58 protein-coding genes, 2 tRNA genes and 3 pseudogenes (2 of these 63 cut by a window edge) are annotated in these 55,411 nt (G+C 61.6%); 34 read left to right on the plus strand and 29 right to left on the minus strand.

Annotation, left to right across the window (positions count from 1 at the left end):
- The 5 genes from DVR09_RS13025 to DVR09_RS13045 form a co-directional block, all read left to right on the plus strand.
- On the plus strand, positions 1–1,237 hold the 3' portion of the coding sequence (locus DVR09_RS13025; RefSeq protein ID WP_115417323.1) for an acetyl-CoA C-acetyltransferase. It extends 32 nt beyond the left edge of the window; the window shows 1,237 of its 1,269 coding nt (coding positions 33–1,269); its start codon lies off the left edge, out of view; the stop codon is at positions 1,235–1,237.
- A gap of 58 nt (positions 1,238–1,295) precedes the next feature.
- Complete coding sequence (gene obgE, locus DVR09_RS13030; protein ID WP_115417324.1) at positions 1,296–2,351, plus strand: GTPase ObgE; 1,056 nt, start codon at positions 1,296–1,298, stop codon at positions 2,349–2,351.
- A 124-nt stretch (positions 2,352–2,475) separates the two neighbouring features.
- Entirely contained in the window at positions 2,476–3,603 is a 1,128-nt protein-coding gene (gene proB, locus DVR09_RS13035) for a glutamate 5-kinase (RefSeq protein WP_115417326.1), read from the plus strand.
- Positions 3,600–4,511 (plus strand): NAD-dependent epimerase/dehydratase family protein, encoded by a 912-nt coding sequence (locus tag DVR09_RS13040; RefSeq protein ID WP_115417328.1) that lies wholly within the window; start codon positions 3,600–3,602, stop codon positions 4,509–4,511. Before proB ends, DVR09_RS13040 begins: the two co-directional genes overlap by 4 nt.
- A gap of 48 nt (positions 4,512–4,559) precedes the next feature.
- A tRNA-Thr gene (locus DVR09_RS13045) sits at positions 4,560–4,635 on the plus strand.
- An 18-nt stretch (positions 4,636–4,653) separates the two neighbouring features.
- Here DVR09_RS13045 and DVR09_RS13050 read toward each other — a convergent pair.
- The 9 genes from DVR09_RS13050 to DVR09_RS13090 all read right to left on the minus strand — a co-directional run bounded on the left by DVR09_RS13050 (position 4,654) and on the right by DVR09_RS13090 (position 12,874).
- On the minus strand, positions 4,654–5,409 hold the full coding sequence (locus DVR09_RS13050; protein WP_115417330.1) for a phosphoadenylyl-sulfate reductase: 756 nt from the start codon (positions 5,407–5,409) through the stop codon (positions 4,654–4,656).
- Complete coding sequence (locus DVR09_RS13055; protein WP_115417332.1) at positions 5,406–5,831, minus strand: DUF934 domain-containing protein; 426 nt, start codon at positions 5,829–5,831, stop codon at positions 5,406–5,408. The genes DVR09_RS13050 and DVR09_RS13055 overlap by 4 nt, the downstream gene beginning before the upstream one ends.
- Positions 5,824–7,458 carry a nitrite/sulfite reductase gene (locus tag DVR09_RS13060; RefSeq protein WP_115417333.1) on the minus strand — a complete coding sequence of 545 codons (1,635 nt, stop codon included), beginning with the start codon at positions 7,456–7,458 and terminating at the stop codon, positions 5,824–5,826. The genes DVR09_RS13055 and DVR09_RS13060 overlap by 8 nt, the downstream gene beginning before the upstream one ends.
- Positions 7,458–7,754, minus strand: a complete 297-nt coding sequence (locus tag DVR09_RS13065; RefSeq protein WP_115417334.1) for a DUF2849 domain-containing protein — start codon at positions 7,752–7,754, stop codon at positions 7,458–7,460. The genes DVR09_RS13060 and DVR09_RS13065 overlap by 1 nt, the downstream gene beginning before the upstream one ends.
- Complete coding sequence (gene cobA / locus DVR09_RS13070; protein ID WP_115417967.1) at positions 7,751–8,509, minus strand: uroporphyrinogen-III C-methyltransferase; 759 nt, start codon at positions 8,507–8,509, stop codon at positions 7,751–7,753. Before cobA ends, DVR09_RS13065 begins: the two co-directional genes overlap by 4 nt.
- A gap of 97 nt (positions 8,510–8,606) precedes the next feature.
- Positions 8,607–9,674 carry a mechanosensitive ion channel family protein gene (locus DVR09_RS13075; protein ID WP_115417336.1) on the minus strand — a complete coding sequence of 356 codons (1,068 nt, stop codon included), beginning with the start codon at positions 9,672–9,674 and terminating at the stop codon, positions 8,607–8,609.
- A 2-nt stretch (positions 9,675–9,676) separates the two neighbouring features.
- Positions 9,677–10,888, minus strand: coding sequence for a cystathionine beta-lyase (gene metC, locus DVR09_RS13080; RefSeq protein WP_115417338.1), 1,212 nt, complete (start codon positions 10,886–10,888; stop codon positions 9,677–9,679).
- Positions 10,889–10,890: 2 nt separating this feature from the next.
- Entirely contained in the window at positions 10,891–11,724 is an 834-nt protein-coding gene (locus DVR09_RS13085; RefSeq protein WP_115417968.1) for a sulfurtransferase, read from the minus strand.
- Positions 11,725–11,761: 37 nt separating this feature from the next.
- Positions 11,762–12,874: a hypothetical protein gene (locus DVR09_RS13090; protein ID WP_115417340.1), complete on the minus strand. Its 1,113-nt coding sequence runs from the start codon at positions 12,872–12,874 to the stop codon at positions 11,762–11,764.
- 119 nt (positions 12,875–12,993) lie between these two features.
- Between DVR09_RS13090 and queF the strand changes: the two genes are divergently transcribed.
- Complete coding sequence (queF, locus tag DVR09_RS13095) at positions 12,994–13,452, plus strand: preQ(1) synthase (RefSeq protein ID WP_115417342.1); 459 nt, start codon at positions 12,994–12,996, stop codon at positions 13,450–13,452.
- Positions 13,453–14,069: 617 nt separating this feature from the next.
- Here the strand turns inward: queF and DVR09_RS17235 are convergent.
- Complete coding sequence (locus DVR09_RS17235) at positions 14,070–16,691, minus strand: hypothetical protein (protein ID WP_234041452.1); 2,622 nt, start codon at positions 16,689–16,691, stop codon at positions 14,070–14,072.
- A gap of 11 nt (positions 16,692–16,702) precedes the next feature.
- Entirely contained in the window at positions 16,703–17,986 is a 1,284-nt protein-coding gene (locus DVR09_RS13115; RefSeq protein WP_234041453.1) for a tetratricopeptide repeat protein, read from the minus strand.
- A 239-nt stretch (positions 17,987–18,225) separates the two neighbouring features.
- Between DVR09_RS13115 and DVR09_RS13120 the strand changes: the two genes are divergently transcribed.
- The 8 genes and pseudogenes from DVR09_RS13120 to DVR09_RS17665 all read left to right on the plus strand — a co-directional run.
- Complete coding sequence (locus DVR09_RS13120; protein ID WP_162814969.1) at positions 18,226–20,037, plus strand: alpha/beta hydrolase; 1,812 nt, start codon at positions 18,226–18,228, stop codon at positions 20,035–20,037.
- A gap of 739 nt (positions 20,038–20,776) precedes the next feature.
- Positions 20,777–20,935, plus strand: a complete 159-nt coding sequence (locus DVR09_RS17940) for a hypothetical protein (protein WP_435867817.1) — start codon at positions 20,777–20,779, stop codon at positions 20,933–20,935.
- Positions 20,936–21,175: 240 nt separating this feature from the next.
- Positions 21,176–24,589 (plus strand): CHASE domain-containing protein, encoded by a 3,414-nt coding sequence (locus tag DVR09_RS13130; protein ID WP_162814970.1) that lies wholly within the window; start codon positions 21,176–21,178, stop codon positions 24,587–24,589.
- Positions 24,590–24,695: 106 nt separating this feature from the next.
- Entirely contained in the window at positions 24,696–25,064 is a 369-nt protein-coding gene (locus tag DVR09_RS13135) for a response regulator transcription factor (RefSeq protein ID WP_115417354.1), read from the plus strand.
- Entirely contained in the window at positions 25,064–26,197 is a 1,134-nt protein-coding gene (locus DVR09_RS13140; protein WP_115417356.1) for a tetratricopeptide repeat protein, read from the plus strand. Before DVR09_RS13135 ends, DVR09_RS13140 begins: the two co-directional genes overlap by 1 nt.
- On the plus strand, positions 26,194–27,171 hold the full coding sequence (locus DVR09_RS13145; RefSeq protein WP_115417358.1) for a HEAT repeat domain-containing protein: 978 nt from the start codon (positions 26,194–26,196) through the stop codon (positions 27,169–27,171). Before DVR09_RS13140 ends, DVR09_RS13145 begins: the two co-directional genes overlap by 4 nt.
- Entirely contained in the window at positions 27,168–28,595 is a 1,428-nt protein-coding gene (locus DVR09_RS13150; RefSeq protein WP_115417360.1) for a glycosyltransferase family 2 protein, read from the plus strand. The genes DVR09_RS13145 and DVR09_RS13150 overlap by 4 nt, the downstream gene beginning before the upstream one ends.
- A gap of 135 nt (positions 28,596–28,730) precedes the next feature.
- Positions 28,731–28,925, plus strand: a pseudogene (locus DVR09_RS17665) (transposase); the annotation flags it as partial.
- Positions 28,926–29,078: 153 nt separating this feature from the next.
- On the opposite strand, the gene DVR09_RS13160 reads toward DVR09_RS17665, so the two are convergent.
- Positions 29,079–29,168, minus strand: a tRNA-Ser gene (locus tag DVR09_RS13160).
- Positions 29,169–29,329: 161 nt separating this feature from the next.
- Between DVR09_RS13160 and hspQ the strand changes: the two genes are divergently transcribed.
- The gene (gene hspQ, locus DVR09_RS13165; RefSeq protein WP_115417364.1) at positions 29,330–29,710 is read left to right on the plus strand and encodes a heat shock protein HspQ; all 381 of its coding nucleotides are present in this window, start codon (positions 29,330–29,332) and stop codon (positions 29,708–29,710) included.
- Positions 29,711–29,726: 16 nt separating this feature from the next.
- Here the strand turns inward: hspQ and DVR09_RS13170 are convergent, their stop codons facing one another.
- The gene (locus DVR09_RS13170; protein ID WP_115417366.1) at positions 29,727–30,626 is read right to left on the minus strand and encodes an ABC transporter permease; all 900 of its coding nucleotides are present in this window, start codon (positions 30,624–30,626) and stop codon (positions 29,727–29,729) included.
- A 72-nt stretch (positions 30,627–30,698) separates the two neighbouring features.
- On the opposite strand from DVR09_RS13170, the gene DVR09_RS13175 reads away from it, so the two are divergent.
- Together DVR09_RS13175 and DVR09_RS13180 are read left to right on the plus strand one after the other, a co-directional pair.
- A complete protein-coding gene (locus DVR09_RS13175; protein WP_162814971.1) occupies positions 30,699–31,376 on the plus strand; it encodes a GcrA family cell cycle regulator in 678 nt (225 codons plus the stop codon).
- A gap of 69 nt (positions 31,377–31,445) precedes the next feature.
- A complete protein-coding gene (locus DVR09_RS13180) occupies positions 31,446–31,967 on the plus strand; it encodes a DUF1993 domain-containing protein (RefSeq protein ID WP_115417369.1) in 522 nt (173 codons plus the stop codon).
- Between the two features lie 10 nt (positions 31,968–31,977).
- On the opposite strand, the gene DVR09_RS13185 is transcribed toward DVR09_RS13180, so the two are convergent.
- From DVR09_RS13185 to DVR09_RS13210, 6 genes and pseudogenes are all read right to left on the minus strand, one after another.
- The gene (locus tag DVR09_RS13185; RefSeq protein WP_115417370.1) at positions 31,978–32,658 is read right to left on the minus strand and encodes a spermidine synthase family protein; all 681 of its coding nucleotides are present in this window, start codon (positions 32,656–32,658) and stop codon (positions 31,978–31,980) included.
- 68 nt (positions 32,659–32,726) lie between these two features.
- Entirely contained in the window at positions 32,727–34,991 is a 2,265-nt protein-coding gene (gene pnp, locus DVR09_RS13190) for a polyribonucleotide nucleotidyltransferase (protein WP_115417372.1), read from the minus strand.
- Between the two features lie 172 nt (positions 34,992–35,163).
- Positions 35,164–35,433, minus strand: coding sequence for a 30S ribosomal protein S15 (gene rpsO, locus DVR09_RS13195; protein ID WP_067468099.1), 270 nt, complete (start codon positions 35,431–35,433; stop codon positions 35,164–35,166).
- Between the two features lie 5 nt (positions 35,434–35,438).
- The gene (gene truB / locus DVR09_RS13200) at positions 35,439–36,437 is read right to left on the minus strand and encodes a tRNA pseudouridine(55) synthase TruB (RefSeq protein WP_115417374.1); all 999 of its coding nucleotides are present in this window, start codon (positions 36,435–36,437) and stop codon (positions 35,439–35,441) included.
- Positions 36,434–37,125 (minus strand): annotated as a pseudogene (locus tag DVR09_RS18040) (site-2 protease family protein). The gene truB and the pseudogene DVR09_RS18040 overlap by 4 nt, the downstream one beginning before the upstream one ends.
- 25 nt (positions 37,126–37,150) lie before the next feature.
- Positions 37,151–37,729: a thymidine kinase gene (locus tag DVR09_RS13210; RefSeq protein WP_115417375.1), complete on the minus strand. Its 579-nt coding sequence runs from the start codon at positions 37,727–37,729 to the stop codon at positions 37,151–37,153.
- 138 nt (positions 37,730–37,867) lie between these two features.
- On the opposite strand from DVR09_RS13210, the gene DVR09_RS13215 reads away from it, so the two are divergent.
- Positions 37,868–39,490, plus strand: coding sequence for an AbgT family transporter (locus DVR09_RS13215; RefSeq protein ID WP_234041455.1), 1,623 nt, complete (start codon positions 37,868–37,870; stop codon positions 39,488–39,490).
- Here DVR09_RS13215 and rbfA read toward each other — a convergent pair whose 3' ends face one another.
- From rbfA to pspF, 7 genes and pseudogenes are all read right to left on the minus strand, one after another.
- The gene (gene rbfA / locus DVR09_RS13220; protein ID WP_115417377.1) at positions 39,491–39,892 is read right to left on the minus strand and encodes a 30S ribosome-binding factor RbfA; all 402 of its coding nucleotides are present in this window, start codon (positions 39,890–39,892) and stop codon (positions 39,491–39,493) included.
- Positions 39,892–40,299, minus strand: coding sequence for a PaaI family thioesterase (locus tag DVR09_RS13225; RefSeq protein WP_368735717.1), 408 nt, complete (start codon positions 40,297–40,299; stop codon positions 39,892–39,894). The genes rbfA and DVR09_RS13225 overlap by 1 nt, the downstream gene beginning before the upstream one ends.
- An 8-nt stretch (positions 40,300–40,307) precedes the next feature.
- Positions 40,308–42,847, minus strand: a pseudogene (gene infB / locus DVR09_RS13230) (translation initiation factor IF-2).
- Between the two features lie 21 nt (positions 42,848–42,868).
- Positions 42,869–43,594 (minus strand): DUF448 domain-containing protein, encoded by a 726-nt coding sequence (locus tag DVR09_RS13235; RefSeq protein ID WP_115417378.1) that lies wholly within the window; start codon positions 43,592–43,594, stop codon positions 42,869–42,871.
- On the minus strand, positions 43,575–45,239 hold the full coding sequence (gene nusA, locus DVR09_RS13240; RefSeq protein WP_115417380.1) for a transcription termination factor NusA: 1,665 nt from the start codon (positions 45,237–45,239) through the stop codon (positions 43,575–43,577). The genes DVR09_RS13235 and nusA overlap by 20 nt, the downstream gene beginning before the upstream one ends.
- Positions 45,239–45,817, minus strand: a complete 579-nt coding sequence (gene rimP, locus DVR09_RS13245; RefSeq protein ID WP_115417382.1) for a ribosome maturation protein RimP — start codon at positions 45,815–45,817, stop codon at positions 45,239–45,241. The genes nusA and rimP overlap by 1 nt, the downstream gene beginning before the upstream one ends.
- 136 nt (positions 45,818–45,953) lie before the next feature.
- Positions 45,954–46,982 (minus strand): phage shock protein operon transcriptional activator, encoded by a 1,029-nt coding sequence (pspF, locus tag DVR09_RS13250; RefSeq protein ID WP_115417384.1) that lies wholly within the window; start codon positions 46,980–46,982, stop codon positions 45,954–45,956.
- A gap of 167 nt (positions 46,983–47,149) precedes the next feature.
- Here pspF and DVR09_RS17390 point away from each other — a divergent pair, with 167 nt between their 5' ends.
- The 13 genes from DVR09_RS17390 (at position 47,150) to DVR09_RS13305 (ending at position 51,570) form a co-directional block, all read left to right on the plus strand.
- A complete protein-coding gene (locus tag DVR09_RS17390; protein ID WP_174223752.1) occupies positions 47,150–47,302 on the plus strand; it encodes a hypothetical protein in 153 nt (50 codons plus the stop codon).
- Between the two features lie 2 nt (positions 47,303–47,304).
- A complete protein-coding gene (pspA, locus tag DVR09_RS13255) occupies positions 47,305–48,195 on the plus strand; it encodes a phage shock protein PspA (protein ID WP_370459236.1) in 891 nt (296 codons plus the stop codon).
- A gap of 4 nt (positions 48,196–48,199) precedes the next feature.
- A complete protein-coding gene (gene pspB, locus DVR09_RS13260) occupies positions 48,200–48,496 on the plus strand; it encodes an envelope stress response membrane protein PspB (RefSeq protein WP_115417385.1) in 297 nt (98 codons plus the stop codon).
- Entirely contained in the window at positions 48,493–48,870 is a 378-nt protein-coding gene (gene pspC / locus DVR09_RS13265) for an envelope stress response membrane protein PspC (RefSeq protein WP_115417387.1), read from the plus strand. Before pspB ends, pspC begins: the two co-directional genes overlap by 4 nt.
- Before the next feature lie 24 nt (positions 48,871–48,894).
- Positions 48,895–49,203 carry a hypothetical protein gene (locus DVR09_RS13270; RefSeq protein WP_115417388.1) on the plus strand — a complete coding sequence of 103 codons (309 nt, stop codon included), beginning with the start codon at positions 48,895–48,897 and terminating at the stop codon, positions 49,201–49,203.
- A complete protein-coding gene (locus DVR09_RS13275; RefSeq protein WP_115417390.1) occupies positions 49,203–49,511 on the plus strand; it encodes a hypothetical protein in 309 nt (102 codons plus the stop codon). The genes DVR09_RS13270 and DVR09_RS13275 overlap by 1 nt, the downstream gene beginning before the upstream one ends.
- Positions 49,511–49,825, plus strand: coding sequence for a hypothetical protein (locus tag DVR09_RS13280; RefSeq protein WP_115417392.1), 315 nt, complete (start codon positions 49,511–49,513; stop codon positions 49,823–49,825). The genes DVR09_RS13275 and DVR09_RS13280 overlap by 1 nt, the downstream gene beginning before the upstream one ends.
- Positions 49,822–50,094 carry a hypothetical protein gene (locus tag DVR09_RS13285; protein ID WP_115417394.1) on the plus strand — a complete coding sequence of 91 codons (273 nt, stop codon included), beginning with the start codon at positions 49,822–49,824 and terminating at the stop codon, positions 50,092–50,094. Before DVR09_RS13280 ends, DVR09_RS13285 begins: the two co-directional genes overlap by 4 nt.
- Positions 50,095–50,125: 31 nt before the next feature.
- Positions 50,126–50,365, plus strand: a complete 240-nt coding sequence (locus DVR09_RS13290; protein ID WP_115417395.1) for a hypothetical protein — start codon at positions 50,126–50,128, stop codon at positions 50,363–50,365.
- Positions 50,362–50,538, plus strand: a complete 177-nt coding sequence (locus DVR09_RS17395; RefSeq protein ID WP_174223753.1) for a hypothetical protein — start codon at positions 50,362–50,364, stop codon at positions 50,536–50,538. The genes DVR09_RS13290 and DVR09_RS17395 overlap by 4 nt, the downstream gene beginning before the upstream one ends.
- A 41-nt stretch (positions 50,539–50,579) precedes the next feature.
- Positions 50,580–50,987, plus strand: coding sequence for a SufE family protein (locus DVR09_RS13295; RefSeq protein ID WP_115417397.1), 408 nt, complete (start codon positions 50,580–50,582; stop codon positions 50,985–50,987).
- Position 50,988: 1 nt separating this feature from the next.
- A complete protein-coding gene (locus tag DVR09_RS13300) occupies positions 50,989–51,339 on the plus strand; it encodes a YbaN family protein (RefSeq protein ID WP_115417398.1) in 351 nt (116 codons plus the stop codon).
- 72 nt (positions 51,340–51,411) lie between these two features.
- Positions 51,412–51,570, plus strand: a complete 159-nt coding sequence (locus tag DVR09_RS13305) for a YqaE/Pmp3 family membrane protein (RefSeq protein WP_115417400.1) — start codon at positions 51,412–51,414, stop codon at positions 51,568–51,570.
- A gap of 27 nt (positions 51,571–51,597) precedes the next feature.
- Here the strand turns inward: DVR09_RS13305 and DVR09_RS13310 are convergent, their stop codons facing one another.
- From DVR09_RS13310 to DVR09_RS13320, 3 genes are all read right to left on the minus strand, one after another.
- Positions 51,598–51,927: a hypothetical protein gene (locus DVR09_RS13310; protein WP_115417402.1), complete on the minus strand. Its 330-nt coding sequence runs from the start codon at positions 51,925–51,927 to the stop codon at positions 51,598–51,600.
- 85 nt (positions 51,928–52,012) lie between these two features.
- Positions 52,013–52,531: a sterol desaturase family protein gene (locus DVR09_RS13315; RefSeq protein ID WP_115417973.1), complete on the minus strand. Its 519-nt coding sequence runs from the start codon at positions 52,529–52,531 to the stop codon at positions 52,013–52,015.
- A 50-nt stretch (positions 52,532–52,581) separates the two neighbouring features.
- Positions 52,582–53,007 carry an acyl-CoA thioesterase gene (locus tag DVR09_RS13320; RefSeq protein ID WP_115417403.1) on the minus strand — a complete coding sequence of 142 codons (426 nt, stop codon included), beginning with the start codon at positions 53,005–53,007 and terminating at the stop codon, positions 52,582–52,584.
- Between the two features lie 91 nt (positions 53,008–53,098).
- On the opposite strand from DVR09_RS13320, the gene leuC reads away from it, so the two are divergent.
- The 3 genes in view from leuC to DVR09_RS13335 are tightly spaced (at most 26 nt apart) and all read left to right on the plus strand, a layout consistent with a single transcriptional unit that may run on beyond the window.
- Positions 53,099–54,550, plus strand: coding sequence for a 3-isopropylmalate dehydratase large subunit (leuC, locus tag DVR09_RS13325; RefSeq protein WP_115417404.1), 1,452 nt, complete (start codon positions 53,099–53,101; stop codon positions 54,548–54,550).
- Between the two features lie 13 nt (positions 54,551–54,563).
- A complete protein-coding gene (locus DVR09_RS13330) occupies positions 54,564–54,722 on the plus strand; it encodes an isopropylmalate isomerase (RefSeq protein WP_115417406.1) in 159 nt (52 codons plus the stop codon).
- 26 nt (positions 54,723–54,748) lie between these two features.
- A protein-coding gene (locus DVR09_RS13335; RefSeq protein WP_115417407.1) for an N-acyl homoserine lactonase family protein crosses the window boundary here: on the plus strand, positions 54,749–55,411 show its 5' portion. 174 nt of this gene lie beyond the right edge of the window; 663 of the gene's 837 nt are visible here — the first part of the coding sequence; its start codon is at positions 54,749–54,751; its stop codon lies off the right edge, out of view.

Consider the following 55,411-nt stretch of genomic DNA (forward strand, 5'->3'; position numbering starts at 1 on the left):
CACCCCGCGCGGGATTGGCAAGCAGGGCAAAGGCGCGCTTGCGCATATGCATCCGCAGCATCTGGCCGCGACCTGCCTTAAGGCGATCAAGGACCGCAACGATCTCGATACGGCGACGGTCGACGACGTGATCTGGTCGGTCAGCACGCAGGACGGCATGCAGGCGGGCGATCTTGGCCGGATGGCCGCGCTCGACGCAGGCTACGACATCACCTCATCGGGCACCACGCTCGATCGTTTCTGCGGCGGCGGCATCACCAGCGTCGCGCTGGCTGCCGCGCAGGTGATGAGCGGGATGGAAGACTGTGTGGTCGCGGGCGGCACCGAGATGATGAGCCTCACCGCGCAGATGTCGAAGGACAAGATGGCCGCTGGGCTCAAGCCGCCAATGATGGGCAGCTATAACCAGCGCCTTATGCGCACTCATCCGCAGAGCCACCAGGGCGTGTGCGGCGACGCCATCGCGACAATCGAGGGCTTTACGCGCGAGGAGCTGGATGAAGTCGGCTTCCGCAGCCAGCAGCGCGCCGCCAAGGCGATCGAGGAAGGCCGCTTCGACAAATCGGTCGTCCCGGTGAAGGACGACGATGGCAATGTCGTGCTCGACAAGGAAGAATATCCGCGTCCCGGCACGACCATGGAAACGCTTGGCCAGCTCGAACCGGCCTTTGCCAAGATTGCCAATGTCCCGCTCGACAAGAACGGCACCACCTTTGCCGGGCTGGTCAACGCCAAATATCCCGACGTCGAGATCCAGCACTTCCACCACGCGGGCAACAGTTCGGGCGTCGTCGATGGCGCGGCTGCGGTGCTGGTCGCCAGCAAGGATTATGCGCAAAAACACGGTCTCAAGCCACGCGCGCGCATCGTGGCCACGGCGAACATGGGCGATGATCCCACGCTGATGCTTAACGCTCCCGTCCCGGCGGCCAAGAAGGTGCTGGAGAAGGCCGGCCTCACCAAGGACGACATTGATCTTTACGAAATCAACGAGGCGTTCGCGGTCGTCGCCGCCAAATTCGTGCGCGATCTCGATCTTGACTGGGACAAGGTCAATGTGAATGGCGGCTCGATCGCATTGGGCCACCCGATCGGTGCCACGGGCTCGATCCTCATCGGCACGATGGTCGACGAGCTGGAACGCCAGGACAAGCGCTATGGCCTCGTAACCATGTGCGCAGCGGGCGGCATGGCCCCCGCGATCATCATCGAGCGCGTGACCGATTTCGTCGACTGACACCGCCTGAGCATGCGCGCCCTCGCCTAGCTGCACGAAAGCGGCTAGAGGGCGCGCCATGCATTTCCTCGATCAAGCAAAAATCTACCTGAAGTCCGGCGCGGGCGGACCCGGTGCCGTCAGTTTCCGGCGCGAAAAATACATCGAATATGGCGGCCCCGATGGCGGCAATGGCGGCAAGGGCGGCGATATCGTGTTCGAGGCCGTGCAGGGACTTAATACACTGATCGACTTCCGTTACGCGCAGCACTTCAAGGCCAAGCGTGGTGGACACGGCCAAGGCAAGGATCGCACAGGCGCAGGCGCATCCGACCTCGTGATCGAAGTGCCCGTGGGCACACAGATCCTGTCCGAGGACAAGGAAGAAGTGCTCGCCGATTTCACCGAAGTCGGTCAGCGCGTGGTCTTCCTCGAAGGCGGCATGGGCGGGCGCGGGAACGCCAGCTACAAGTCTTCCACCAACCGCGCGCCGCGTCAGCACCAGCCGGGCGAACCGGGCGAGGAGATGTGGGTGTGGCTGCGTCTCAAGCTGCTGGCCGACGTCGGCCTGCTGGGCCTACCCAATGCGGGCAAGAGCACCTTCATCAACCAGGTCTCGAACGCCAAGGCCAAGGTGGGGCATTATGCCTTCACCACGCTGGTCCCCAAGCTGGGCGTGGTGACGCACAAGGGGCGCGAATTCGTGCTCGCCGACATTCCCGGCCTGATCCAAGGCGCCGCCGAGGGCGCCGGCATCGGCGACCGTTTCCTCGGTCATATCGAGCGGTGCCGCGTGCTGATCCATCTGATCGACATTTCGGGCGACGATCCGGCGGAAGCCTACAAAACCGTCAATGCCGAGCTCGAGGCTTACGGCGGCGGTCTGGCCGACAAGCCGCAGATCGTCGCGCTCAACAAGCTCGACCTCGCCGACGAGGAACTGGGCAATGCGTTTGCCGAGGAACTGCTGGCAGCAGGCGCGGAAAAGGTCTTTCCCATCTCGGGTGCGACGGGCGCCGGGATTTCCGATCTGTTGGACGGTGTGCTGGCCTATCTGCCCGACCGCACTTCGACCGAAACCCATGCCGAGGAAGTCGAGGATGAGAGCGACTCGCCCGACTGGTCGCCGATCTGACCTTTCAAGGGCTCAACATTTCGTCACCCCCGCAAAGGCGCGGGTCCCGCTAAATCTTCGGTTCTAGGCTTGAAGAAAAGCGGGATTCCCGCTTTCACCTCCGGTCAGCTGCGCTTCTGCGGGAATGACAATGAAAGTTTTGAGCTCCCTCCCCGACCTGCGCCAGACACGCCGCCTCGTAATCAAGGTGGGCTCGGCGCTGCTGGTGGAGGGCAAAGAGGCGCGCACCGATTGGCTGGCGACGCTGGCGACAGAAATTGCAGACCTGAGGCAGAATTCCGAGGTAATCGTCGTCTCCTCCGGGGCAATCGCGCTGGGTGCGGCCAAGCTGGGGCTTGCCAAGGGCGGTCGCGGCAGTCTCGCCGATGCCCAGGCCGCGGCATCGGTCGGTCAGGTCGCACTGGCCCGGCTGTGGTCCGATGCACTTGGAACCCATGGCATTACCGCAGCGCAGATACTGGTGACACTGGGCGATCTGGAAGACCGGCGTCGCTACCTCAATGCCTCTGCCACCCTTGCCCGCCTGCTCGAAGCCGGTGCGGTCCCGGTGGTGAACGAGAACGATAGCGTCGCGACCGAAGAAATTCGCTTTGGCGATAACGACCGGCTTGCTGCGCGTGTGGCTCAGGCTGCGGGCGCCGACGCGGTGATGCTGCTGTCCGATGTCGATGGATTGTACGATCGCGACCCGCGCGAGTCGGGTGCAAAACTCGTCGAGCGCGTAGACGGCGTCACGCCCGAAATCATCGCCATGGCAAGTAGCGCGTCGTCCTCGGGTCTCGGTTCGGGCGGAATGCTCGCAAAACTGCAAGCCGCGCGCATTGCGGAACGGGCGGGCATCACACTCGCCATCGTGAACGGCACCCACCCGTCGCCCATTTCCCGCGCGCTCGACAGCGGCACCGGCACCCTGTTCCCCGCGCAAGCCGATGCCAGCGCACGCAAGGCGTGGCTCGGCGGACGGCTCGCACCCTCCGGCGTGATAACGGTCGACCTGGGGTGTATGGCCGCACTCGAAAACGGCGCGAGCGTGCTTGCCGCGGGCATCACCGGGGTCGAAGGCGCGTTCGCGCGTGGCGATCTCGTCGCAATCCATGGCCCAAATGGCGAGCGGCTCGGCCAGGGGCTGGTCGAATATACCTCGGCCGAATGCAGCGCGATCCTGGGTCTGCGCGAAGAACACCAGTCCGCAAAGCTCGGCTATGCACCGCGCGCCGCCGTGATACACCGCGACCACATGGTGCACGCATGACCATCGCGTTGACCGGTGCCACGGGCTTCGTCGGCAAGGCCGTGCTCGACGAGGCGATCCGGCGCGAGGAACCCCTGCGCGCACTCACCCGCCGCACGCAAGGCCCGCGCACGCATGTCGAGTGGATCGAGGGCGATCTGGCGAATCCCGCCGCGCTCGCAAGCATGTGTCACCAGGCCGACGCCGTCATTCATGTCGCCGGCCTCACCAACACCCCCGACCCGGGCCAATTCGAAGAGGCCAATGTCGGCGGCACCGCACGGCTGATCGCGGCGGCGAAGCAGGCGCAGGCAAAGCGCTTCATTTTCGTTTCCTCGCTCTCTGCACGCGAGCCGGACCTGTCCGCCTATGGCGCATCCAAGGCAAAGGCGGAGAAGCTGGTCGAGGCAAGCGGGCTCGACTGGACCATCGTGCGCCCACCCGGCGTCTATGGCCCGCACGATATCGATTATTTCGAGATGTTCCGCAGCGCGAAATTCGGCTTTGTCCCCTTGCCTCCAGGCGGGGCGAGTTCGATGATCCATGTCGAGGATCTTGCCCGGCTGCTGCTCGATCTCGTCGATGCCTCGCCCGCCCTCGTCCGCCGCCGCATATTCGAGCCCGACGACGGGCGCGAAGGTGGCTGGTCGCACAAGGAAATGGCCAAGGCGATCGGCAATGCGGTAGGGCGACCGATCTTTGCCCCCCACCTCCCCAAATCGGTGTTGGAAGGCGCCGCGAAGCTCGACCGGATGCTGCGCGGCGACAAGGCACGCCTCACAGCCGATCGAGTGGGTTACATGACTCATCCCAACTGGGTTGCGCGGTCTTCCAAGAAAGTGCCCGAAGCGGTCTGGTCGCCCCGGATCGAAGGGGAAGAGGGGCTGCGATCGACGGCCGATTGGTATCGCAAAAAAGGATGGCTTTGAGGGTCTGGACATTCACGCCGGATTGCCCGAAAGGCGCTTTTCCCGGTCGCCGGCTTAGCTCAGTTGGTAGAGCAGTTGATTTGTAATCATCAGGTCAGGGGTTCGACTCCTCTAGCCGGCACCACCTTCACCACATCGCGCCTCAGAGGAACGGTTCCTCGCCGGGCTTGTGGATCCCGCATTCGACCTTGTCCCAGCCGGACCAGCGCCCCGCGCGCGGGTCTTCGCCTGCGGAAACCTGCCGCGTGCAGGGCGAACAGCCGATGCTGGGAAAGCCGCGTTCGACCAGCGGATGGCGCGGCAGATCGTGGCGTTCGAAATAGGCAGCGATATCCTCTGCCGACCAGTCGATCAGCGGATTGATCTTCAGGCGACCCTGCGCATCGGACGAATCGACTTCGAAGCGCGGCAGGCTGGCCCTGGTGGCGGACTGGAACGCCTTGCGCCCCGTAAAGCTCGCATCGAAGCCCGCCAGGGCCGTCGCCAGCGGCTTGACCTTGCGCAATTCGCAGCACCCATCGGGATCGTAGGACCACCTCAGCCCGCTCTCGTCGCGCGCCTCGAGATCCGCGATCTCGGGGTATAGATCGACCCGGTTGAGGCCCAGACGATCGGTCAATTCATCGCGATAGGCGAGTGTTTCGGGGAAATGCTTGCCCGTCTCCAGGAAAAGCACCGGCACCGTCGGATCGACCTGCGCGATCAAATGCAGCAGCACCGCGCTTTCCGCGCCGAAGCTCGATACCACCGCCGTATCGCCGGCCAGACTGCCCTCGATCACGGCGCGCAGCCATTCCTCCGTCTCGGTGCCGCGGAACATGCGATTGAGACGGATGGCGTCCTGCTCGGTGAAGCGGGGGCCGGTATCGATGCGGTCGATGGCGCGCACTGCGTTCATACGTGCCGTTTGGACCAGATCGGCGTGCGATCATCCGCCGCGCGTTGGTAAACTCCGGGCCACCTTTCGAGCGCGGCTGCCACGTCTTCCCTGTCGAATTGCTTGTCCGGTTCGAAGGCGTCGAAACCGCACCGGCGCATATAGGCCAATTGGTCGACCAGAACATCGCCCACGGCGCGAAGCTCGCCCTCATATCCCGCTTCGCGCAGAATGCGGGCCGAGGAATAGCCGCGCCCGTCACCGAAGGCCGGAAAGTTCACTTCGATGAGAGCCAGCCTGTCGAGATGCGGCACCAGAGCGCGCGCATCGTCGCCAGGCTCGATCCGGACGGCGGATGCATTCGATTGGTCCAGAAAGGAATCGACGGTAACCGCCGGGTGATCGACGGGTTCATCGTCGCGATAGCGCAGCGTTTCAGCCATAGAGCGCCTCCTTGAAGGGGTTCATGCCGATGCGGCGGAAAGTATCCACGAAACGTTCGCCTTCCTGGCGCTCGTTTTCGTAGACGGTGGTCACGGTTTCGACTGCATCGACGATGCCATGTTCGTCGAAACCCGGGCCGGTGATCTTGGCTAGGCTGACATCCTCGGCCTCGCTCCCGCCAAGCAGGAGCTGATAATTCTCGACACCTTTCCGGTCGACGCCGAGGATACCGATATGGCCGGCGTGGTGGTGCCCGCAGGCATTGATGCAGCCCGAAATTTTGAGCTTGAGTTCGCCCAGGGTGCCGGTCTTGCCGCTCGCTGCAAAGCGTTCCGCGATTCTCTGCGCGATCGGGATCGAACGGGCATTGGCAAGGCTGCAATAATCGAGCCCCGGGCAGGCGATTATGTCCTCGACCGTGTCGAGGTTGGGGCTGCCCAGCCCGGCTTGATCCAATGCCGTCCACAGCGCGTGCAAATCGGCCTTGCGGACATGCGGCAGGACGATGTTCTGCGTGTGCATAACGCGCAGTTCGTCGAAGCTGTAATCCTTGGCCAGATCGGCCATCAGCCGCATCTGTTCGGCGGTGGCATCGCCGGGAATGCCCCCAACCGGCTTCAGGCTGATCACCGCCGAGACATAGCCAGGTTCCTTATGTGCAACGGTATTGCGATCGACCCAGACGGCAAAATCGGGATCGCTGCGGTCGATCCGGGCGTCGGCGGCAGCATCGAAAGCAGGATCCTCGAAATAGGCCTTGATCCGCTCGAGTTCCACCAGCGGCGGTTCGACACCCTGATCGAGCAGATGCGCGAATTCGGCCTCGACCTGGCGCGTATATTCCTCCGCGCCCAGTTCGTGGACGAGAATCTTGATCCGCGCCTTGTACTTGTTGTCGCGGCGACCGTAGCGGTTGTAGACCCGCAGACACGCCTCGGCATAGGTCACGAGCTGGTCGAGCGGCACGAAGGGATTGATGCAGGGCGCGATCATCGGCGTACGGCCCATGCCGCCGCCGACATAGAATGCCGCACCCAGCTCGCCCGCATCGTTTGTCACGATATTGATGCCGATATCGTGCAACCGCATGGCTGCCCGATCTTTTTCACTGGCGATCACCGCGATCTTGAACTTGCGCGGCAGGTAACTGAATTCCGGGTGGAAGCTCGACCACTGGCGCAGCAGTTCGGCATAAGGTCGCGGATCGACGATCTCGTCGGCCGCAGCGCCGGCGAAATGGTCCGAACTGATATTGCGGATGCAGTTGCCGCTGGTCTGGATGGCATGCATCTCGACCTTGGCCAGATCGGCCAGGATATCCGCCGCATCCTCCAGCTTGATCCAGTTGTACTGAATATTCTGCCGTGTCGTGAAGTGGCCATAACCGCGATCGTATTTATCGGCGATATCGGCCAGGGCATGCATCTGGCGGCTGTCGAGCGTGCCATAGGGGATGGCGACGCGCAGCATATAGGCGTGGAGTTGCAGGTAGAGGCCGTTCATCAGCCGCAATGGCTTGAACTGGTCTTCGGTCAGCTTGCCTTCGAGACGGCGACGCGCCTGATCGCGGAATTCCTCCACGCGGGCGTCGACCATCGCCTGGTCGTATTGGTCGTATGCGTACATCAGATCACCCAATTGCCGATTTCGGGATCGGCGGGCTTGAGGGTCAGGTCGGGGCGGACGGTGGGGCCGAGCGCGCGAACGCGCTCCTTGATGTGCGAAGGCCGGGGGCTGCCCTCATGCAGTTCGGCATCGACCGCATAGGGCACGTTGACCCGCCGCGCGGCCTCCTCGCTCCGGGCGATTTCGTCTTCGCTCCCCGTCACATCGACCGCATCTTCGACATGAATCGACCAGTCGCTGCCGGTCCACCATGTAACGGCGCCAGTCTTGAGATCGTTTCCGGTCAGCAGCCTCATCGCGCGGCCTCCCGAGCGGTCATGGCCAGTGTGGCATCGTCGCGCGCGGTAACTTCGCCGATCACGATCAACGCTGGGCTGACGACCTCTTCGCGCTCGACCAGGTTGGGCAGACCGGCCAGCAGCCCGCGCAGCACCCGCATTTCGGGCCGGGTGCCGTTCTCGATCACCGCCACGGGCATATCCGGGGCCAGGCCGTCTTCCATCAGCTTGTCGGCAATCTGCGGGGCGGTCTTCACGCCCATATAGATCACCAGCGTGCGGCCCTTGCCGGCAAGCCCAGCCCAATCCTGGTCCTTCAAGCCCTTGCACTGGCCGGCCACAAAGCTGACGATACTCGAGGCATCGCGGTGGGTCAGCGCGATCTGCGCCGCCGCCGCCGCCCCATTGGCGGCGCTGATGCCGGGGACGACTTCGACCGCGACGCCAGCGGCACGGGCGACTTCGGCTTCCTCGCCGCCGCGCCCGAAAATGAACGGATCGCCGCCCTTCAAACGGACGACATCCTCGCCCGACTGCGCGATCCGCACAAGCAAATCGCTGATCTCCTCCTGCGGGAGGGTATGGTTAGAACGACGCTTCGCCACCGAAATCAGTTCGGCATCCGCGCGGGCGAGCTTCAGAATCGCGGGATGGACGAGACCGTCATGGACGATTACACGTGCCCGCTCGATCAGCCTTGCGGCACGGATCGTCAGCAGGTCGGGAACGCCCGGCCCCGCTCCAACGAGATAAATGGTTCCGGATTTTGCCATGCCCGCAAGATGCGGCGCATCCCGGCCCGGCGCCAATCAGAATGCGTGTGCCACAAGGAAGGCTAGATTTTGAAACAGACGCTGTGCGCGCAGCAATCTATTCTTTCGTAACTTCGGGAGCCTCGCTGCGCTGCCCCATGATCTCGATCAGGCGGTCGAACTGATCGCTGGACCGGATATGCAGATCGCGCTGCGGGAACGGGATTTCTATGCCGTTCTCCTTGAACAGCCACCATAGCTTCTTCAGGACGGCGCTGCGCACATTGCCCACACCATCTTCGGGATCGGTGATCCAGCAGTGGATCGTAAAATTGACCGAGCTGTCGCCATATTCGGTCATCCACACGGTTGGTGGGGGGGCCTTGAGTATGCGGTCGTAGCTTTTTGCCGCCTCGAGCATCAGCTCTTCGGCCAGCTTCATGTCGGCATCGTAGCTAACGCCGACGGGGACCTGCATGCGCACGTTTTTCGACGAATAGGACCAGTTTTCCACCTGGTTTATCATCAGGTTTTCGTTGGGAATCAGATATTCTCTCTGGTCGCGCGTGGTGACCGATACGGCGCGGATCCCGATCTTGCGAATTTGGCCGAAGCTTTCATTGCCCGCCATGTCGGTAACGGCGATCACGTCACCTGGCTTGATTGATCGATCCATCAGCAAAATGATCCCTGCGATCAGATTGCCGAAGGTCTTCTGCAAGCCGAAACCGATCGCAAGACCGAAGGCACCGGAGAAGACTGCAAGCGCTGTCAGGTCTATCCCGAGCAGGTCGATGCCGAGGAAGAACGCGGCCGCCCAGACGATGATCGTGGCGATTTTTTCGACCAGCAATTGCTGCGTATCGTCCAGCCGGGTCATCCGCCGCACGATCCGGCGCGCCATTTTGCTGACGAACCAGGCAAACACAAGGACACCGGCGATAACGGCGCTTACGATCAGCACGTCGAACAGCGAGATACGGAAGGTACCGAAGGACAGGGCCACCGCATCGAGCGTATCGATGACCGAACCGACCGTTTCGCTTTTGGAACTGAGCGCTTCTTTCGCGCCTTCGGCGGCGGCCACCGCGCTTTCTTCCTGAGCCGGCTCGGCTAGGCTCCACGCCTGTTCGACCGGAACAAATTCCGCCGCGGTGTCCTCGCTCGGTGGTGTTTCGCCCTGCACGTCTATCCTTCGTTCAGTGCCGCAAAGCCGTTGGCCAGATCGGCGATAAGATCATGGGTGTCTTCCAGCCCGATGGATAGACGGATGGCATGACGATCCTCAACCCCCCAGCCCGGCTTCGGCCACGGCATCTTGCTGCGCACCGGTTCGACATCGAACGGCAATGCCAGGCTTTCGAACCCGCCCCAGCTATACCCGATGCCGAACAGCTCCAGCCGATCGACGAGGCGGCAGCGCACCGCATCGTCGCGCCCTTTCAAAACAAAACTGAACAGGCCGCAGCCTCCGGTGAAATCGCGCTGCCACAGGGCATGGCCCGGCGTGCCGGACAACATCGGAGAAAGGACATGAGCGACCTCCTTCCGGCTCGCAAGCCATTCGGCGATGGCAAGCGCGCTGGCACTTTGCCGCTCCAGCCTGACGCCCATCGTGCGCAATCCGCGCAGGACCAAGGCGGCATCGTCGGGCGAGACGACATGGCCGAGCTGCTGCGCACCGAGCCGCAAGCGGCGATACCAGCGCTTACCCGCGCTCGCCGCACCCATCATCACGTCGGAATGCCCACCGACATGCTTGGTCAGCGCGGTAATCGCGATATCGCAACCGTGGCCAAGAGCGGCAAAACCAAGCGCGGTAGCCCAGGTGTTGTCGACCAGGCTCACCGCCCCCTTGGCCCGTGCGATACGGGCCAGCGCGGGAATATCGCAAACCTCCATCGTCAGGCTGCCCGGCACTTCCAGCATCACCGCACGGGTGCGTTCGCAGAACGCCGCTTCATATGCTTCGAGATCGAGCGGGTCGAAGAAGCGGTGCTCGATGCCGAAGGTCTTGAGCAATCCCATCGCGGTACTGCGCGTGGGATCGTAGGCGTTATCGGCCACCAGCAGAACATCGCCACTGCGCAGGACCGCGAGAAGAGACCCCGCGAGGGCAGCCAGACCGCTGGGATAGAGCACCGTTCCCGCAGCTCCGGGCTCCAGCGCCGTCAGCGCGTCGCACAAGGCCCACTGCGTCGGCGCACCGCGGCGGCCATAGAAGAACGAACCATCTTCATTGCTGCTCTTGCGAGCCCTGAGGTCAGCGCAATCGGCGTAAAGATGCGTGCTTGCGCGCCAGATCGGCGGATTGACCACATCCCGGGAAAAGCTGCCCGACCGCCCCCCTGTGACAAGGCGTGTCGCGGGGCGATACCTGCTGTCGTCCTCACCCGCCATTATCAGCGCGCCGCCCCCTTTTCCTTGGGCAGATCTGGGTCGTCGCTCCATTCCAGCCAGCTACCATCATAGATGGAAACGTCGTCCTTGCCTACGAGATGCAGACCGAAAGCAAGGACGCAGGCGGTCATCCCGCTATTGCAGGAGGTGACGACCGGCCTGTCGAGATCGATCCCGGCGGCAGCGAAGATCGATCGGATTTCCTCGGCGGAACGATACGTTCCGTCGGCGGCCAAAAGCGCAGGATAATGCACGTTCGCCGCTCCCGGAATATGACCCTCCGAGCCGCTGCCATCCTCACCCGCGAAACGGGCGGCATCGCGAGCATCCACGACCTGCTCGGCGCGCGAGCGGCAATTGGCGAGCATGTCCGTCTTCGAGCGAACCGCGCGCAGCGCATGGGGGGCCGGATAAGTGCTTTGCGCGGGCGATGCCGCGCCTTGTTCCAGCGGGCGCCCTTCGCTTTTCCATTTTCCGAGTCCACCGTCGAGAATCGCAACCTGGTCGAAGCCGTAAAGCCGGAAGATGAACCATGCTCGCGCGGCGCTCCTGATCTGGCTGTCGTCATACAGGACCACGCGGCTGCTGGGCGCTATTCCCATCTGGCTCAGCCGGTCGGCGAACTGCCGCGCGTCCGGCAGGGCCTTGGGCACTGGAGAGGCCGTAGCGACAAAACTCACCAGATCGAGAAAACGCGCGCCCGGCACATGCCCTTCGACGAATTCGACCGAACTCTTACGTGGACTGTCGGGCAAATGCATCGTTGCATCCACCACGACGAGGTCTTCGGTATCGAGATTGTCTGCGAGCCATTGAGTCGAAACAAGACTGTCCATCTCCATCCGGTTAGCCGCCGGAAGGGACTAAGTCGAGCTAGGCAAGCTCGCGCTGGGAAACTTGCCCGTATGTGCGCGGCCCTTCGTCCAGCCGGATGGGTTGCAGGCGCCCCCCACCGGGCGAGCCGAGCCCGACCACGAAAGTCTTCAACAGCGCGCTCTCGTCCGGCCCGTCCACCCGCACACGCATCAGCGGTACCAGCAGGGGAAGCCGACCCTGCCGAATGACATGCGCCTGAGCGAGCGGGAGCTGTACCTGCCCGTCGAGCGTGACGAACTGTCGGGGCGCGATACGGGCAATCTCGTGCCGCTTCTCGAGCGCAGTGGTCTCGATCGCGACCTGCTCCTCCATCGCGGCGTTGGCGTGTGCCGAAACCAGATCGATCCCGACAACGACATCGGTCAGCGGGGCATCGGTCCGATTGCTCAGCGTCAGGCGATACTTCAGCGTGGCATAGGCAGCGCTGCGAATCAGCTTCTCGCTTTCGACCTGGAGCCGCACCGCATCTGCCAGAGGAACAGCGGCGGGCGGCTTGGCGCGGGCAACGACCGGACGTTCGATATCGTGCACCACTGTTCCGCCGCGGCGCTTGTGGAACAGGAAACCGGCCCCAAGGAGCGCCAGCAACGCCGCCGCCGCTGCAATCAGCCGCCACGGCAATCCGTCTTCGGCATGCGTGTCCGCCGCTTCCGGCAAGGGCTGCGGCGAGGCCGACGGCGTCGCGCTGGGAAGCGCAAGCGGGGTCGCAGCCGCTCCTTCGCGTTCAGCCGGTGCCGCATCCGGGCGGTCCGGAAGAGACGACGCATCGCCGGTTTCCACCGCGCGCGGCGTGATGGTGGGTAGCGGGGTATTGCGGGGCACTGGCAACGCGGTTGAAGCCTCCCGCGCCGCGGCGGCATCGATCGGCGGAGCTTCGGCAGTAATTCCTGGCGTCGGCGTCAGTGTCGGTGTCGGTGTCGGTGTCGGCGTGTTGACCACCCGCGGCCCGATCTGAACGCCGCTGCGCGTATCGGCAGGGCCTTGCGCCTGCGGAGTCGCAGTGGCTGCTGGTGCCGGTTCGAGCGAAAAGTCGTTGGCCGATTGCGCGTGCACCGTGCCCGGCAGCACCACCGCTAAAGCGATCAGAAGAGTACGGAAGGGAAAGGCCATTGCAGGTCGTTTCGTGGGATAGGGGCCGCAAGAGTGCAGAGCCGCGCTGAATAGGTACTGAAGGGCACGCTTCCAAGCCCCGGCTTGCGCTGCGCGACGCTTCACGGCAGGAGCGCGACATGAGCGACACACCTGCCCCCAAATTCCTCGGCGCCAACACCGCGCTGCCTGCCTCGCCCGACGAAGCGGAACTCGATTATGTGCCCAACCCTCGCATCGGCCAGCTCTACATGGTCCGCTTTGCCGCGCCCGAGTTCACCTCGCTCTGTCCGGTTACCGGTCAGCCCGATTTCGCGCATCTGGTGATCGACTATGCGCCGGGCGAAACGATCGTGGAATCGAAAAGCCTCAAGCTATTTCTCGGCTCGTTCCGCAACCATTGCGGGTTCCACGAGGATGTCACGGTCGGGATCGGCCAGCGCCTGTTCGACGAAATGCAGCCGCGCTGGCTGCGCATCGGCGGCTATTGGTACCCGCGCGGCGGAATCCCGATCGATGTCTTCTGGCAAAGCGGCTCCCCTCCGGACGGCCTGTGGCTACCGGATCAAGGCGTCTCATCCTATCGTGGGCGCGGCTGACCAATCGGCACTGCAGCGCGCAAAGAGGATAGATCTGTGCACCCTCTAGCGACATGATGTCATGACACATAATATCTGCCGCTATCTTCAAAGTTCGCGTTTCGCGATATGCTGGATTGGTATCCGATGAGGAGATGCAGGGTACGCAGATGTGGTTCAAATCATATCGACGCGTTGAGGAACCCGATTGAACAGCAGGATTGATGAGATCCCAATCAGGGACTTGCCAAATAAATCCTTGCCATCCAGAAATTTCCACCCACTCGTTTAGGATGAAATTCATTAAATCGTCTGCAAATTATGTGATTTCATGTAACTATTTTGACAAACAGCGCATTAAGCGCGATTAACATCATACATCTATATCAATACTATTGTCCAATATATTATAAAACTATCATCAGTCACAATACGATATCGAACGTTTTTTCTGTGTGAGATAATCTCCCGTCAAAGGGTGCCCTAGATACCGAACTGATTGGGCGACCTGCGAAGTAAAAGCAATAATCAGCGAAGCTCAAGTGCTCCAATATCGCGGCTTCAAAGAGCGGGGGAGAGCGGTTTCGTCGAATCGCTCTCCCTATTCCGGTACAGGGTCGCGTTTTGCCGAGACTAAATCATGGAAATGCGACGAGATGATGCAGTCGATCGCGGACTTCGACATGGCTCAATCCGGCCATTCCTCCGTCTATCCTCATTTGCCTCGCCACACCGCCATCGTGCCATCGGGCCCAATCGAAGCTCACAGCGCTGACCGTAGCACCGCTCGATCCGGGTACTCCAAAGGCAGCAACACCATCGACACGCTGGCTGAAATCGCGATCGCCGAATGTATAGCTGACGCCGACATGACTTGCGCCCTCACCCGCGAGAAAACCGCGCACACCGGCATGGCACTGACCGGTGCTACAAATGAAGCCGGTTCCTGTCACCGGCAGTTCGTTGCTCGAGAAAGTCAGCGCGAAATCGCCGGTCGTTTCGATCGCCAGCCCGCCATTTAACGGATCGGCCGATCCGCCGGGCGTCCCGAACGTATAGTCAACATTCCCGATCCGGACTTCGAAATCGAGACCGACTGTCGGCGCCGCGCCGAAGGCGATCGCCAAAGTGCCGTTAAACATACCCGCGTCGCGACTTCCATCGCGGATCGTAGGCGCGGTCGCACCGACCAGCTCGTAGGCGACCGTCCCCGATGCTGGCAGGTTTGTCGCCGGGGTTCCGCCTATGATGTGCCAGCCCTGGGAAGGGCCGAGGTCGAAGCCGTCGGTATTTGCGAAGAACCGCCCACCCGTCGTGCCGTCGGCCCAGCGGGTCCAGCCGATGATATCGCCGACCGATCCGGATTCGTTCTCAGTCGCACTACCAATCGTCGGCCGTTCATTGTCTCGCGTGAAATCGTTGGTGGTGACCATATAGGCGACCGGCGCGCCGCTGGTGTCGGAATAGGTCACGTCGTTGGACGTTCTGAGATCGATCCCGATTTCGGTTGCCGAATAGGCGATGAACTGATTCGAACGCACGGTCCCGGACGGTCCGCCCGAATTGCCGCCGCCGGCGCGGAAGGCGGCGACGCCGTCTACCCAATTGCGGACGTCGTTCGAACGATCGTCTCGTATGGTGTAGGCTAGTCCGAAATGGGTTCCGCCATCACCGGCGAGAAAGCCATTAAAGGCGAAGCGACAATCGCCCTGATTGCACGCCGGCCCGCTATTGTCGGGCAGATCGATGCTATCTTCCGCAGCGCGGCCATCGGGGAATATCCGCAGGCTCGGCGCCGTCAGCCCCCCTTCCGACAGCACATCATAGGTAAAGCCCGCGATCGTGACACTTGCATCGAGTCCGAAGAAGGTATCGCTCGTGCCGAAGGACACGGCGAGACTTCCGTCGAACACCCCGGGGGCGACGCTATTGTCCCGCATCGTCGGGCTGGTTCCACCGATTAGCGTATAGGTGACGATTCCATTGGCCGGGCGGTTGGTGAACGGCACACCATAGATGAAGTGATCCCCGCTATTCTCGTCGCGCGCGAGCCCACCTACGCGGGCTCCTCCGACGAGACGGGTCCATCCGAGAATGCCCTGGTCCCCATCATCCTCGACTTCATCGCGATCCTCGAAGCGCGTTTCGAAACCGCTGCGCGAACGATAGCCGACAAACTCACCATTCTCGATGATCAGCGACACATCCTGATTCAACCCGTTCTCGGTCAGGATCGCATAGGCAATCGTCAGATCGGTGCGATCGGGATCGGGCTTCACGCCGTCAGCACCGCTCGGTGGCGAAGGTGGTGGTGGCGGAGGCGGCGGAGGCGGAGGCGGAGGCGGAGGCGGCGGAGGCGGCGGAGGCGTCATGGTGACAGATATCCCGGCCACGTCGAACCCGGCAAGCCGCAATATCTCGGTGAATTCGGCTGCTTGACTATCCGTTACACCCGGCGGGAAACCATAGTCTTCCAGACTGTTGATCAGCGCTTGGATCTGCAAGGCGGAAAGGCCGGCCGCACCGGACAGTATCTGTTTGATGATGCCGAGGACGGCCGCCGCATCATAACTCCCCGTCTGCGCCTGCACGTAGCCGAGTAACTGCGCGGGCGTCGTTGCTCTCTGCAGCGCACCAGCCGGATTCTGATTGAGCGTGATGCCGGCAAAGCCGACGCTCGTCGGCTGGGTGAAGGACGCGTTCGACAGGAATTGGTTGGCGGTCTGTCGGCGCTTGCGGAAAGTGGTATCGACGCCGTTGGGTTGCGCGCCTGCCGTCACGATCCGGTCCGGCGCAACCGTTGCCGATGCGGTAAAGGCACTGCCCGCGGCGAACCTGCGATTCTCGCCGGCACCTTCCAGGTTCGTGGTCCCGATCAGCGCAAAGCCGCTCACCGACCCGTCGGGCCGGATTTGGATATTGACGGAGCTGTTGGCCCCCAGCCGCACCCGTGTGCCGTTCCCAGCCGTGATGGGCAGGCTCGAACCGTTCGCCGAGCGTGCCGTGAAGGAACCGCGCGAGATCGTGAGCGAGCCATCGTCGCCTATGCTGTATTCAGCAGGGCCGACAATGCTGACCAGCGTGCCGTCGTCGAGGCGCAGCTGGCTAAGCCCGGCGAGCAAAGCGCGGCTTCCCGTCACGGCAGTTCCGGTCGCCTGATCATCGGTCGAGAAGAGGACCGATGCGGCATTGGCGGGATGTGCGAACGCAATTGCGCTCGCACATCCGAGCAGCAGGGAAATTTTAGTGCCTGTCATCATGATCCTCCCAATCAGAATTCGAACCGCAGCCCGAGGCCTGCCGTCCATCGATCATATTCGTAAAGCGCGATGTTGGTGTCGTTGTGTGTGTAGGTGACGCGCGGCCTGATGCTGACTCGATCGCTGAGATAGGCGCGCAAACCCAGCGACAGATCAATGCGCCAATCCTTCCGACCGATCAGAAAGAGCGGGTCCTGCCCGTCATGATCGCGATACTCGACGCCGGCACCGGCGAGCAGCGATACCCGCTGCGATACAGGATATTCGAGCCCCAGCTGGGCGTTGAAGAAACCAAAGCTCAGATGGTCGGCACGGGCGCGGACAGTCTCTTCCTTGCCGCCTCCAATGCCGCCGTACAGGTGCCGGCCGGCATAGGTAATCGAACCTGCGAAACGGTCTGCCTCGCGCAAAGGATCGCCGTCATAATCCAACCGGAAATATTGTCCGCTGATTGCAACCGCTTCGTTCCGGCGGCTGCGGATCGCGTAGCGACCGATGATGCCGAACGCGGCGCGGAACCCATCGCCATCGATCACAAAACGCTGCGCCTGCCCGGACAGCGAAGCCACGTTGCCGCTCGCAAACGTATGCGAGATCCCCGCCGTCCCGGTCACAGAGAACTGATCGGCGAAACCGGAATCGAGATTGTCGCGCCAGTTGCCCAGCGCCGATGCGAACAACCGCGTCTGACGGCCAAGCGGCACATCGACCGATACGCCGCCCTGCAACTGGTAAAACGCCTCGTCGCGCGCGCGCGCCGCAGGATTCAGCGTTGCCGGGCCGAGAAAGGCGAACAGCGGTAGGATGATTGTCGCATCGTCCGTTGCAGCGTTGATATTGCTGTCATAGCCCATCTCGACATCGATAAAGCCCGTGACTACCGCCCCGTCCTCACCGCGCTGCCGGTCGTAATCGCGCACGAGGCGTGAGAAGCGCTGGCGCACCGGATCTGGCACGCTCGGATCGGCGACAACCGTATTGAATTCTTCGCGGGCCGTATCGATGTCCCCCGCCATGGCATAGGCGCGGGCAAGCTCGGCCCGGGCCGGGGCGTTGCCAGGCTGGATCGCCAAAACGCGCTGAAGGGCGATAATCGCCTCGCCATATCGTCCGGTTTCGATCGCGGCGACGCCGAGGAGAAAATCGAACGCAGGATCGCCAGCACGAGCACCTGCCTGCGCGGCGAGGCGCGTATAGGCAGCGTCTGGCTCGCCGGCTTCCAGTTCGACCTGCGCAAGACGGACTGTCTCGTCGGTCTGCGCGGTAAGGGTGCCGGGCACGGCGGCGGCGGACATTGCCAACGCCCCAACCGCATATCGGAAAATCCTCAAATCCACGGGAAAGCCCCTCCTATCGCTATTCCATGCTGGCATCGGACGGCGCCATGCAGTCGGCTGCGCCACCGTCGGAACGGCCTGCTGCGCGCCTTAAAGCGACGAGCGCGATTGCGAGGCACCCCCTTTTGGGGGGTGTTTTCCAAAAAATTTCGCTACCTTAAAAAGCCACGACCGGGGTTGCGTGTGGAATCATGCGCATGGTCGATCTGTGGAGTGGCGGCGTGGGCACCATCGAAGACCTGGACGAAGACAGCCGGTTTGCGGAGGAATTCGAAGACCGGTTCGACGCCGCTTTGAAGTCGGATATTCCCCCGATGACGCCGCGTCCCAATCTCTCTACGGCGACTATGACCTGCATTCTGCTGGACGAGCACAACCATCTCATATGGGGCGATCCGCGCTTCGAACGCTGGATCGGGCGGGATGTCGTGGACATGGACGTGTGCGACCAGGTCCGCGCCAACGGCGTGGAGCAGCTCGTTCAGACGACCGATCAGGACGACCATCCGCTCATACTCGCCTATGCGCCGATCGGAACCGCCCGGCACTGGCCGATCCCGTTTAAAATCGACCGTGAAGGGTCGGGGGCGGGCATCGCGATTGGCGCCCTGTCGCTCGCGCATCTTTCCGACGCATTGATCGAAACCGCGCGGGCCGCCGGACTTACCAACCTTGAGGCTCGCGTCGCGGCGGCGCTCGTTTCGCATGGTCATATGCGGCGCGCGGGCGCGCATTGTGGCGTCCAATACCAAACGGCGCGCAAGGCCGCTTCGGCCGCAATGCGCAAACTGAACGTGTCCGGTCAGGCGCAGCTCGTGCGGAAAATGTCGGAATTGGTGACTTCCGTTTCGCCGCCGCGCGAGGATGCGCGGAATCTGCTAATCGACATTTTCGGCTTTACCCCGCGCGAAGCACGGCTCGCGCTGCTGCTCGCCGAGGGCCATGATCGAAAAGAGTCCGCGGAAATCGCCGGCCTCTCCAATGCCGTGGCCAAGGACGTATTTTCGTGCATCTTCGAAAAGATGGGCATCGAGAAGGCGCCGGAAATCCCGCGTGTTGTCGCCGATGCTTTCCTGTCCGCACTGTTTGCCCGGGCCGACCAGCACGCACTGGCAAGCCTGCCCGGTGAACGCGAACCGCTGCGTATTTTGCATCGGCCCGATGGCAGCGTCGTGGCGATGAGTGACTATGGCCCAAAAGATGGCAGGCCGGTCCACATCCTGCATTCCAGCATGTCCACCCGATATCCGTTTCGCAAGGTCGTGCGGGCGCTGCAGAATGCCGGTTTCCGCCCGATCACGATTGATCGCCCCGGCTACGGTCTGACTGACGATAGAGCCGATGCGGACGATATGGACGACTTGTTCGCCGCAGGTGCCGACGATGTCAGACTGGTCTGCGACTGGCTCGGCATCAAACGGATCGACTTGTTGACCCGAGGCGGAGCGTTCGCGGCGTTGGCAACGGCGCGCATGCATCCGGACCTCATCGGGCGCGCCGTCGTGATCAATCCCGACCTACTCCAAGAGCATTGTACGAAAAGATCCGGCACTTTGGGACTCGTCCGAACGGGCTTCGAGCGGTTTCCCGACCGCATCGAGAGCATGCTGAGATGGACCGGCTCCCAACTTACGCCGTCGCGCATCGCGAAATTGATCGACAAGACACTCAAGACCATACCAGCCGACGCACAATCGCTAAGCGACGCGGAAAGCATCGCCGATTATCAGCGCTCGTTTCTGGTATTCGCTACAAGCCGGATTTCCGGTATTTTCCGCGAACAGCGTGGCTACGTGACGATGGCAGATGTTCTCGGCCTGCAGGATGGCAGAGATTGGAAGCTCCTCATCGGCGATGCCGATCCGATCCATGACGTGGCAGAGATGATACCCTTCTGGCGCGCCAAACTTCCAGGCGCTTCCATCCGCAATGTTCAAGGCGCGGGGCGCTATATGGAACTCTCGCACACCGAAGCCGTGATTGATGCGTTGAACGGCGCTATTGCATGAACACGATCAGGATCAGGAAGAGTCGGTTTTGCTGTTAGCAAATTCACTTATCTGAAAGCAGATGTGCATGTGTATGTGCGTGCGAATTTCTGCATCACAATCGTCGGCCAATTGAGATTGAGTTTCGTATACTGCAGGTTGGCAGCTTTCATGACTGCAGGGTCATAGTCGAAGATCGGATCAATTGGTGAACCGGATCATGCTTTCATCTGCGACTGTTGAATTAGAGGAGAAGAAATCCCGTAACCGTGAGTAACGCATCAATCACACCAATCCTGGAAAACAAACCAATGGCGGAGAAGGTGGGATTCGTATTAAAGATTTATAACTATGAATACCTATGATCTTATTTACATTTGATTAATAAGCATCTCGCCCCACCCCTATTTGGCGTTTGGGATACGCATAAAATTCATTTGATTAACCGGTACACTTGATAACGGAGCGTACAAATTTGAGCGCGGCTTGCGAAACGATTGCCTTCCATGCCGATTCGCTCGCTATGCCCAAAAACTACGGAGAGCTCGACCGCCTCTTCGTCGCCGGTGAATGGCGCGACGGGCAAGGCGATACTTGACGAATATCCGCCCGTGGGACGAAAGCGTCATTTTCGAGATGAACGCCGCGCGCGCAAACGATGTCGACGTGGCCCTTTATGGTCGAAGGTGCAATCGTGCCCGAAGACATTCCCGGCAACGAATAGCGCGTCTATCGTCAGCCCGCAGGGATCGTCGCGCTGATCAGCCCATGGAATTTCCCGCTCCAGTTGACGGCGCGCACGTTGTTTCCGGAGCTCAGCCTCAGCAATACGTACGAAAGCCACAAGCCCATAAATTCCCGCGGGATCGCGCCTTCCGAGCCTGAGCCGCTGCTGCCCGGACGGTTCGGAGGACTTTGACGCCCCCGGATATGCCTAATTTTGACGATTGGCTTTCATTCTATTGGCCTCGTCATAGAAAACAAACCATGGGAACTTGCTTGCAGCGACGTACCAACTTTTTAACCCTAACGCTCTATCCGAGGGCTGCACGAAGGCTTTGCTAATCTCTCGGACGGTATGCGACAGATACAGAAAATTCAGAGCGCAGGTGCTTGGCCAGATAGCTTTCGGCTACGGCTTTTTCGCGACATCGTACTCTTGGCGATCGGTTATTTTGTCGCCGGGTATATTGGCATTTCGCTCGCCGTGCCTCCCGGATACGCGACGATCATCTGGCCTGCATCGGGCGTGGCCCTATGTGCCTTGCTGTCTCGTGGCGGCCTGTTGTGGCCGGGCGTATGGCTGGGCTCGTTCGCATTTTACGCCACCAGGAGTTTCGATAGCTCCGCATCATTCGACCAAACCTGGCATGGATTGGCGATAGCCGCCGCAATAGGCGTCGGCGCCAGTCTTCAGGCGCTGGTAGGGCTGCAGATGGCCCGCCGGTTCGCCGACGGTATCGAACTCTCCGATCCGAGGCGGATGGCGGCGGCCACGCTGCTGGTGATCGTTCTGCCGTGTTTCATTGCCCCCACTGTCGGCGTCTCGGCGCTTTTGGCGGCCGGCACGATAGGTCTGGAGTTGGTCCTCAAGAACTGGCTGACCTGGTTCTTTGGAAATATGCTTGGCGTCATTCTCGTCATGCCGATCCTGCTCCTGTCGAGCCGGTCGCCGGTATCGGTGCGTTGGCGAGATCGATCCCTTCAAGGGGCAAGCTCGCTGGTCGCAATGAGCCTCACCTTCACCTTGTTGCTGACCTTCTATGCCTGGCAGTTCATCTCGGAACGCGAGTACCGCCAGGCCCAAGAAAACATGGCCCAGATGGCCGCAAGCACCGACGAAGCTTTGCGGCACCGCCTGCAGATCTATCAGCGTGCGCTGGAAAGTGGTGCGGCCTTCGTAACCGTCAATGGCGGCACTACCCCATCCGAATGGAGCGAATATGCAAACCGGATAAACATCGAGCGCTCCTATCCCGGAATGCGCGGGTTCGGTCTGTTCGAGGAAGTCGCGGACGCCGATCTCCCGGCATTTCGCGAGCAGTTCGCTCGAGAATTCGGCGACAGGTTCAAAGTCCATCCGCAAGTCGATCGCCAACGTCACTACATCATCAACCGCATCGAGCCGCTCGACATCAATTTGGCAGCTCTAGGTCTGAATCTCGCCTTCGAAGAAGGTCGGCGCCAGGCCATCGTGTTGTCAAAGACACGCGACGAACCGATCCTGACGCGCCCGATCGTGCTCGTGCAGGACCAAAAGCAGGGCGCCGGTTTCCTGTTGGTACACCCGATTCGCGATGATGCCGGGGAGGTCACCGGCCAGTGGGTCTATTCACCATTGGTGGCAGAGGAGCTACTGGCCGCATTGACGCCGCAACAAGGCGCGGATTTCGCATTCGAGGCCTTCCATGGCGATGGAGCCGACGAGGACGCTCTACTCTACGCGACCGACGGCATTAGCGAGAATGCGCAATTCGAGTTTAGCGAGACAATCAACCTGGCAGGGCAGCCCTTCACGCTTCGTTGGACCAGCCTTCCTCCGTTCGAAAACCGCTCGGTTTCGAGTGCACCCAATTTAGCGCTCGCATCCGGACTGATCATCACCTTGCTTCTTGGTCTCTTGCTGATGACCTTCCTTCGGCGCGAGGGTCATGTCGTGCGCGAAGTGCATGAAGCAACAGCCGAGCTGGCAGAGCGTAATCGTATGCTCGAATTGGCCGAGGCCACCGCGCATATTGGCCATTGGCAGTTGGACCTTGCCACAAATCAGATCAGTTGGTCGGACGAAGTTCACCGGCTCCACGGCCTGACGCCCGGCGATACGCCCGAGCTGACGAAGGCCATCGAGTCCTACCATCCCGATGACCGCGGCATTGTAGAAGAATCGTTGGAGAAGGCCGTCGCTACGTGCGAACCCTACCAGTTCAATGCGCGGCTGGTGACCGCAGGCGGCGAATTACGGCATGTCGAGGTCCGGGGTCATGTCGATACCGATGAAGGTGGAGAGGCCGCTTCCATCATCGGCGTCATCATCGACCGGACCGACGAGACGATCATGCGCGAACGGCTGACCGAAACGCTCGAGGAAGCACGCGCCGCAGACAAGGCGAAATCCAGCTTCCTGGCAAATATGAGTCATGAAATCCGCACGCCGATGAACGGGGTAATCGGATTTACCGAGCTTGCTCTAGCCGAAGAAGAAAAACCAGAACAAAAGCGGCGTCTGCGAATGATAGCGGATTCGGGCAACGCGATGCTTAGGCTCCTGAACGATCTCCTGGATTTCGCGAAGATCGAGGCCAAGCAGATGGCTATCGTAAGCGAACCGACCGACCTGCGCCACACCTTGCGAAGCTGCCAGCGCCTGATGGAGCCTGTCGCAAAGGGGCAGGACCTTCGTCTTACGCTGGATATCGATCCATCCGTCCCGGCGCAGATTCTCGCTGACAAGATGCGATTGCGACAGATCGTCCTTAACCTTGTGGGCAACGCTCTGAAATTCACAGAGGAAGGCGAAGTGACAATCTCGGCTTCGACCAGCCGTCGCAAGTCCGACACAGCTGGCAGAATTTTTATAACGGTACGCGACACCGGCATTGGCATCGCGGCGGATCGGTTGGACAGTATATTCGGTAAGTTCACCCAGGCCGACGACACTACTGCAAGGCGTTACGGCGGCACCGGCCTCGGCCTCCCGATCAGCGCCGAACTGGCCGAACTTATGGGTGGTGAACTGCGCGCCGAAAGCGTGCAGGGCGGTGGGTCGACCTTTACACTCTCTCTACCCTTCGAGGAAAGCGATGGGGCGCCCATGCCCATGCCTGAGGCTGACGAACGGACCGAAGGTTGTGGTCATGAGGTTCGGCTGAATATCCTCGTTGCCGAAGACAATCCTGTGAACCAGGAACTGACGATGGCCATGGTGGAGAAGGCTGGCCACGACTGCACCCTTGCGCAGAACGGTCGACAGGCGGTCGAAGCAGTGCTGCAGGCAAATCATGATGGTGAGCCCTACGACATGGTGCTCATGGATATGCAGATGCCGGAGATGGATGGCCTGCAAGCTACAAGAGCCATCCGAGAAGCCGGTATCGACGCAAAAACTTTGCCCATCTTGGCGGTTACGGCGAATGCCTACTCGGATGATATCCAGCGCTGCGCAGATGCCGACATGCAAGCTCATCTCGCGAAACCGCTGCGGCTCAGTCGGTTATGCGCCGCAATCGCCGGGTGGTCTCCTCGAATCGAAAGTCCGGCGGAAGCAGCGGAGCAGGATTTCGAGCAGGAGACCGACCCCCGCCTTCGCACCATGTTCGAGGACAGAAAAACCTCCGCAATCATGGCGATCGACGCGGCCTTGTCGGCTGGATTGATAAGTGAGGAAGCTAGGAATGAGATTGCTGGATCGCTGCATCACATAGCTGGAGTGGCGGCATATTTCGGTCAGCAGCCCTTGGGGGAATTCTGCCGCAGCGGCCAAAACAAGCTGCTTTCAACAAATGAGCAATCTGATGCACGTCCGCTGCTGGAGAGGATCCGCGAACGCTTGGCAGCGGTGGCGGTCACTGAATAGCGGATCTTGCTAACAGGCACTGGTGCGTTGGCGTAAATCAAAAAGGCTTGTCTTCAATCGGTTTTAACCGACGTCTAGTATCCAGAGGCAGTAACTGGAGCGAACGATGGCCGATATTCTGATTGCAGACGATGACCCCATCTTGGTGGAGATTCTCAAATTCCGCCTAGAGGGCGCTGGCCATGTTGTGGCTGTCGCACAAGACGGAGAACAAGCACTGATAGCGGCTCGTGAGGAGCGACCCGACTTGATCGTACTTGATAGCATGATGCCAATCATTGCGGGGCCTGAGGTTTTAGCCGAACTGAAATCCGATCCCGAGTTGAAAGACGTACCGGTGATCATGCTCACCGCACGTGACGGGGAAGCGGACATTATCGCAGGTTTAAAGGGCGGTGCTTCCGAGTACCTTACAAAGCCCTTCATTCCGCAAGAGCTGCTTGTCCGCATCTCTGGGCTCGTCAAAGAAACATAATGAAACGCGCATTCTCAACGATTGCGCTGCTGCTTAATCTCCTCGCCGCACCACTGGAAGCGCAGGAGAGTGAAATCGAGCGTGGCCTGCCGCTCGAGCAAGCCGCCGAAGCTCGCGCCAAAGGCGACTTCGAGCGCGCACGGCAAATTTTGGTGCCGCTCATCGCAGAATCGCCGAAGAATGTGGACCTACTACGGCAGCTCGCAATGGTCGAAGCAGGTGCTGGGGATCTGGATGCGGCCCTGACGCGCGTCGAAGAAGCGAGGCGTCTCGCACCTGATGATCTCGATGTCGCGCTGGCCCGTGCCTTTATCCTCACCTGGCGCGGGGACATTCGTGAAGCACGGCGTGCCGCCGCTCTGATCTCAGCACGCAATCCCGAGTATCCCGAGCTCGACCAGCTGAACGCGATTTTGATGCGTCAGGATGACGCCAGTGGGTTCCGGCCGAAAGCGCTGTCAATTGGCGCTGGCCTGTCCGGTATTACCACAGCGGGCGGGACCCGTCGGACGTGGAACAGCCAGACACTGGTGGGCGCGTTCGATGTCTCATCCAAAAGCACAATCACGCTGGGCGCAATGCGCGAGGATCGCGGCGCGATCGACACCCGCCTGAGCGCACGCATCGACCAGCGCATCGAGAATGGGTCTATCTACCTTGCTGCGACGACCGTTCCGCGGCCCGATTTTCAGGAGCATTGGAGTGTAGGCACCGGAGGGGAGCTGACTATTGCCGAGGGTGTGTCAGCACTGATCGATGCTCGCGTATCCGATTACGACACTGGCACGATCGTCTTGGCGCAACCTGGCTTGCGTGCGGCTTTGGACGATAATTTCTCAGTTACCGGCCGAGTCATCAAAATTATTGGTGGACGCGATGACTTTCGCATCGGTGGCTCGGTTCGGCTCGATTACCGGTCTGCCTCCGACCTGTCGGTTTTCGCTATTGTCGCGAGCTACCCGGATGCCGAAGCCGATGGCGTCCGGCAATTGCGCAGCGTAGCTGTGGGCGTCAGGATCCCGATGTCAGAAGTCATATTCCTTACTGCTGCCGGGAGTTACGAGAACCGCGACGCGAGCTACGAACGTTCGTCAGCAAACCTGACGTTGACTTACCGGTTTGGCGCACGATGAGCTTCTACCAGGATATCGTCTGGGCGACGGCACTTTGCGCCAGTATGATCGTGCTAACATTCTTGGCGCTGGTTTTCCGCCGCTTCCTCTCAGAGAAAGGCCGTGCGCGCCGCGACGAACGCGATACGGCAATCACTCGCGGCTATCTCAAGCGTGTGGCCGGTCATCCGATTGGGGAAACGAAGCGTTGGCCTCGCGAGGCTCGCCTTGCAGCAATATCACGCATACTTCCGCTGCTGAGAGGCGGCGAGCGCACGCGCTTGTTGCAAATCGCTGAATTGGATGGAGTGCTAAGTGAGACCATTCGGGCTTCGCAGAGTCTTTCCAAGACGCAACGTATCAACGCGATACAGTTGCTTCAACGATTTGGCAGTGAGGCCTGCATCGGCAGACTGCGGGAAATGCTGGCCCGAGACCAAAGTCAACGGGTGCGTCTTGAGGCGGCATTCGCACTGGCCGCAAATGGGGCCTTGCCCCCTCCGCGCGAAACACTGCGAATTCTAAATGCACTCCGGCGACTACCTACCCCGCTTGACTCTGCGCTTCTGCGCTCAGCAGCACCCCTTTATCCAGAGCAAATGCTGCTTCTCCTGGATGACGATCTCCCCGACGCGTGGCGAGCGCAAATAATCGATGCGCTCGGCTGGTCGGAAAACATGGCTATCATAGACACTCTCGGGTCAGTCGCGTCGCATGACAATCCGGAGATACGTGCCGCAGCAATGCGAGCCTCCTCGAGGCTGGGACATCCGGCTGCCGCGAGTTGGGTTTTTGCCGGCTTCCGGGATCCAGTCGCTTCCGTTCGCTTACAGGCAATAGCGGCATGCGTTCGACTTGGCCTTCGCGACGCAGTTCCCCAATTACGAAGACTTCTCGCGGATGAACAATTGTGGGTGCGCCTCCGTGCCGAACAGGCACTCGAACATTTTTCGTCGGACGACGATGGCGCACAGCTTAAGGTGGCAGCACAATGAATTGGTCGGATATTGCCAGCACTGCAGCGACCGGGATCGTCTGGACCGCCTTCGCATGTTTCGCGGTCGTCGCGGCACGCAATATAATATCGCTCGCTCAGCTGCTGGTTGCAGCATGGGTTTTCCTGACACGAGTGCAGCCCGGCGAAGGTGCGCGCGATCTCTGGCATCGCTACGCAGACCTGATGCTGCCCATTTCGGTGATCGCGCCAGCTTTCAATGAAGAGCTGTCGATCGTGCAGAGCGTGAAGGCACTCCTGGCGCTCGAATATCCCGACCACGAGGTTATTGTGGTCAACGATGGCTCGAAGGACGATACACTCGGCGAGTTAATACGTGCATTCGACATGTTTAAAGCGGACCGTACGCAAATCGCGCAATTGCAACAGACTCAGATACGGGGAACATACCGCTCAAGACGCTATCCGAACCTGCTGGTGATCGACAAGGAAAACGGTCGGAAGGCCGACGCGGCGAATGCCGGCATCGGGTTCGCGCGCACTCCTCTCGTATGCGTGATCGATGCCGATTCAATCATCGAGCCAGATGGTCTGCTGCGCGCCGCCGAGCCATTCATGTACCAGGATCAACGCCTTATCGCAGTGGGCGGGGCGATTCGGATTGCCAATGGTTGCACGATCAGAGGCGGATCACTTCAGAAAATCGGAATCGCGAAAGAAATGGTTCCGCGGTTCCAGATCGTCGAATACCTGCGCGCCTTTCTGATGAATCGCGTCGCCAATGCGCATACCAACACGCTGATGTTGATCTCTGGCGCGTTCGGCCTGTTCCGACGGTCTACGCTAGTGGAGATGGGTGGCTACCGGCACGATACGGTCGGCGAGGACCTTGAACTCGTCGTCCGGATGCACCGCTTTATGCGCGAGCAGAAACGTGACTATCGCATCGAATTCGTTCCGGACATTGTGTGCTGGACCGAAGCGCCCGCCGCACTTCGAGGGCTCGATAACCAGCGCGCACGGTGGCAGCAGGGCGCGCTTGAGACGCTGCAGCGCCATCGGGGAATGATTGGCAATCCGCGATATGGACGCATCGGTTTGCTCGCCATGCCGCAAATCGTGCTTGAGGACATCCTCGGCCCTCCCGCCGAACTGTTAGGCTATCTCGTGCTGCCCGTCGCCGCGTTGCTCGGCCTACTTGATCCAATAATGGCTGTCGCCTTCTTCTTTGTTTCGGTGGTCTTCGGCTGCGCTCTCAGTGTTGGGACGCTGGTGCTTGAAGAGCAACAATTACGGCGTACGCCGTCAGCGAGTGACCTGCTTCGGATAGGCATAGCAGCGGTGATCGAGAACTTCGGATATCGTCAAATTAATCTCTGGTATCGGCTGCAAGGCATCCGCCGCTTTTTCCGTAACGATACGACATGGGCTGCCGTGCCTCGCGTCGGTTTCACCGGCACGTGACGTCGGGTGAGCGCCCGCCCGACTGACCAGACGCCAAGAAAGTGGTCCGTCTTGCGAGTTGGAAATTCGGCTATTTTGAGCTTGGCAGGAGCTTTGAATGGACGGGAGAGATACACGCCGGAACAGATTATCGGAATGCTGCGCGAGGCCAATGTTCGGCTTTCGCAAGGGTAGAAGATCGGCGCGATTTCCCGATCGTTAGGGAGATCGGAACAGAGCTATTACCGCTGGCGTAAGGAATACGGTGGGTTGAAGGTCAGCCAGGCAAAGCGGCTTAGAGATCGGGAGAAGGAGAACCAGCGGCTGCGCAAGGCGGTGTCCGACCTGACCTACGCTGCGCTCCGGTCAGTCCACCAGGACAACCACGTTCGCCGGAACTCTAACTTATCCGCGTGGAACACCTTGATGGGGCAGGTCACTATGTGGGCTCGGACTACATAGGAGCAGCTTTCCGCGATCATTAGCGGGCTTAGAAAAGTCCAATGGCGGAGAGGGTGGGATTCGAACCCACGATACGGTTGCCCGTATACCGCATTTCGAGTGCGGCGCATTCGACCTCTCTGCCACCTCTCCGCATTGTCGGGTGCGCTTGCGGGCACTTGGCCCCGGTCGAAGCGAGCGGGCCGATTAGCTGAGCGCCTGCGCCTTGCCAAGCCCCTTTTCTTCAGAATTCGGGGGATCGATTGCCCGAACCCATTGTAAGCACCAGCAAGAACCCCATATCCTCGCTTCTCATGGATCGCGCTCAATATTTTTCCGCTCAGGCCGGTCGCACCATCGTTGCCCCGCGCCGTGTCAAAAGCCGCTTCGCCATCGGCGATGTGGTGAAACACCGCGTATTCGATTTTCGCGGCGTAATCTTCGATATCGACCCGGTCTTCGCCAATAGCGACGAATGGTACGAGGCGATTCCGGAGGATATCCGGCCCGATCGCAACCAGCCCTTCTATCATCTGCTGGCAGAGAGCGACGAAAGCGATTACGTCGCCTATGTCAGCCAGCAGAACCTAGTAACGGACTCGGTCTCGGGACCCGTTTCGCATCCGGACGTGCACCAGTATTTCGAACAGTTCGAAAACGGCCGCTACCGCATGCGGCGGAGTATGACCCACTGATCGCGCAACAGCGCGCTCAGTTCTTGATCTTCCAGCCGGATTTCAACAGCTTGTAGGCCCCAAGTGCAAGCAAGGCATTGAGCACCAGCAGCCCCAGCGCAGCCATGGCAACTGCCCGGCCATCGCCGATATCGCTCTGCCCCAGAAAGCCATAGCGGAAACCCGAAATGACATAGAAAAACGGGTTTGCGCGGCTCACCGTCTGGAATGCGGGAGCCAGACGGTCGATGATGTAGAAGGTGCCAGAAAGCATCGCCAGCGGCGCGATGACGAAATTCGTCACCGCAGCGTTGTGATCGAACTTTTCCGCCCATATCGAAGCGAACAGGCCGAGGAGCGAGAGCATGACCGCTCCCATGAGACCGAACCATATGACCGCCCAAGGATGCGCCATCGCCAGGCTGACACCGGGATAAAGCAACATCGCGCCCGCCACGACAAAGCCCACCGCGACTGCGCGCGTTATCGCCGCGCCGATGATGCCGCCCATCAATTCGCCTTCCGAAAGGGGCGGCATCAACAAATCGATGATCGTCCCCTGGATCTTGCCGGAAAGCAGGGAGAAGCTCGAATTGGCAAAGGCGTTCTGCATCATCGCCATGGCGATCAGCCCCGGCGCCACGAAGGTCGGGAAGTTGACACCCAGGACTTCGCGCCCACCCCGCCCGAGGGCCACCGAAAAGATCACGAGAAAAAGAAGGGTTGTGATCGCCGGAGCCCAGATTGTCTGCGTCTGGACCTTGAGAAACCGCCGCACCTCCTTCATATAGAGGCTCCACAGGCCAATCCCGTTGATCCCGCGGATCACCGGGCGTCCCCGCGGCGGAAACCGGCCCTTCCCTCCGGCATTACCCTCTACGAAGGAGGCGTCCGGGTTTTCGCTCCCGGGCGATACGGGCTGGGCTTGATCGACCATGGGGGCGCGACTAGGCCCAAGCGCCACGGCATGCAAGCCGCGGCGTCGAGACACGAGATACAGGACTGCGCAATGAGCTGGACCGACGAACGGATCGCAACGCTTAAGAAGATGTGGGAAGGCGGCTCGACCGCCAGCCAGATCGCCGAAGAACTGGGCGGGGTCAGCCGCAATGCGGTGATCGGCAAGGCCCACCGGCTCGGCCTCAAGTCGCGGCCATCGCCGGTAAAGGCGAATGAAAAGAAAAAGGCGCCCGCAAAGCCCAAGCCCGCGCCCAAACCGGCAGCGAAGAAAACCGCGAAGCCTGCTGCGAAACCGGCAGCTCCCGCCGCGCCTGCAAAGCCTGCGGCAGCCCCAGCGCCGAAACAGGATGCGGCGATTCCGTCCCAGCCCCTGCCCAACAAGGGAAGCGACCTGCCGAAAATCGTTTCGGTCGGGCCTGGGGCTTCCTGCGTCAGGGTCCGGGCGATCAGCAGGCACCGATCCCCCCGCCCCCCGCGCCGCCTCGTTCCGGCCAAGCCCAGCCCGGAGATCGCGGACAAGACCAGCTTGCTCGACCTGTCGGACAAGGTGTGCCGCTGGCCGATGGGTCATCCCGGCGAACCCGATTTCCATTTCTGCGGCGAAGCGGTGAACCCCGGCTTCCCCTATTGCGTCGAGCATTGCGGGCGGGCCTATCAGGCGCAGTTGCCGCGCGGCGCGCGGCGTCCCCCTCCGCCGCTACCCTTCGGCGGTCCGCGGGTTCGCTGATACATTCAAAGAAGAGGCCCGGCCGTCGCACGACAGCCGGGCCTTTTCATTTCTACGGGAGAGAAAACCTTGCCCCTATCGCTACACGCCGCTTACGTTCCCAGCGCCCTGCAAATGCTCGGCACGGCGAACCATCTGATCGACACCGCCGAAAAATGGTGCGCGAACAATGCCTGCGAGCATAGCGAGTTCATCGGCGCCAATATCTACGACGACATGCTGCCCTGGTCCTATCAAGTGAAATGCGTGGCCGAGCACACACAGGGCTCGATCGAGGGCGTACGTAAGGGCGTCTATTCGCCTGATCTCAACCCGCCGCCGACCAGCTTCGACGACCTGCGTACAAAGCTGGCAGGCGCGACCGAATTCATGAGCGCACTGACCGAAGACGAGATGGAGGCCATGATCGGCCAGCCGATGCGTTTCGAATTCAAGGATCGCGGAATGGACTTCACCGCCGAGGATTTCCTGCTCAGCTTCAGCCAGCCCAATTTCTATTTTCACTGCGCGACCGCCTACAACATCCTGCGGATGAAGGGTGTCCCGGTCGGCAAGACCGACTTCATGGGGCGGGTCAGGATCAAAAGCTGACGCGCGCTATCTAAGGCTTGCGAGCGAACCAGATCGTGTGGCGCGGCCCTTTATTGTTGGGTCGCGCGCGCACTTCTCGCACTTCCACGTCGAAGCCGCTTTCCTTGAGGCGTACGGTGAACTTGTGGTCGGGCGCGGCGGACCACACCGCGAGGATACCGCCCGGCCTCAAGGCATCGCGCGCCTTGGCCAGGCCGGTCTTCGAGTAAATGCGGTAATTGGCATCGCGCACGATCCCGTCGGGACCGTTGTCGACATCGAGCAGGATCGCGTCGTATTTTGCGGTTGTCCCGTCATTGGCATCGTCGATCAGGGCGGCGACATCGCAAATCACCACTTCGCCGCGCGGATCGGCCAGACTTTCCCCGGTCAGATGCGCCAAGGGACCTTCCGCCCATTCCAGAATCTCGGGCACAATCTCGGCCACCGTGACGGAACCACCGTCCGGAATCTTGTCCAGCGCAGCGCGGTAAGTGAAGCCCATACCGTAACCGCCGATGAGAACCCGGGGCCTGTCGGCCCGCAACTCCGCCAGTGTCAGCACCGCCAACTGCTCCTCCGAATACTGCATGCGCGTCCCCATCAGTTCGTCGCGGCCGAGCATGATAATGAAATCGCGGCCGTGGCTGACGAGCGTCAACGTCTCGCCATCGGGCACGTCGGCAGTCGCCAGGGTTTCGCGGGGCAACATCACGTATTCTCCAAAGCAAAGGGGCCGCAGGCGGACCCGCGACCCCTTCGTTACTGACTAGCGAAGGATCAGTCCTTCAGGAAGTCGGGCACGTGGGCTTCGCCGCCCCCGTCCTTCTTGCCGCCGCCATCGCGATCACGACGCGGGCCGCCACGACCGCCGCGACGATCGCCGCCACGGCCACGGCCACCCTTGTCACCACGCGGTTCGCGCGGCGGGCGGGTGTCTTCCAGCTCTTCGCCGGTTTCCTGGTCGACAACGCGCATCGACAGGCGGACCTTGCCGCGCTGATCGATTTCGAGGACCTTGACCTTCACTTCCTGGCCTTCGGACACGACGTCGGTCGGCTTTTCGACGCGCTCGTTCTTCATTTCGCTGACATGGACGAGACCGTCCTTGCCGCCCATGAAGTTCACGAAAGCGCCGAAATCGACGATGTTGACGACCTTGCCGTTGTAGATCTTGCCGACTTCCGCCTCTTCGACGATGCCTTCGATCCACTTCTTCGCGGCTTCGATCTCGTCGGCATTGCTCGACGAAATCTTGATCACGCCTTCGTCGTCGATGTCGACCTTGGCACCGGTTTCGGCAACGATCTCGCGGATCACCTTGCCGCCCGTGCCGATGACGTCGCGGATCTTCGACTTGTCGATCTGCATGGTCTCGATGCGCGGGGCGTGCTTAGACACTTCGGTGCGGGCACCGGTAAGGGCCTTCGACATTTCACCCAGGATGTGCGCGCGGCCGGCCTTCGCCTGTTCGAGCGCGGTCTTCATGATTTCCTGCGTGATGCCGGCAACCTTGATGTCCATCTGGAGCGAGGTGATGCCGCTTTCGGACCCTGCGACCTTGAAGTCCATGTCGCCCAGGTGATCCTCGTCACCGAGGATGTCCGACAGGACGGCGAACTCGTCGCCTTCGAGGATCAGGCCCATGGCGATACCCGACACAGGACGCTCGATCGGAACGCCGGCGTCCATCATCGACAGACAGCCGCCGCACACGGTCGCCATCGAGGACGAGCCGTTGGACTCGGTGATGTCCGACAGGATGCGGATGGTGTAGGGGAAGTCCTCATGCGTCGGCAGAACCGGGTGCAGCGCGCGCCATGCGAGCTTGCCGTGGCCGGTTTCGCGGCGGCTGGTGAAACCGAAACGACCCACTTCGCCGACCGAATAGGGCGGGAAGTTATAGTGCAGCATGAAGTGGTTGTACGACAGGCCTTCCAGCCCATCGATCATCTGCTCGGCATCCTTGGTGCCCAGCGTGGTGGTGCAGATCGCCTGCGTTTCGCCACGGGTGAACAGCGCCGAACCGTGCGTGCGCGGAAGCAGGCCGACCATCGCCTCGATCGGGCGAACCTGGTCGAGCTTGCGACCGTCGATGCGCTGGCCGTCCTTGAGGATGGCGCCGCGAACGATTTCCGCTTCCAGCTTCTTGACCGCCTTGCCCGCAACCATCTGCGTCTGCGGCTCTTCTTCGGCGAAAGCTTCCTTGGCCTTTTCGCGTGCGGCGTTGAGCGCGTCCGAACGGGCCGACTTGTCGGTCAGCTTGTAGGCGGCGGCAATGTCGTCGCCAACGATACCGCGCAGCTTTTCCTTGATCGCGCTGGTATCGTCCGAAGTGTCGATTTCCCACGGGTCCTTGGCAGCCTGCTCGGCCAGGTCGACGATCGCGCCGATGACCTTGCGGCTTTCCTCATGCGCGAACATGACGGCGCCGAGCATTTCCTCTTCGGTCAGCTCCTTGGCTTCGGATTCGACCATCATCACCGCATCCTGCGTCGCAGCGACGACGAGGTCGAGACGGCCGTCTTCGCCGAGCGCGTCTTCGAGGCTCGGGTTGAGGACGTATTCGCCGTTCTTGAAGCCAACGCGCGCGGCGCCGATCGGCCCCATGAAGGGCACGCCCGAAATGGTCAGCGCAGCCGAAGCAGCAATCATCGCGACGATATCGGGCTCGGTCTCGCCATCATAGGACAGCACCTGCGCGATCACGTTGATCTCGTTGTAGAAGCCTTCCGGGAAGAGCGGACGCACGGGGCGGTCGATCAGGCGGGAGGTCAGCGTTTCCTTCTCAGTCGCCCGGCCTTCGCGCTTGAAGAAGCCGCCCGGGATACGGCCTGCGGCGGAGAATTTTTCCTGGTAGTGCACGGTGAGCGGGAAGAAGTCCTGCCCTTCGCGGACACTCTTGGCGGCGGTGACTGCGCACAGCACCACGGTTTCGCCATAGGTGGCGAGGACCGCGCCGTCGGCCTGACGGGCAATGCGGCCGGTTTCCAGAGTGAGGGTCTTTCCGCCCCACTCCAGCGATACGGTTTTCGTGTCGAACATGTATTTTCCTTATGAACCCACACGGCCTTATTGCGGTGCGGGGCCTACAATGCCGGGATGCCGTCCCGGTCCGGTTCGAGGCTTATCCTGCCTCCATTTGCCGACCTCGCGCCGAATTGCGCGGTGGCCGGATAAACGAAGGGGCGGCCTGAGCCACCCCTTCGAGAAACTCTTACTTGCGAAGACCCAGCTTCTGGATCAGCGCGTTGTACCGCTCGACATCGGTCTTCTTGAGATAGGCGAGCAGGTTGCGGCGCTTGTTGACCATCATCAGGAGACCGCGACGCGAGTGATTGTCCTTGTGGTTGGACTTGAAGTGCTCGGTCAGGTTGCGAATGCGCTCGGTCAGGATAGCGACCTGGACTTCCGGCGAACCGGTGTCGCCCTTGGCCTGCGCATTGTCCTTGATGATCTCAGCTTTTTTCTCGGCGGTAACCGACATGTATTCTACTCCGCGACATCCGGGATATTGAAGCCCCGCACGACCTTGGCCGTACCTCCGTTGAGTTCCATCAGGGCCACGGGCACGTCGTGCAGCGTGGCAAGGTGGAGCCCGTCGGTGTGGGGCAGGTCCGACAGTACCCGGCCCTGGCGGACCGCCTGCGCGCTGTCGGGATCGAGGGGAAGGACCGGGATGTCGTCCAGTCCCGCCTCTAGCGGCAGGAGAAGGTTTTCGATGGCCGCGCCCTTAGCTTGTTTCTCCAGCATGTCCAGTGAAATCGCCTGTTCCTCGCGGAAGGGGCCAGCCTTGATGCGCCTGAGATAAGTGACGTGGCCGACCGTTCCAAGCGCGCGCGCGATGTCCCGTGCAAGCGAGCGGATATACGTACCCTTGGACACGTGGGCGACCAGTGTGACGCTGTCGGCCAGTTCGAGCGGTGCCTGCGGATCGTAAGGATCGGGGCGCCCGGCAGTGGTGGCAAAGGCGGACCGCAGTTCGGCATCGACACGCTCGCTTTCGAAGCCGAGCGAGTGGATCGTGACCGAGCGGGTCTTCATTGCGACCTCTTCACCCGCCCTCGCCCGGTCATAGGCGCGCTTCCCGTCGATCTTTACCGCCGAATAGGCGGGCGGGACCTGCTCGATATCGCCGATGAAGTGTTCGAGCACCGCCGCGATGGCCGCCATCGGAGGACGGTGATCGCTCCGCTCGATCGCTTCGCCCTCGGTGTCGAGCGTATCGGTCTCCTCGCCGAACTGGATGGTAAAGGCGTAGATCTTGTCGGAATCGAGCATACGCCCGGCCAGCTTGGTCGCCTCGCCCAGAGCGATCGGCAATACGCCTTCGGCCAGCGGGTCGAGCGTGCCGCCATGTCCCACCTTGGTCTTGGCATAGCCCCCTTGCCGCAGCACCCGCTTGACCGCGCTCACCGCCTGGGTCGAGCCGAGGCCGCGTGGCTTGTCGAGGATCAGCCACCCATGAGGTGCGGGTTTCGCGCCGCTCATCCCGCAATCCCGCGCGCGACCCATTCGGCAAGCTCGAAATAGCGTTCCTGCAACCACAGTACGGGAGGCAGCACCGTATTCTCGATGAGGCCGCTATTCGGGAACGCCCAGGTCGCAGCGATCAGCACGATGAAGAACAGCATGCCCAGCGATTGCAGCTTCTGCCAGTTCCCTGCCCATTTGCGGGGGAGCAAACCGCCGACGATATGCGACCCATCGAAGGGCGGGATCGGCAGGAGATTGAACAGGGCGAGGAACACATTGATCAGGATGAACATGCCGCCAGCGGTCAACAACCATTCGGGCGGAACGCCGCCGGATGCGATTATCGCCCCGAGACCGCGCCGAACAGCAATGCCCCGACGAGCGCGAGCAGCAGATTCGTGCCCGGCCCTGCCGCTGCCACCGCGACCATACCGAAACGCGGATCGCGCAACCGGTCTCCGCGTACCGGCACGGGCTTGGCCCAGCCGAAGATCGGCCCGCCAAACAGCGCCAGCGCGCCGGGCACCAGCAACGTGCCGATGGGGTCGACATGGCGGATGGGATTGAGTGAGAGGCGCTTCTGCTCCTTGGCGGTGGGATCGCCCAGCGCAAGCGCGGTCCAGCCGTGGGCGACCTCGTGAAAGACGATGGCAATTATCAGACACGGGATGAGGATCACCGCGAGCAGGAGCGTTTCGGTCATGGTGGGCTAGATAGGAAGTGCGGGCCTAACCCGCCAGCGCTTCGCGAAAATGCTTACGACACATGGCGACGTAGCGGTCGTTTCCGCCGATTTCGGTTTGCGCGCCTTCGCTCACCGCCTTGCCCTTCGCATCGACGCGCAAGTTCATCGTCGCCTTGCGTCCGCAATCGCACACCGCCTTCATTTCCACCAGCGCATCGGCAATGCCCAGCAACACGGCGGAGCCGGGAAAAAGTTCGCCCTGAAAATCGGTGCGCAAGCCATAGCAGAGTACCGGAATCCCGGCATCGTCGGCCAAACGCGCCAACTGCCACACCTGCTCGGGCGTCAGGAACTGTGCCTCGTCGACCAGTACGCAGGCGATCGGACTCTCGGCATGGTCGGCCAGCACGCGCGCTTCGATGTCGGTATCGACCTCGTAGCGATGCGCATCGCTCGCCAGGCCGATCCGGCTGGAAATAGCCCCGAAACCCGGGCGATCGTCGAGGGCGGCGGTCCATAGCGACACCCGCATGCCGCGTTCGCCATAATTGAAGGCGGCTTGCAGCAAGGTGCTGCTCTTCCCCGCATTCATGCTCGCATAGTAAAAATAGAGCTTCGCCATCGCCTCTGTCGCTAGCGCTCTTCGCACACTCCGGCGAGTCCGTCCGCCAGCACTTCTCCACAAGGACCGTTAAGCATGGCGACAGATGCAGCACCCAATGGTAGCGCCTGCGATTGCGTCCAAAAAGCAAGTAGGAACATGGCGATGGCGGAAGCGGCTGGTAGGGCACAGAACGGAATTCTCGGCTGGATCGAACGGAGCGGCAACAAGCTGCCCGACCCGGTATTTCTGTTCTTCTGGCTGATTGCGATCCTGGTCGTGGTTTCCGTGCTCGCCAGTCTTGCCGGATTATCGGCAGCACATCCCACCGAAATCGATCCCGATACGGGCGCCGCCACAGTCATCAGCGCGGTCAGCCTGCTGAGCGCGGAGAATATCCAGCGGCTGTGGGTCGATATGCCCGCAACGTTCACCCATTTCCATCCGCTCGGATACGTGCTGGTGGTGATGCTGGGCGCAGGTGTGGCCGAGCGCGCCGGACTGTTCGGTACTGCCATGCGCGCCGGTGTGCGCAATGCGCCGACATTCCTGCTGACCCCGATCGTTACGCTGGTCGGAATGATGGGCAATCTGGCCGCCGACGCCGCCTATGTTGTCCTGATACCGCTGGCGGGCATCATTTTTCATGCCGCAGGCCGCCATCCGGTTGCGGGCATCGCGGCAGCCTTCGCAGGCGTTTCGGGTGGCTTTTCCGCCAATCTTCTGCCGGGCCAGCTCGATGCGCTGCTGTTCGGGATTACAGAAGCGGCGGTCGAAACCGTCTTCGGCGACTTCACCGCTAACATCGCGGGCAATTGGTATTTCATCGCCGCGATGACGTTCGTGTTCCTCCCGGTTATCTGGTGGGTAACCGACACGATCATCGAACCGCGACTGGGTACGTGGAGCCCGGCAATGGCGGGCAAGGCCGTCTCGCCCGAACAACAGGGCGAAGTGGCCGATGGTGACCGCGCGCTGACCGAAGGCGAGCGCAAGGGTCTGCGCCGGGCCGGGCTGGCCGTTCTGTTCGTTGTCGGGTTGTGGCTGTTCTTCACGCTTGGCCCGGGTACCCCGCTGATCGACGAGGAAGCATCGCCCGAGGCCCGGCTGACGCCATTTTATCAGAGCCTCGTCGCCGGCTTTTTCCTGCTGTTCCTTCTCGCGGGCTGGGCCTACGGCAAGGCGGCAGGCACGATCAAAGACCATCGCGGCCTCGTGAAGATGATGGCCGGGGCGATGGAGGACCTCGCCTACTACTTGGTACTTGCCTTCGCCGCCGCGCATTTTGTCGCCATGTTCGCCTGGTCGAATCTCGGCCTGATCCTCGCGGTCAATGGCGCCGATTTCCTTGGCAATAGCGGTTTGCCCGCCTGGGCACTCCTCGCCGCGATCATCGTAGTCTCGGCCCTGCTCAACATCTTCGTCGGCTCGGCCAGCGCCAAGTGGGCGCTGCTTTCGCCCGTGCTGGTGCCGATGCTCATGCTGCTGGGCATCACCCCGGAGATGGCCACCGCCGCCTATCGCGTGGGCGACGGGGCGACCAACATCATTACCCCGCTAATGGTCTATTTCCCGCTGATCCTAATCTTCTGCCAGCGCTGGCAGAAGGACTTCGGGCTTGGCAGCCTTGCCGCGACCATGCTTCCCTATTCGGTCGGCCTGCTGACTGCGGGCCTCGCCATGACGATCGGCTGGGTGGTGCTCGACCTGCCGCTGGGACCGGGCGCCGAGGTGTTCATGGAGGCGCCGACCGCGGCGACGGCGCCCGCATCGGCGGGCTGATCAGTCCTCGTCGTCGAGGTCGCGCACGACCTTGGGATCGCTCAGCAGCTTCTCGATCCGGTCCGCCTCGTCGAAGCTTTCGTCCGGCTGGAAATTGAGGCGCGGCGCGAATTTGAGACCGAGACGCTGGGCGACCTCTTTCTGGAAGAAAGCCGTATTGCTCCGCAGGGCCTTGAGCACCACGGCCTCATCCTCGCCCAGCAGCGGCTTCACATAAGCTTTCGCATTACGCAGGTCGGGCGTCATGCGCACTTCGGTCACCGCGATATTGCTGGCCGAAAGCACATCGTCATGCGCCTCGCCGCGTGCGAGCAGTTCGGACAGGATATGTCGCACGCGCTCGCCCACCTTGAGGACGCGGACCGATTGTTGTTCGGGCGTGGAATGCTGGTGCCTGGCCATCACGTATTTCCTGTCGGTCGCGGCGTGGGAATGGCGGTGCTGGTCGCACGGGCGAGCAGCTTGCCCGCCTCGTCGAACAGCTCGCCTTCGAGGAAGATTACCTTGCGTCCGCGCCGCACGACACGGCCCTTGCCGATAAGCGGTCCTGCCATCACCGGCTTGAGCAAGCTCATCGAGATTTCGAGATTGAGCGGCGCCTCGGCACGGTCGGTCGCCCAGACATGCGCCCAGCCCATGACCTCGTCGAGAAAGCCCGCGACAAGGCCGCCCTGCACGCTGCCGCGCGGCGTGATGAAGCTGTCGGGTGCAGTGAAGCGGAGCGTGATTTCCTCACGCTCCGCATCGAAATTATCGAACTCCACCCCCATGAGATCCGCATGCGCGGCTCCGAGAGCGTGCTTGGTCACGTCCCCACTCACAGCGTGCGTTCACGCTCCTCGACCTCGAAGACTTCGAGCTGATCGCCCGGCTTGATGTCGTTCGTATCGGCAAGCACGACACCGCATTCGAGACCGGCGCGAACTTCGTCGACGTCGTCCTTGAACCGGCGCAGCGAGGCGATGGTGGTGGCCGAGACAATGACGTCTTCGCGCGTGAGGCGGGCATGCAGCCCCTTGCGGATGACACCTTCCTCGACCAGCAGACCGGCGGCCTTGTCCTTCTTGCCCGAACGGAACACTTCCTTGACCGCGGCACGGCCGACGACGTGTTCGATCCGCTCCGGACCCAGCTCGCCCGCCATCTCCTTCGCGATTTCCTCGGTCAGGTGATAGATGACGTCGTAGTATTTCATCTCCACGCCGTCGCGCTTCACCAGCTCGCGTGCCTTGGCATTGGGGCGGACGTTGAAGCCGATGATCGGCGCATTCGAGGCCGAAGCCAGGCTTACGTCGCTCTCGGTGATCGCACCCACGCCTGCATGCAACACGCGGACCTTGATGTCGTCGTTCGAGAGGTTGTGCAGCGCGGTCGTGATCGCCTCGACGCTGCCCTGCACGTCGGCCTTCACCAACACGGGGAATTCGATGACGTTGGCCGCAAGGTTGTTGAACATCGTATCGAAGCTGGTCGGAGCAAGCGCGGTGCGCTTCTCGGTCGCCTTTTCCTGACGATATTCGGCCACTTCGCGGGCACGCTGTTCGTTCTCGACCACGGTCAGCACGTCACCGGCCGATGGCACGCCGCCCAGGCCAAGGACTTCGACCGGCATGGATGGCCCGGCCTTTTTGATCTGCTTGCCCTGATCGTTGACGATCGCGCGCACACGGCCGCTTTCGGTGCCCACCACGAAGGTGTTGCCCCGCTCCAGCGTACCGCGCGTGATCAGCACGGTGGCGACCGGGCCGCGACCCTTGTCGAGCTGCGCTTCGATCACGGTGGCTTCGGCCATCCGGTCGGGATTGGCCTTGAGTTCGAGCAGTTCGGCCTGCAGCGCGATCTTTTCGAGCAATTCGTCGAGACCGGCCTTGGTCTTGGCCGAGATTTCCACGTCCTGCACATCGCCCGACATCTTCTCGACGATGACCTCGTGTTCGAGCAGACGGGTGCGGATATTGTCCGGATTGGCTTCGGGCTTGTCCATCTTGTTGATCGCCACGATCATCGGGACGCCCGCGGCCTTGGTGTGATTGATCGCCTCGATCGTCTGCGGCATGATGCCATCGTCGGCAGCCACCACGAGAACCACGATATCGGTGACGTTGGCACCGCGCTGACGCATTTCGGTAAAGGCGGCGTGGCCCGGCGTATCGAGGAAGGTGACCAGATCGCCGCCCTTCGTCTTCACCTGATAGCTGCCGATGTGCTGGGTAATGCCGCCGGCTTCGCCCTTCACGACATTGGCACCGCGCAGCGCGTCGAGCAGGCTGGTCTTGCCGTGATCGACATGGCCCATAATGGTGACGACCGGCGGACGCGGCTTGAGCGTTTCTTCCGGATCGACATCCTCCTCGGCGGCGATATCGACATCGGCCTCGGAGACCTTCTGGATATTGTGGCCGAACTGATCGACGAGCAGTTCCGCCGTATCCTGGTCGATCGTCTGGTTGACGGTGACCATCATGTCGAGATTGAAGAGTTCCTTGACGAGGTCGGCCCCCTTCTCGCCCATGCGCTTGGCCAATTCGCCAACCGTGATGGCTTCGGGAACGACCACGTCGCGCACCTGCTTTTCACGCGGCTTGCTGGAGCCGCCGCCCTGCATGCGGCGTTCCTTTTCGCGCGCACGCTTGAGCGCGGCGAGGCTGCGGGCGCGGCGGCCTTCGTCCTCGTTCAGGGCCTTCTTGACCGAAAGCTTGCCTGAACGGCGCTTGTCGGTCTTCTCTGCTCCGCGCGCGGGCTTTTCTTCTTTTTTCTTGCGCTCCGGCTTCTTGGGCTCTGGACGTGCAACCGGCGTGAAGCGGCGCGGGGCCGGCGCGGGCGTGCCGCTCGGTTTCTCCTCCCGCTTGGGGGGAGCCTCTTTCGAAGTGGCGGCGACGTCTTCCTTTGGCGCGTCCTTGGGTGCTTCTTTGGCCTTCTTCGCTTGTTCGGCCGCCTGTTTGACAGCCTCTTCCTCGGCCTTGCGGTTTTCCTCGGCGCGCTTCTTCTCGTCCTCGGCAGCCTTTCGGGCCTGCTCTTCCTCGCGCTTGCGCGCTTCCTCTGCGAGACGCAGGCGCTCTTCCTCGGCCTCGCGCTGGAGACGCGCGACGCGCTCTTGAGGGGTTTCTCCGGCAGGAGCCGCTTTCTTCGGCGGAGCCTTCTTGGCAACCGGCGCCGGAGTCGGCTCCGGAGCGGGCGGCGGAGGCGGCGGTGGGGCGGAGGCGCGGCCTCGCCCGGCTTTACGAGCTTGCGGCGGCGCTTCACCTCGACCGCGACCTTGTTGGTGCGGCCGTGGCTGAAGGTCTGCTTGACCTCGCCCGGCTGCGCGCCCTTCAAGGTCAGCGGTTTACGGGCTGGTTTCTTGTCGTCGTCGCTCATTCTGGCTCGTTTCTCTTCGTCTCAATCGTTCAATTCGTCATCGGCGCGTGCGGAAACGCGCCCATCAGCGGCGGGCAGGTCGTGCCCCAAATAGTGCGTAAGGCGCGCAAGGGCCTTCATCACCCTCGCTGCCGCGGCTTCATCGGCAAGCGCCAGATGGACGACATTGTCGCGGCCCAATGCCACAGACAAAGCGTCCCGGTCCAGAGGCAGTTCGAGACCGCGTTCGCCCGACCCTTCCGATTGGCGCCCCACGCGCCAGGCCTGGTCGAGCTTCTTGCGCCCGTCCTCGCTCGCGTCGCGGGCGTGCAACAGGAGGGCGACCGCCCCGCCGCGCGCCGTTTCGGCGATGCGCTGGGTGCCCAAGATAAGACTTCCCACGCGCATTTCGAGACCCAGCCGGTCGAGCAGGACACGCGTGAGCGCATTCTCGATCAGCTCTGGCAGGTTTTCCGCCAGTTCGAGGTCGCTTGTTTTGAAGGCCCGCGAAAGCGCGCCCTTCAACCTGCCTTTGGCCTGGGCCTCGGCGAGTTCGTCGCGCGAAACCCCGATCCAGGCGCCGCGCCCGGGCGCCTTTTCCTGCGCATCGGGCAGCACCAGTCCAGCGGGCGAGGCCACCAATCGCACGAGCGTGTCGCGCGGGGCCGTCTCCCCGGAGAGGATGCAGCGCCTTTCAGGCTCCGTTTTACGGGGCCGTGGGGCTTCAGCGATGTCGGACGTCAGGCGCTCATTGGGTGGAGTCCGCATCGGCGGCCTCCTGCGTATCGGTCGTCTCGGCGGGGGCCGGAGCTTCCTCTTCGTCTTCGAACCAATGCGCGCGGGCAGCCATGATGATCTCGTTGCCCTGCTCTTCGGTCAGCCCGAATTCGCCCAGCACGCCGCCCTTGTCCTGCTCGCGCATGGGACGGTCGCGGCGCATCGGCGGGCCATCGGAATTGTTGCGGCGGCGCGGCGCTTCGCGCTTCTTCTGAATCAACTCGTCGGTTGCCAGATCGGCCACATCGTCGAGCGTTTTCAGGCCCGCCTTGCCGAGCACGACCAGCATCGCCTCGGTAAGATGCGGCAATTCGGCCAGATCGTCTTCGACCCCAAGTTCGCGGCGTGCCTCGCGGTGCGCAGCCTCCTGGCGGTCGATCGCTTCCTGCGCACGGCTCTGGAGTTCTTCGGCCAGTTCCTCGTCGAAACCTTCGATCCCGGCGAGCTCTTCCAGCTCGACATAGGCGACTTCTTCCAGCTCGGCGAAACCTTCGGCGACGAGTAGCTGCGAGAGCGTTTCATCGACATCGAGTTCCTCTTCGAACATCTTCGAACGCTCGGCGAATTCCTTCTGGCGCTTCTCCGAGGCCTCTTCCTCGGTCATAATATCGATCTGGTTGCCGGTCAGCTGGCTGGCGAGGCGCACGTTCTGGCCGCGGCGGCCGATGGCGAGGCTGAGCTGATCGTCGGGAACGACCACTTCGATGCGGCCGTCTTCCTCGTCGAGAACCACGCGGCTGACAGTGGCCGGCTGGAGCGCGTTCACGATAAAGGTCGCGCCATCTTCCGACCAGGGAATGATGTCGATCTTCTCGCCCTGCAGCTCCTGCACGACTGCCTGGACGCGGCTACCCTTCATGCCGACGCAGGCGCCGACGGGATCGATGCTGCTGTCATGGCTGATCACGCCGATCTTGGCGCGACTGCCGGGATCGCGAGCGGCGGCCTTGATCTCGATGATGCCGTCGTAGATTTCGGGCACTTCCTGCGCGAACAGCTTCTTCATGAAGTCGGGATGCGCGCGGCTGAGGAAAATTTGCGGACCGCGATTGTTGCGTTCGACCTTAGTGATCAGCGCACGGACACGTTCGCCCACACGGGCGGCTTCGCGCGGGATCTGCTGATCGCGGCGGATGACGCCTTCGGCGCGGCCGAGATTGACGATCACATGGCCGAATTCGACCGACTTGATCACGCCGGTGATGACTTCGCCCGCGCGGTCCTTGAACTCTTCGTACTGGCGCTCGCGCTCGGCATCGCGGACCTTCTGGAAGATCACCTGCTTCGCGCTCTGCGCGTCGATGCGGCCCAGATCGACCGGCGGCAGCGGATCGACGATGAAGTCGCCGATCTTGGCGTCGTCCTGAAGCTTCTGCGCCTGTTTGAGGTCGACCTGCTTGAAGTAATCTTCCACTTCTTCGACCACTTCGACCACACGCCACAGGCGCAGATCGCCGGTTTGCGGGTCGAGCTTGGCGCGGATATCGTTTTCCGCGCCGTAACGGTTGCGGGCAGATTTCTGAATCGCCTCTTCCATCGCCTCGATGACGATCGCCTTGTCGATCATCTTTTCCGAAGCGACCGAGTTGGCGATCGCGAGGAGTTCAGCCTTGTTGGCGGAAATGGCACTGGCCATCAGTCGTCTGCCTTTTCTTCGTCAGGAATGTCGGGAGTTTCGACGATTTCGTCGGCACCGCTCGTATCGAGCGGCTGGGTGGCGGCAATAAGCGCGTCGGTCAAGACGAGCTTCGCCGAATGGATCTGATCGCGGGGGATGGATACCTCCCCCGCCTTTCGGTCGTCGATGGCGACCATATCGCCGTCGATGCCCTTCAATTCGCCGCGCATGTTACGCTGCCCGTCATAGCCCTTGACCATCGATATCTTGGCCTCGTGCCCTGCCCATGCAGCGAAGTCCTTCGCGCGGGTCAGCGGACGGTCGATGCCGGGGCTGGATACCTCGAGATGGTAAGCGCCTTCGATCAGCACCTCACCGGCTTCCTCGATCTCGTCGATCCGGTCGGATACACGGCGCGAAAGCGCGGCGCATTGCTCGATGACGAGCTGGCCGGTCGCCGGATCCTCGGCCATGATCTGCAACGCCTCACCGCCGTCACCGGCTTCGGAGGGCATCATCTTGACGCGCACGAGCTCGAAGCCGAGCGCCTTTGCCTCGGGTTCGATCACTTCGGTCAAGCGTGCCAGATCGGCCATTCAATCTCCAGAATACGCGTTCAATGCGCCTACGGCGTTTCGTGCCGGCCCCTTGCGGCGCCAGCCCCTCCAGTGTCACGACAATGTCGGGATGGGAAGTCAGATAGGCGCGAGTCCCTCGAAAAGCAAGCGACGATCAGCCATCATCGGCGAGAGCATGCTTTTTGATGCAATGGCGTAGTTGGTCGTAAGTCAGCCCCAGCGCCTTGGCGGTCTGTCGCTGGTTCCAGCGATGCTTGCCCAGCGCAAATTCGACGATCTGCCTTTCATGCGCATCGACCGCCGCGCGCAGGTCGTCGATACTCTCGTAATCGGTGCCTTGCAGCGCGGGCTGTGCCGCGGTCGCCGCAATGCCCGCCCTCTCGCCGCTCGGCGGAAGTCCTGCGGGTTTCCAGGGGCTGTCAAAGGGATCGAACACGACGTGTCCGATAGGTTGGCCCCAATCGTCCCAGCGATATGTCGCCCGTTCGACCACATTGCGCAGCTCGCGAACATTGCCGGGCCAATCATGCTTTTCGAGCTGCTCGGCAACGTGCGGCGCGAATCCTGGCCACCCTTCCCAGCCGAGTTCCGCCGCCATGCGACGGCCGAAATAGTCGGCCAGGACGGCAACGTCCCCATCCCGCACACGCAGGGGCGGCAAGGTGATGACTTCGAAGCTGAGCCGATCGAGCAGGTCGGCGCGAAAATCCCCGCGAGCGGCCTTGGCGGGCAAGTCCTCATTGGTGGCCGCGACGATACGCACATCGACCCGCGTGGGCCGACTCGACCCGATCCGCGTCACTTCCCCATATTCCACGGCGCGCAGCAGCCTTTCCTGCGCGCCCATGGACAAAGTGCCCAGTTCGTCGAGAAATAGCGTCCCCTTGTCGGCTTCTTCGAACCGTCCCGCCCGCACTCTGGTAGCACCGGTAAAAGCCCCGGCTTCGTGACCGAACAATTCGGCCTCGATCAGTGTTTCGGGCAAGGCGGCGCAGTTCATGACCACCAGCGGCTCGTCCCACCGGGTGGAAAGACGATGAAGGCGTTCGGCGATCAGTTCCTTGCCGGTCCCCCGTTCGCCTATGACGAGAACCGGCCGCCGCATAGGTGCCGCACGACTTGCCCGCTCGACCGCATCGAGAAAGGCACCCGATTGGCCGATAAACTGATTTTCCCGCTCCATGACCAAGATATAGGGAAATTTCCCAATGCTTGGCAATAAGAACCAATCCGTGAGTTCGGAAAAATCCTAAAACTGTTGGTTTTCCGCGTTTTTCCCAGTTTGGCACGAGCTTTGCTGAATATTGGACAACAGCAACACCGCCACATGGCCCCAGGGAGGTAACCCAAATGTACAACCGCAGCTTTTTCCGCAGCCAGCTTGGACAGGCTGCCATTGCCAGCATTGCGGCAATGGCCACTTTCGTTCTGCTGAGTTCGCAGATCGCGGTTACCACACCCACACCCGTCGTGGCGGCATACGAACAGGTCGAGATTGCATGACTTTGCCTCCCGACCACGATCCCCTAGGGCCGGAGCGCATCTCCCCCGACAGTCCCAACGGCAACAATGCCGAAGGCGCTTCGGCCCGCCCCCGCTTGTCGCGTATCGAGGAAGAGGTAGAACGGTTGCGCCGCTCCCCGACTCCGACCCGCGACGGCGGACGGTCCAAGGGATCGGACTTTTTTTCCAGTGGAGCACCATTGATGGGCATTTTTAGCCGTACTCGCGATATTATCGCAGCCAATTTCAACGACATGCTCGATAAGGCGGACGACCCCCAGAAGATGATCCGCATGATCATCCTCGAGATGGAGGAGACGCTGGTCGAGGTCCGCGCCAGTGCCGCGCGCACGATTGCTGACCAGAAAGAAATGCATCGCCACTCGGTCAAGCTCGACAAGCTTCAGATCGACTGGAACGAGAAGGCGCAGCTTGCCATTTCGAAGGACCGCGAGGACCTCGCCCGCGCCGCGCTCGTCGAGAAGAAGAAGGCGGCCGACATGAGCGAGCAGCTCAAGCAGGAAATTGCCGTCCTCGACGATGCGCTGCGGGCCTATGAACAGGACATTCAGAAGCTGCAGAACCGGTTGCGCGAAGCACGCAGCCGTCAGACGGCCATCGCCGCCCGGCTCGAAAGTGCGGAGAACCGCGTGAAGCTGCGCAGCCTGATGACCAACGAACGCGTCGACGATGCCCTATCGCGCTTCGACCAGCTCGAGCGCCGGGTCGACTATGCCGAAGGGCGCGCCGATGCGCTGAGCATTGCCGACAAATCGGACAAGCCGAGCCTGTCGGACGAGATCGCCGCGCTGGAGGGCGCCGATGCGATCGACGACGAACTCGAACAGATGAAAAAGGCGCTCGGCAAGAGCAGCGCCGACAAGGAGGACTGAGCCCATGGAAGAGATCATCATCATCCCCGCAATCTTTATCGGGCTTCCGTGGATCATCCTCCACTATATCACCAAGTGGAAGACTTCGGCCACCATCACCACCGATGACGAGGCCCTGCTCGAAGAGCTCTACAGCCTCGCCAAACGTCTCGACGACCGCATGGACACGGTCGAGCGCCTAGTCGCCAGCGACAATCCCGAATTTCGTCCCGCCCGCCTCGTCCATGACAGCGAGCAGGACAATCAGCAGCTGCGCGAACTCGAACAGCTGATGGCCGAGAAAAAAGGAGCATCCAAGTGAACAGCCCCCGTACCACGCTCTACCGCGACAAGCAGAATGCGAAACTGATGGGCGTCTGCTCGGGCATCGCGGATTATACCGGCGTCAACGTGTTCTGGGTCCGCCTGGGCTTCCTCGGCCTGACCTTCATGTCCGGCGGTTCGACCATACCGTTCTACTTCATTGCCGGTCTGCTGCTGAACAAGAAGCCACCGCACCTCTATGTCGATCATGACGAGAGCAAATATTGGCAGCGCGTCCGTCAGAATCCGAAACGCACGGCCCGCGAAATCCGCGCCCGGATGAAGGATGTCGATCGCCGTCTGGCCGATGTCGAGACCTTTTACGTCAGCAGCAATCCGCGGCTGACCGCTGAAATCGAACGCCTCCGCTAAGGCCATCAGGAAGGGGGAGGAACCATGGAAAATATCGGCGTATTCGTCCCGATCATCGCGCTGATGATCCCGATTGTGGCGATTTGGACCAAGCATCAGCAGAAGCTTGCGCAAATGAACGTCCAGACCACCGCCCAGGCTACCGCCGAAAAGGCCGCGCAATACGCCAGCAAGGTGCAGGACCTCGAAGATCGGGTTCGCGTCCTCGAGCGTATCGTGACCGACAAGGGCTACGACGTGGCGACCCAGATCGAAGCGCTGCGCGACCAGCGCTCTGTCGAGGAACGCGATGGCGGCGTACCGTTGGACATCAAGCAGGGGGAAAGAGCGTAATGGAATTCCTGACCGAAACCGCGATCATCTCCGGCGTCGCCATAATGGCCACGGGCTGGGTGGTTACCACCTGGATGCGGATCAAGAACGGCTACCCGCTCGAAAACAGCTGGGGCAAGGCTGTCTACCCGAAAAACGACCAGGCCGTGGAACGCGTGAAGCTGCTGACCCAGGAGAATGCCGAACTGCGCGCAGAGCTCGGCTCGCTCAAGGATCGGCTCGGCAATGTCGAACGCATCGTGACCGACAGCGGTTATCAGCTGACCCACGAGATCGACCGACTTCGTGAGCGCGAGGAGGTGAACTGATGGATCCCGATCTTCTCCTCATCTTCGGCTTCATTCTGGTGATGGTGATACTCGCGACCCGAACTGCGCACCTCATCCATCGCCGCACTATCCGGCATGACGAGCGCAAGCTCGAACTGAAGGCCGAGATCGAGCAGGCCAGAGCATTGCAGACCACAGTCGGCAATGCCGACTTCCGCAAGTTCGAAGAGCGCATCCGCGTGCTCGAGCGGATCGCGACCGACAGCAATCACGCGCTCGCGTCGCAGATCGAGGAATTGCGCGACCTGCAGGAGATCGAGGACCGCACCGCGCCGCAGGAGTGCACGCAATGAGCGGCTGGGTAATCGTTGCCATTATCGCGATCCTGGTCTGGGGTGTAACCCAGTGGAACCGCGCAAGGCACGGTATCGTGACCGATGAATACGGGAATGAAAGCCGTGCAGCATCCGACGATGCCGAAACAAGGCGCGAGATCGAGGAACTGCGCGAACGGATCAAGGTTCTCGAACGAATTGCGACCGACAGCAATTCGCTCGATGCCCGCAAAACGAAGAGGATCGCCGCCGAAATCGAAGCCCTGCGCGACAAGCAGGCGGATTGAGGGCGGCAGGGTTCAAGGAGGACATGAGGTGATGTTCGAACCGACAATGATAATCGCAGGCGCATCGCTGGTCGGTCTGACCATCGTCGCGGGTGCGCTGCTCAGGGCCTGGCATGGCTGGCTTGCCCTGAAACGCCAGGAACTGGAACGCACCCGCGCCAGTGAGGAACACGATGGCGGTTCATCGATCGGTGCCGCACGCATCGAGCTTTCCGACTTGAAGGAGCGGATCAAGAAGCTCGAAGCGATCGCAAGCGGAGTGGATCTGTGAGCGTCGCGCGAACCGACGCCGCGCGAGCGGGTATCGGCCTCGGCAGCGCCATCGCGGTCGCGATCAGTTGGGGCTTGCACAAATCGATCATCTGGGCCGCGATCCACGGCTTTTTCGGCTGGTTCTATGTGGTATATTACGCCTTCACCCGTCCCGGCGGCCTGTCCGGCTGAGGCCGATGGACGCTTGCCGACCAGCCCGCTAAGGGCGCGCTATGCGCACACTTTCCGACATTGCCGAAGAATACGAATTTCTCGAGGCCGACGAACGCTATCGGCTTCTGATCGAGCTTGGCCGCGAGCTTGAAGACATGCCGCAAGCGCTCAAGACCGATGCCACTCTGGTGCGGGGCTGCAGCGCGCAGGTCTGGGTATATCCCACCGGCACCGAGGAGAAACTGCATTTCCTGGCCGACAGCAATGCCGCGATCACGAAAGGGATCGTAGCCTTGGTTATTTCCGCCGTGCAGGACAAGCCCGCAGGCGAAGTCGCGCAAATGGATATCGCCGCGGCGCTCGAACCCTTCGACCTCAAGAACCAGCTTTCCAGCAACCGCACCCAAGGCGTGCCCAATATGATCGCACTGGTGAAAGAACACGCCGCGCGCATCGCAGCGCGATGATATGAAGCGCCCGGTCTATAAGGGTCTGGGCTTCGCCGCGCTGGGATTGGGCGCGGTCGGGGCGGCGCTGCCGATCGTACCGACAGTGCCGTTCCTCTTGCTCGCCGTCTATTTCTTTGCCCGGTCGAGCCCGGAGCTCGAACAGAAAATTCTCGACCATCCGCATTGGGGCCCGCAGGTGCAGGATTGGCGCGAACGCCGCGCGATCAGTCGCCGCGCCAAGACCATGGCGATCGGCGCCATGGCGACCGGTGCGGTGTTCACATGGTACACGCTGGGCCATCCCTGGTACTGGATATCCATAGCCATACTCGTCATCTGCGGGGGCTGGATCGCAACGCGCAACGAGTAACTCCCGGAACCGGGCAGCTTCTAAGCCGTTGAATTGACGAACGACGGGAGGGTAGACGAAAGGACACCCTCAATGGCAATTCTCATTCTGATCGCGACCATCTTGCTGCCCCCGCTCGGTGTTGCCCTGAAACACGGCCTCGGCGGGACGACGCTTCTGAACCTCGTGCTCACGCTGCTCGGCTTCATTCCGGGCCTGATTCACGGGCTGTACGTCAATTACGCGAAGTAACCCTGCGCAAGATATGGTCGGTTAAACCTAGAAGAGCATTCCCGAGGCCGGGACCGTTTGCGCGGTCTCGGCCTTTTCCATGGCCGCCACCTGCTCCTCGCGGTACATTTCGAATGTCCTGTTCATATCGAACAGGCTCCACACTCCCGAGACGACCATTCCATCGCCGGAGAGCTGCCCGACATAGTCGACCGGATTTTCGTAGCCTTCCACAGGATCGATATAGGTCTTGGTGAAATCGACCGATCGGCCCTGGCGATGGCCGGAAATCTCGGCACCGATTGTCCGTTCTGGCTGGAACAAATCCGGTTCGATCACCGAACCGGAAAACCGTCCGCCCTTGTCCGATATACGCACACGAAACGGCGTGATTGCCAGGCCTCCGGGATAGCTGAAGCTGCCATCCCAATCGCCGGACAGGTCGAGCGGGTCGGAGATGGGCTCAGGCTCCGGCGCTTTCGCGGACCACGGCGATTCCCGCTTCGCGCTGGCGCCTGAGTTCCGCTTTCAGCTTGGCCGGATCGCGCGCGAAAACGAAGCCGAAGCTCACCCCGCCTTCCTTGCCGACAGTTGCATGATGCAGCTTATGCGCCTGAACCAGACGCTTGGCATATCCCTTTTTCGGGACCCATCTGAAATAGCGCTGATGGACGAGCCCATCATGCACCAAGGTATAAATGACGCCGTAAAACAGGATGCCGAGGCCGATCCACGTGCCCGGCCACCAAGCATTTTTCCCCATCACCCACTCGCTGCCCAGCGCGAACATCGAAATGCTCATCGCCGCGCCCACGATAGCGTAGAGATCGTTCTTTTCGAACATGTTATCGTGCGGCTCGTGATGGTCGCGGTGCCAGCCCCAGCCGAAACCATGCATGATGTATTTGTGGCTTGCCCACGCCACCCATTCCATCGCGAAAATGGTGGCGAGCACGAGAAGGGCGGGAACCAGGAAATCCATGATGTCGGTATAAAGGCTATCGCCTCGCAGGCAAAGCCCACTTGCAAGCACTATTCGTCGGCAAAGGGTTCCTGCTTGCGCGGAAGACCAAAGAAGGTTTCCGCCACATCGCGGCTGATGCGCGCAGGCCGCAGGCTTTCGGCATCGATGCAGCACCACATGCTTTTCACCTCGGCGAGCACATCCTCGCCGCGGCGGATCACCGTGTTATAGAAACTGCGCGCGCCGGCGATCTTCTCGAGCACCGTTTCGGCGATCACCTCGTCATCGAGAAACGCGGGTTTCCGGTAGGTGATTTCGTGTTTCAGCGCGACCCAGGCCTTGCTGGCCACCTCTTCCGCGGGGGCCAGCTTTTGCCAGTGCGCCAGAACCGTATCCTGCACCCAGTTCAGATAGCGCGCATTGTTCACGTGCCCCATGAAGTCGATGTCCGAGGGAATCACTTTGATCGGGAAGGAAAATGGCTTTGCTGACATGTCTGTTAATAGAGCAGAGATAGGTTAAGTTTGGAAGACTCTGGATTTGCCTTTTTGCAGGCGTGGCAAAGCTGCCGCACACTCCGCCCCGATGGCCAGCAAACCGCGCACACTCTACGAGAAGATCTGGGACAGCCACGTTGTCGAACGGCTCGATGACGGAACCTGCCTGATCTATATCGACCGCCACCTCGTTCACGAGGTCACCAGCCCGCAAGCCTTCGAGGCGCTGCGCCTCGCAGGTCGCAGGGTGCGGCGTCCCGATCTTACCCTTGCCGTTCCCGACCATAACCTGCCCACGACGGCGCGCGTGGCGGCGGACGGATCGCGGCTTCCGATCGAGGATGCGCAAAGCGCCGCGCAGCTTGCCGCGCTGGAACGCAACGCACCGTCTTTCGGCATCGACTATATCGATGCGGTCGCGCCCGAGCAGGGAATCGTTCACGTCGTCGGGCCGGAGCAAGGCTTTTCGCTGCCGGGCGCGACCATCGTCTGCGGCGACAGCCACACCGCCGCGCATGGCGGCGTGGGGGCGCTGGCCTTCGGCATCGGAACGAGCGAGGTCGAGCATGTGCTCGCCACGCAGACTCTCCAGCTACGCCAGTCGAAATCGATGGAGGTGCGCGTCGAAGGCACGCTCGGCCCCGGCGTTACTCCGAAGGATCTGATCCTGCACATCATCGGCGTGATCGGAACCGCTGGCGGCACGGGCCATGTGATCGAATATCGCGGGCGTGTTTTCGAGGAGATGAGCGTCGAGGGCCGCCTGACCGTCTGCAATATGAGCATCGAAGGCGGTGCGCGCGCCGGCCTGATCGCGCCCGACGACAAGGTGTTCGCCTATCTCGAAGGCAAGCCCTACGCGCCCAAGGGCCAGGACTGGAATCGTGCCGTGAAATGGTGGCGTTCCCTCGCCACCGACGAGGGGGCGACCTTCGACAAGTCGATCGTCATCGATGCCGCCGATGTCGAGCCGACGGTCAGTTGGGGCACGAGCCCCGAAGACGTCGTGCCCGTGGGCGGCCGCGTCCCTTCCCCCGACAGTTTCGCGGATCCATCCAAGCAGGAGGCAGCCAGGAAAAGCCTCGATTACATGGGCCTCGCGCCTGAAACGCTGATCGAGGACATCGCGGTCGAGAACATCTTTATCGGAAGCTGCACCAACAGCCGGATCGAAGATTTGCGCGCCGCCGCGGAAGTGCTGAACGGCCGCACCAAGGCGCCGAGCGTGCGCTGGGCCATCGTGGTGCCCGGTTCGGGGCTTGTGAAGCGACAGGCGGAAGCCGAGGGACTCGATCGCATTTTCACGAATGCGGGGTTCGAATGGCGCGAACCGGGCTGTTCCGCCTGTCTCGCGATGAACCCGGACAAGGTCCCGCCGGGCGAACGCTGCGCTTCGACCAGCAACCGCAATTTCGTCGGCCGCCAGGGGCCGGGGGCGCGAACGCATCTCGTCAGCCCCGCCATGGCCGCCGCCGCCGCTGTCACCGGGCGCCTCACCGATGTACGCAAGCTGCCCCCTTGCCAAGCCGATGACGGCTAACCATTGAGGGAACATGACCAAAAAGCTTTCCGGAAAAGCCGCTATCGCCGGAGCCATCGGCTCCGCCGCCGTCGCCGCAGCCCTGCTCTATGCGAACAAGCGCAAGGAAAGGAAGAACGCCCCGAAACAGCCGGGGCCTATTCCCTCGGGGGAGAATCCCGAAACCGATTGAGTTCGCACGCCAAGGGGGAGAGAAACATGTCGCCGAAATCAATTTTGCTGGCCACGCTGCTGGCGGGCCTTGGCATGCCGGCCGCGGCACAAACCGAACCGGACATCGAGATGTGGCGGCTCGATTGCGGCACGATCGAACTCAGCGACACCGCACCGTTTTCCGACACGCATCTCTACGATGGCGAAGCCCGCATCCTGGCGGATAGCTGTTACCTGATACGCAACGGCGACAGGTATCTCTTGTGGGATACCGGCCTGCCCGCGGCGCTGAAGGGTACCAGCACGACACAGTGGGTTTTCACGCTGAGCATCGACAAGACCATTGCGGAGCAACTCGCCGAAATCGAGCTGACACCGTCCGACATCACTTTCGTCGGTATAAGCCACTATCATGACGATCACATAGGCCAGGCGGCGGGCTTTCCCGATGCAGAGCTGCTGATCGGGCGCGGCGATGCGGAAGCCGTCGCTTCGGGCCGGATGGAAGCAACCCGTGCCCAGCTCGCCCCATGGCTTGCCGACGGTGCCAGTGGTAAAGTGACGCGTATTGCCGCCGATCACGACGTGTTCGGCGACGGTTCCGTGCGTATGGTGGCGATGCACGGCCACACGCCGGGGCATAAATCGCTTGTGGTCGAGCTCCCGCAATCGGGCACCTACATGCTCACCGGCGATCTCTATCATTTC

The organism is Erythrobacter aureus (genome assembly GCF_003355455.1).
Classification (GTDB): Bacteria; Pseudomonadota; Alphaproteobacteria; order Sphingomonadales; family Sphingomonadaceae; genus Qipengyuania; species Qipengyuania aurea.

What these genes read in the sequence shown, in the direction of transcription:
- obgE (WP_115417324.1), top strand. Translation starts at nt 1,296, where the DNA reads ATGCATTTCCTCGATCAAGCAAAAATCTACCTGAAGTCCGGCGCGGGC.
- proB (WP_115417326.1), top strand. Translation starts at nt 2,476, where the DNA reads ATGACAATGAAAGTTTTGAGCTCCCTCCCCGACCTGCGCCAGACACGC.
- DVR09_RS13040 (WP_115417328.1), top strand. Translation starts at nt 3,600, where the DNA reads ATGACCATCGCGTTGACCGGTGCCACGGGCTTCGTCGGCAAGGCCGTG.
- DVR09_RS13050 (WP_115417330.1), bottom strand. Translation starts at nt 5,409, where the DNA reads ATGAACGCAGTGCGCGCCATCGACCGCATCGATACCGGCCCCCGCTTC.
- DVR09_RS13055 (WP_115417332.1), bottom strand. Translation starts at nt 5,831, where the DNA reads ATGGCTGAAACGCTGCGCTATCGCGACGATGAACCCGTCGATCACCCG.
- DVR09_RS13060 (WP_115417333.1), bottom strand. Translation starts at nt 7,458, where the DNA reads ATGTACGCATACGACCAATACGACCAGGCGATGGTCGACGCCCGCGTG.
- DVR09_RS13065 (WP_115417334.1), bottom strand. Translation starts at nt 7,754, where the DNA reads ATGAGGCTGCTGACCGGAAACGATCTCAAGACTGGCGCCGTTACATGG.
- cobA (WP_115417967.1), bottom strand. Translation starts at nt 8,509, where the DNA reads ATGGCAAAATCCGGAACCATTTATCTCGTTGGAGCGGGGCCGGGCGTT.
- metC (WP_115417338.1), bottom strand. Translation starts at nt 10,888, where the DNA reads ATGGCGGGTGAGGACGACAGCAGGTATCGCCCCGCGACACGCCTTGTC.
- DVR09_RS13085 (WP_115417968.1), bottom strand. Translation starts at nt 11,724, where the DNA reads ATGGACAGTCTTGTTTCGACTCAATGGCTCGCAGACAATCTCGATACC.
- DVR09_RS13090 (WP_115417340.1), bottom strand. Translation starts at nt 12,874, where the DNA reads ATGGCCTTTCCCTTCCGTACTCTTCTGATCGCTTTAGCGGTGGTGCTG.
- queF (WP_115417342.1), top strand. Translation starts at nt 12,994, where the DNA reads ATGAGCGACACACCTGCCCCCAAATTCCTCGGCGCCAACACCGCGCTG.
- DVR09_RS17235 (WP_234041452.1), bottom strand. Translation starts at nt 16,691, where the DNA reads ATGATGACAGGCACTAAAATTTCCCTGCTGCTCGGATGTGCGAGCGCA.
- DVR09_RS13115 (WP_234041453.1), bottom strand. Translation starts at nt 17,986, where the DNA reads ATGTCCGCCGCCGCCGTGCCCGGCACCCTTACCGCGCAGACCGACGAG.
- DVR09_RS13120 (WP_162814969.1), top strand. Translation starts at nt 18,226, where the DNA reads ATGGTCGATCTGTGGAGTGGCGGCGTGGGCACCATCGAAGACCTGGAC.
- DVR09_RS13135 (WP_115417354.1), top strand. Translation starts at nt 24,696, where the DNA reads ATGGCCGATATTCTGATTGCAGACGATGACCCCATCTTGGTGGAGATT.
- DVR09_RS13140 (WP_115417356.1), top strand. Translation starts at nt 25,064, where the DNA reads ATGAAACGCGCATTCTCAACGATTGCGCTGCTGCTTAATCTCCTCGCC.
- DVR09_RS13145 (WP_115417358.1), top strand. Translation starts at nt 26,194, where the DNA reads ATGAGCTTCTACCAGGATATCGTCTGGGCGACGGCACTTTGCGCCAGT.
- DVR09_RS13150 (WP_115417360.1), top strand. Translation starts at nt 27,168, where the DNA reads ATGAATTGGTCGGATATTGCCAGCACTGCAGCGACCGGGATCGTCTGG.
- hspQ (WP_115417364.1), top strand. Translation starts at nt 29,330, where the DNA reads ATGGATCGCGCTCAATATTTTTCCGCTCAGGCCGGTCGCACCATCGTT.
- DVR09_RS13170 (WP_115417366.1), bottom strand. Translation starts at nt 30,626, where the DNA reads ATGGTCGATCAAGCCCAGCCCGTATCGCCCGGGAGCGAAAACCCGGAC.
- DVR09_RS13175 (WP_162814971.1), top strand. Translation starts at nt 30,699, where the DNA reads ATGAGCTGGACCGACGAACGGATCGCAACGCTTAAGAAGATGTGGGAA.
- DVR09_RS13185 (WP_115417370.1), bottom strand. Translation starts at nt 32,658, where the DNA reads ATGTTGCCCCGCGAAACCCTGGCGACTGCCGACGTGCCCGATGGCGAG.
- pnp (WP_115417372.1), bottom strand. Translation starts at nt 34,991, where the DNA reads ATGTTCGACACGAAAACCGTATCGCTGGAGTGGGGCGGAAAGACCCTC.
- rpsO (WP_067468099.1), bottom strand. Translation starts at nt 35,433, where the DNA reads ATGTCGGTTACCGCCGAGAAAAAAGCTGAGATCATCAAGGACAATGCG.
- truB (WP_115417374.1), bottom strand. Translation starts at nt 36,437, where the DNA reads ATGAGCGGCGCGAAACCCGCACCTCATGGGTGGCTGATCCTCGACAAG.
- DVR09_RS13210 (WP_115417375.1), bottom strand. Translation starts at nt 37,729, where the DNA reads ATGGCGAAGCTCTATTTTTACTATGCGAGCATGAATGCGGGGAAGAGC.
- DVR09_RS13215 (WP_234041455.1), top strand. Translation starts at nt 37,868, where the DNA reads ATGGCGATGGCGGAAGCGGCTGGTAGGGCACAGAACGGAATTCTCGGC.
- rbfA (WP_115417377.1), bottom strand. Translation starts at nt 39,892, where the DNA reads ATGGCCAGGCACCAGCATTCCACGCCCGAACAACAATCGGTCCGCGTC.
- DVR09_RS13235 (WP_115417378.1), bottom strand. Translation starts at nt 43,594, where the DNA reads ATGCGGACTCCACCCAATGAGCGCCTGACGTCCGACATCGCTGAAGCC.
- nusA (WP_115417380.1), bottom strand. Translation starts at nt 45,239, where the DNA reads ATGGCCAGTGCCATTTCCGCCAACAAGGCTGAACTCCTCGCGATCGCC.
- rimP (WP_115417382.1), bottom strand. Translation starts at nt 45,817, where the DNA reads ATGGCCGATCTGGCACGCTTGACCGAAGTGATCGAACCCGAGGCAAAG.
- pspF (WP_115417384.1), bottom strand. Translation starts at nt 46,982, where the DNA reads ATGGAGCGGGAAAATCAGTTTATCGGCCAATCGGGTGCCTTTCTCGAT.
- DVR09_RS17390 (WP_174223752.1), top strand. Translation starts at nt 47,150, where the DNA reads ATGTACAACCGCAGCTTTTTCCGCAGCCAGCTTGGACAGGCTGCCATT.
- pspB (WP_115417385.1), top strand. Translation starts at nt 48,200, where the DNA reads ATGGAAGAGATCATCATCATCCCCGCAATCTTTATCGGGCTTCCGTGG.
- DVR09_RS13270 (WP_115417388.1), top strand. Translation starts at nt 48,895, where the DNA reads ATGGAAAATATCGGCGTATTCGTCCCGATCATCGCGCTGATGATCCCG.
- DVR09_RS13275 (WP_115417390.1), top strand. Translation starts at nt 49,203, where the DNA reads ATGGAATTCCTGACCGAAACCGCGATCATCTCCGGCGTCGCCATAATG.
- DVR09_RS13280 (WP_115417392.1), top strand. Translation starts at nt 49,511, where the DNA reads ATGGATCCCGATCTTCTCCTCATCTTCGGCTTCATTCTGGTGATGGTG.
- DVR09_RS13285 (WP_115417394.1), top strand. Translation starts at nt 49,822, where the DNA reads ATGAGCGGCTGGGTAATCGTTGCCATTATCGCGATCCTGGTCTGGGGT.
- DVR09_RS13290 (WP_115417395.1), top strand. Translation starts at nt 50,126, where the DNA reads ATGTTCGAACCGACAATGATAATCGCAGGCGCATCGCTGGTCGGTCTG.
- DVR09_RS13295 (WP_115417397.1), top strand. Translation starts at nt 50,580, where the DNA reads ATGCGCACACTTTCCGACATTGCCGAAGAATACGAATTTCTCGAGGCC.
- DVR09_RS13300 (WP_115417398.1), top strand. Translation starts at nt 50,989, where the DNA reads ATGAAGCGCCCGGTCTATAAGGGTCTGGGCTTCGCCGCGCTGGGATTG.
- DVR09_RS13305 (WP_115417400.1), top strand. Translation starts at nt 51,412, where the DNA reads ATGGCAATTCTCATTCTGATCGCGACCATCTTGCTGCCCCCGCTCGGT.
- DVR09_RS13315 (WP_115417973.1), bottom strand. Translation starts at nt 52,531, where the DNA reads ATGGATTTCCTGGTTCCCGCCCTTCTCGTGCTCGCCACCATTTTCGCG.
- DVR09_RS13320 (WP_115417403.1), bottom strand. Translation starts at nt 53,007, where the DNA reads ATGTCAGCAAAGCCATTTTCCTTCCCGATCAAAGTGATTCCCTCGGAC.
- leuC (WP_115417404.1), top strand. Translation starts at nt 53,099, where the DNA reads ATGGCCAGCAAACCGCGCACACTCTACGAGAAGATCTGGGACAGCCAC.
- DVR09_RS13330 (WP_115417406.1), top strand. Translation starts at nt 54,564, where the DNA reads ATGACCAAAAAGCTTTCCGGAAAAGCCGCTATCGCCGGAGCCATCGGC.